This is a genomic window from Neisseria sp. P0001.S007, from assembly GCF_051963655.1.
GTDB lineage: Bacteria > Pseudomonadota > Gammaproteobacteria > Burkholderiales > Neisseriaceae > Neisseria > Neisseria subflava_A.
This window is the reverse complement of record NZ_JBQCUB010000012.1, coordinates 1-56,561: the sequence shown is the minus strand read 5'-3', so window position 1 is coordinate 56,561 and position 56,561 is coordinate 1. Positions and strand designations below refer to the sequence as shown.

The 56,561-nt window shown below is 49.8% G+C and carries 55 protein-coding genes, 3 tRNA genes and 2 pseudogenes (1 of these 60 running past the window's edge); 40 read left to right on the top strand and 20 right to left on the bottom strand.

Going from position 1 to position 56,561, the window contains the following annotated elements; all coding sequences use genetic code 11:
- From acpP to ACTHRE_RS10245, 3 genes are all read left to right on the top strand, one after another.
- Positions 1-97, top strand: the 3' end of a protein-coding gene (gene acpP, locus ACTHRE_RS10255) for an acyl carrier protein (protein WP_003679644.1). It extends 140 nt beyond the left edge of the window; 97 of the gene's 237 nt are visible here — the last part of the coding sequence; its start codon lies off the left edge, out of view; its stop codon occupies positions 95-97.
- A gap of 161 nt (positions 98-258) precedes the next feature.
- Entirely contained in the window at positions 259-1,506 is a 1,248-nt protein-coding gene (gene fabF / locus ACTHRE_RS10250; protein ID WP_039861923.1) for a beta-ketoacyl-ACP synthase II, read from the top strand.
- Positions 1,507-1,687: 181 nt separating this feature from the next.
- Positions 1,688-2,380: a hypothetical protein gene (locus ACTHRE_RS10245; RefSeq protein ID WP_070606224.1), complete on the top strand. Its 693-nt coding sequence runs from the start codon at positions 1,688-1,690 to the stop codon at positions 2,378-2,380.
- A gap of 55 nt (positions 2,381-2,435) precedes the next feature.
- On the opposite strand, the gene ACTHRE_RS10240 is transcribed toward ACTHRE_RS10245, so the two are convergent.
- A complete protein-coding gene (locus tag ACTHRE_RS10240; protein WP_070606223.1) occupies positions 2,436-2,765 on the bottom strand; it encodes a rhodanese-like domain-containing protein in 330 nt (109 codons plus the stop codon).
- 50 nt (positions 2,766-2,815) lie between these two features.
- On the bottom strand, positions 2,816-3,472 hold the full coding sequence (locus ACTHRE_RS10235) for a protein-L-isoaspartate O-methyltransferase family protein (RefSeq protein WP_377073365.1): 657 nt from the start codon (positions 3,470-3,472) through the stop codon (positions 2,816-2,818).
- 183 nt (positions 3,473-3,655) lie between these two features.
- On the opposite strand from ACTHRE_RS10235, the gene tpiA reads away from it, so the two are divergent.
- The 5 genes from tpiA to ACTHRE_RS10210 all read left to right on the top strand — a co-directional run bounded on the left by tpiA (position 3,656) and on the right by ACTHRE_RS10210 (position 6,034).
- Positions 3,656-4,429: a triose-phosphate isomerase gene (gene tpiA / locus ACTHRE_RS10230; protein WP_049331716.1), complete on the top strand. Its 774-nt coding sequence runs from the start codon at positions 3,656-3,658 to the stop codon at positions 4,427-4,429.
- Between the two features lie 7 nt (positions 4,430-4,436).
- The gene (gene secG / locus ACTHRE_RS10225; RefSeq protein ID WP_004519013.1) at positions 4,437-4,796 is read left to right on the top strand and encodes a preprotein translocase subunit SecG; all 360 of its coding nucleotides are present in this window, start codon (positions 4,437-4,439) and stop codon (positions 4,794-4,796) included.
- A 15-nt stretch (positions 4,797-4,811) separates the two neighbouring features.
- Positions 4,812-4,897: transfer RNA gene (locus ACTHRE_RS10220), tRNA-Leu, on the top strand.
- A gap of 90 nt (positions 4,898-4,987) precedes the next feature.
- The gene (locus ACTHRE_RS10215; protein WP_377073362.1) at positions 4,988-5,545 is read left to right on the top strand and encodes a UbiX family flavin prenyltransferase; all 558 of its coding nucleotides are present in this window, start codon (positions 4,988-4,990) and stop codon (positions 5,543-5,545) included.
- A 54-nt stretch (positions 5,546-5,599) separates the two neighbouring features.
- Positions 5,600-6,034, top strand: a complete 435-nt coding sequence (locus ACTHRE_RS10210) for a pyridoxamine 5'-phosphate oxidase family protein (RefSeq protein WP_377073360.1) — start codon at positions 5,600-5,602, stop codon at positions 6,032-6,034.
- A gap of 53 nt (positions 6,035-6,087) precedes the next feature.
- Here ACTHRE_RS10210 and ppk2 read toward each other — a convergent pair whose 3' ends face one another.
- Positions 6,088-7,017: a polyphosphate kinase 2 gene (gene ppk2 / locus ACTHRE_RS10205; protein WP_070583865.1), complete on the bottom strand. Its 930-nt coding sequence runs from the start codon at positions 7,015-7,017 to the stop codon at positions 6,088-6,090.
- Positions 7,018-7,184: 167 nt separating this feature from the next.
- On the opposite strand from ppk2, the gene ACTHRE_RS10200 reads away from it, so the two are divergent.
- The 13 genes from ACTHRE_RS10200 to ACTHRE_RS10140 all read left to right on the top strand — a co-directional run bounded on the left by ACTHRE_RS10200 (position 7,185) and on the right by ACTHRE_RS10140 (position 18,186).
- Positions 7,185-8,969 (top strand): chorismate-binding protein, encoded by a 1,785-nt coding sequence (locus ACTHRE_RS10200; RefSeq protein ID WP_440345271.1) that lies wholly within the window; start codon positions 7,185-7,187, stop codon positions 8,967-8,969.
- Positions 8,970-9,070: 101 nt separating this feature from the next.
- Complete coding sequence (locus ACTHRE_RS10195) at positions 9,071-9,931, top strand: ParB/RepB/Spo0J family partition protein (RefSeq protein ID WP_070459768.1); 861 nt, start codon at positions 9,071-9,073, stop codon at positions 9,929-9,931.
- A gap of 276 nt (positions 9,932-10,207) precedes the next feature.
- A complete protein-coding gene (locus ACTHRE_RS10190; RefSeq protein ID WP_081451150.1) occupies positions 10,208-10,561 on the top strand; it encodes an ATP synthase subunit I in 354 nt (117 codons plus the stop codon).
- Positions 10,551-11,417 carry a F0F1 ATP synthase subunit A gene (atpB, locus tag ACTHRE_RS10185; protein WP_036472483.1) on the top strand — a complete coding sequence of 289 codons (867 nt, stop codon included), beginning with the start codon at positions 10,551-10,553 and terminating at the stop codon, positions 11,415-11,417. The genes ACTHRE_RS10190 and atpB overlap by 11 nt, the downstream gene beginning before the upstream one ends.
- Before the next feature lie 64 nt (positions 11,418-11,481).
- Positions 11,482-11,718 (top strand): F0F1 ATP synthase subunit C, encoded by a 237-nt coding sequence (atpE, locus tag ACTHRE_RS10180; RefSeq protein WP_003676106.1) that lies wholly within the window; start codon positions 11,482-11,484, stop codon positions 11,716-11,718.
- A gap of 73 nt (positions 11,719-11,791) precedes the next feature.
- Positions 11,792-12,262, top strand: coding sequence for a F0F1 ATP synthase subunit B (locus tag ACTHRE_RS10175; protein WP_003708446.1), 471 nt, complete (start codon positions 11,792-11,794; stop codon positions 12,260-12,262).
- A gap of 4 nt (positions 12,263-12,266) precedes the next feature.
- Complete coding sequence (locus ACTHRE_RS10170; RefSeq protein ID WP_070646546.1) at positions 12,267-12,800, top strand: F0F1 ATP synthase subunit delta; 534 nt, start codon at positions 12,267-12,269, stop codon at positions 12,798-12,800.
- Positions 12,801-12,810: 10 nt separating this feature from the next.
- On the top strand, positions 12,811-14,358 hold the full coding sequence (gene atpA / locus ACTHRE_RS10165) for a F0F1 ATP synthase subunit alpha (protein ID WP_070646547.1): 1,548 nt from the start codon (positions 12,811-12,813) through the stop codon (positions 14,356-14,358).
- A gap of 24 nt (positions 14,359-14,382) precedes the next feature.
- On the top strand, positions 14,383-15,258 hold the full coding sequence (gene atpG / locus ACTHRE_RS10160; RefSeq protein WP_070646548.1) for a F0F1 ATP synthase subunit gamma: 876 nt from the start codon (positions 14,383-14,385) through the stop codon (positions 15,256-15,258).
- A 38-nt stretch (positions 15,259-15,296) separates the two neighbouring features.
- On the top strand, positions 15,297-16,694 hold the full coding sequence (gene atpD / locus ACTHRE_RS10155) for a F0F1 ATP synthase subunit beta (RefSeq protein ID WP_003683789.1): 1,398 nt from the start codon (positions 15,297-15,299) through the stop codon (positions 16,692-16,694).
- Between the two features lie 10 nt (positions 16,695-16,704).
- Positions 16,705-17,130 (top strand): F0F1 ATP synthase subunit epsilon, encoded by a 426-nt coding sequence (locus tag ACTHRE_RS10150; protein WP_377073354.1) that lies wholly within the window; start codon positions 16,705-16,707, stop codon positions 17,128-17,130.
- A gap of 236 nt (positions 17,131-17,366) precedes the next feature.
- Complete coding sequence (locus ACTHRE_RS10145; RefSeq protein ID WP_070583869.1) at positions 17,367-17,711, top strand: hypothetical protein; 345 nt, start codon at positions 17,367-17,369, stop codon at positions 17,709-17,711.
- Positions 17,712-17,766: 55 nt separating this feature from the next.
- A complete protein-coding gene (locus ACTHRE_RS10140; RefSeq protein ID WP_377073352.1) occupies positions 17,767-18,186 on the top strand; it encodes a PepSY domain-containing protein in 420 nt (139 codons plus the stop codon).
- Between the two features lie 196 nt (positions 18,187-18,382).
- Here ACTHRE_RS10140 and ACTHRE_RS10135 read toward each other — a convergent pair whose 3' ends face one another.
- Positions 18,383-18,532, bottom strand: coding sequence for a hypothetical protein (locus ACTHRE_RS10135; protein WP_377073377.1), 150 nt, complete (start codon positions 18,530-18,532; stop codon positions 18,383-18,385).
- Between the two features lie 171 nt (positions 18,533-18,703).
- Here ACTHRE_RS10135 and polA point away from each other — a divergent pair, with 171 nt between their 5' ends.
- The 3 genes from polA to ACTHRE_RS10120 all read left to right on the top strand — a co-directional run bounded on the left by polA (position 18,704) and on the right by ACTHRE_RS10120 (position 23,408).
- Complete coding sequence (gene polA, locus ACTHRE_RS10130; RefSeq protein ID WP_377073350.1) at positions 18,704-21,499, top strand: DNA polymerase I; 2,796 nt, start codon at positions 18,704-18,706, stop codon at positions 21,497-21,499.
- 1 nt (position 21,500) lies between these two features.
- Complete coding sequence (locus ACTHRE_RS10125; protein ID WP_377073348.1) at positions 21,501-22,925, top strand: hypothetical protein; 1,425 nt, start codon at positions 21,501-21,503, stop codon at positions 22,923-22,925.
- 102 nt (positions 22,926-23,027) lie between these two features.
- Positions 23,028-23,408 (top strand): putative zinc-binding protein, encoded by a 381-nt coding sequence (locus ACTHRE_RS10120; RefSeq protein ID WP_003748129.1) that lies wholly within the window; start codon positions 23,028-23,030, stop codon positions 23,406-23,408.
- 264 nt (positions 23,409-23,672) lie between these two features.
- Here the strand turns inward: ACTHRE_RS10120 and ACTHRE_RS10115 are convergent, their stop codons facing one another.
- The 3 genes from ACTHRE_RS10115 to gap form a co-directional block, all read right to left on the bottom strand.
- Positions 23,673-24,878, bottom strand: coding sequence for a pentapeptide repeat-containing protein (locus tag ACTHRE_RS10115; RefSeq protein WP_377073346.1), 1,206 nt, complete (start codon positions 24,876-24,878; stop codon positions 23,673-23,675).
- An 85-nt stretch (positions 24,879-24,963) separates the two neighbouring features.
- Positions 24,964-27,171 (bottom strand): DNA helicase II, encoded by a 2,208-nt coding sequence (gene uvrD / locus ACTHRE_RS10110; RefSeq protein WP_377073344.1) that lies wholly within the window; start codon positions 27,169-27,171, stop codon positions 24,964-24,966.
- 100 nt (positions 27,172-27,271) lie between these two features.
- On the bottom strand, positions 27,272-28,300 hold the full coding sequence (gene gap / locus ACTHRE_RS10105) for a type I glyceraldehyde-3-phosphate dehydrogenase (RefSeq protein ID WP_003682614.1): 1,029 nt from the start codon (positions 28,298-28,300) through the stop codon (positions 27,272-27,274).
- 776 nt (positions 28,301-29,076) lie between these two features.
- Here gap and ACTHRE_RS10100 point away from each other — a divergent pair.
- From ACTHRE_RS10100 to ACTHRE_RS10065, 8 genes and pseudogenes are all read left to right on the top strand, one after another.
- Positions 29,077-30,612: a sodium-dependent transporter gene (locus ACTHRE_RS10100; RefSeq protein ID WP_083290018.1), complete on the top strand. Its 1,536-nt coding sequence runs from the start codon at positions 29,077-29,079 to the stop codon at positions 30,610-30,612.
- A complete protein-coding gene (locus tag ACTHRE_RS10095) occupies positions 30,612-30,704 on the top strand; it encodes a methionine/alanine import family NSS transporter small subunit (RefSeq protein ID WP_036472778.1) in 93 nt (30 codons plus the stop codon). The genes ACTHRE_RS10100 and ACTHRE_RS10095 overlap by 1 nt, the downstream gene beginning before the upstream one ends.
- Positions 30,705-30,936: 232 nt before the next feature.
- A complete protein-coding gene (gene mgtE / locus ACTHRE_RS10090) occupies positions 30,937-32,409 on the top strand; it encodes a magnesium transporter (protein WP_377073341.1) in 1,473 nt (490 codons plus the stop codon).
- Positions 32,410-32,509: 100 nt separating this feature from the next.
- Positions 32,510-32,650: pseudogene (locus ACTHRE_RS10085) on the top strand (FAD-dependent oxidoreductase); the annotation flags it as partial.
- Between the two features lie 67 nt (positions 32,651-32,717).
- On the top strand, positions 32,718-33,176 hold the full coding sequence (locus tag ACTHRE_RS10080) for a methyltransferase family protein (protein ID WP_377073339.1): 459 nt from the start codon (positions 32,718-32,720) through the stop codon (positions 33,174-33,176).
- A gap of 114 nt (positions 33,177-33,290) precedes the next feature.
- Entirely contained in the window at positions 33,291-33,908 is a 618-nt protein-coding gene (gene thiE, locus ACTHRE_RS10075; protein ID WP_377073338.1) for a thiamine phosphate synthase, read from the top strand.
- A 42-nt stretch (positions 33,909-33,950) separates the two neighbouring features.
- Complete coding sequence (thiS, locus tag ACTHRE_RS10070) at positions 33,951-34,145, top strand: sulfur carrier protein ThiS (protein WP_315112275.1); 195 nt, start codon at positions 33,951-33,953, stop codon at positions 34,143-34,145.
- Positions 34,146-34,263: 118 nt separating this feature from the next.
- Positions 34,264-35,052, top strand: coding sequence for a thiazole synthase (locus tag ACTHRE_RS10065; RefSeq protein WP_049332237.1), 789 nt, complete (start codon positions 34,264-34,266; stop codon positions 35,050-35,052).
- Between the two features lie 72 nt (positions 35,053-35,124).
- On the opposite strand, the gene ACTHRE_RS10060 is transcribed toward ACTHRE_RS10065, so the two are convergent.
- The 10 genes from ACTHRE_RS10060 to ACTHRE_RS10015 all read right to left on the bottom strand — a co-directional run bounded on the left by ACTHRE_RS10060 (position 35,125) and on the right by ACTHRE_RS10015 (position 41,369).
- On the bottom strand, positions 35,125-35,892 hold the full coding sequence (locus tag ACTHRE_RS10060; RefSeq protein ID WP_296184373.1) for a uracil-DNA glycosylase family protein: 768 nt from the start codon (positions 35,890-35,892) through the stop codon (positions 35,125-35,127).
- Complete coding sequence (gene rimI, locus ACTHRE_RS10055) at positions 35,886-36,329, bottom strand: ribosomal protein S18-alanine N-acetyltransferase (RefSeq protein ID WP_296184371.1); 444 nt, start codon at positions 36,327-36,329, stop codon at positions 35,886-35,888. The genes ACTHRE_RS10060 and rimI overlap by 7 nt, the downstream gene beginning before the upstream one ends.
- Positions 36,326-37,000 carry a tRNA (adenosine(37)-N6)-threonylcarbamoyltransferase complex dimerization subunit type 1 TsaB gene (gene tsaB, locus ACTHRE_RS10050; RefSeq protein WP_377073335.1) on the bottom strand — a complete coding sequence of 225 codons (675 nt, stop codon included), beginning with the start codon at positions 36,998-37,000 and terminating at the stop codon, positions 36,326-36,328. The genes rimI and tsaB overlap by 4 nt, the downstream gene beginning before the upstream one ends.
- Positions 37,001-37,530: 530 nt before the next feature.
- Complete coding sequence (locus ACTHRE_RS10045) at positions 37,531-38,205, bottom strand: glutathione S-transferase family protein (RefSeq protein WP_377073333.1); 675 nt, start codon at positions 38,203-38,205, stop codon at positions 37,531-37,533.
- 8 nt (positions 38,206-38,213) lie between these two features.
- Positions 38,214-38,609: a hypothetical protein gene (locus ACTHRE_RS10040; protein WP_377073330.1), complete on the bottom strand. Its 396-nt coding sequence runs from the start codon at positions 38,607-38,609 to the stop codon at positions 38,214-38,216.
- Entirely contained in the window at positions 38,610-39,776 is a 1,167-nt protein-coding gene (locus tag ACTHRE_RS10035) for a beta-ketoacyl-ACP synthase III (protein ID WP_377073328.1), read from the bottom strand.
- A gap of 19 nt (positions 39,777-39,795) precedes the next feature.
- On the bottom strand, positions 39,796-40,041 hold the full coding sequence (locus tag ACTHRE_RS10030; RefSeq protein WP_377073326.1) for a GNAT family N-acetyltransferase: 246 nt from the start codon (positions 40,039-40,041) through the stop codon (positions 39,796-39,798).
- Positions 40,042-40,075: 34 nt separating this feature from the next.
- Positions 40,076-40,984 (bottom strand): dialkylrecorsinol condensing enzyme, encoded by a 909-nt coding sequence (locus ACTHRE_RS10025; RefSeq protein WP_377073325.1) that lies wholly within the window; start codon positions 40,982-40,984, stop codon positions 40,076-40,078.
- Positions 40,985-41,086: 102 nt separating this feature from the next.
- Complete coding sequence (locus ACTHRE_RS10020; protein ID WP_141756644.1) at positions 41,087-41,284, bottom strand: hypothetical protein; 198 nt, start codon at positions 41,282-41,284, stop codon at positions 41,087-41,089.
- 9 nt (positions 41,285-41,293) lie between these two features.
- Positions 41,294-41,369, bottom strand: a tRNA-Phe gene (locus ACTHRE_RS10015).
- A gap of 204 nt (positions 41,370-41,573) precedes the next feature.
- Here ACTHRE_RS10015 and ACTHRE_RS10010 point away from each other — a divergent pair.
- A complete protein-coding gene (locus ACTHRE_RS10010; protein WP_070459658.1) occupies positions 41,574-42,134 on the top strand; it encodes a hypothetical protein in 561 nt (186 codons plus the stop codon).
- A gap of 47 nt (positions 42,135-42,181) precedes the next feature.
- Here ACTHRE_RS10010 and coaD read toward each other — a convergent pair whose 3' ends face one another.
- The 3 genes from coaD to ACTHRE_RS09995 form a co-directional block, all read right to left on the bottom strand.
- Positions 42,182-42,694: a pantetheine-phosphate adenylyltransferase gene (gene coaD, locus ACTHRE_RS10005; RefSeq protein WP_377073323.1), complete on the bottom strand. Its 513-nt coding sequence runs from the start codon at positions 42,692-42,694 to the stop codon at positions 42,182-42,184.
- A gap of 107 nt (positions 42,695-42,801) precedes the next feature.
- Positions 42,802-43,488, bottom strand: coding sequence for a Bax inhibitor-1 family protein (locus ACTHRE_RS10000; protein WP_315039487.1), 687 nt, complete (start codon positions 43,486-43,488; stop codon positions 42,802-42,804).
- Positions 43,489-43,651: 163 nt separating this feature from the next.
- Complete coding sequence (locus ACTHRE_RS09995) at positions 43,652-43,927, bottom strand: oxidative damage protection protein (RefSeq protein ID WP_039861863.1); 276 nt, start codon at positions 43,925-43,927, stop codon at positions 43,652-43,654.
- A gap of 128 nt (positions 43,928-44,055) precedes the next feature.
- On the opposite strand from ACTHRE_RS09995, the gene glnE reads away from it, so the two are divergent.
- From glnE to ACTHRE_RS09960, 7 genes and pseudogenes are all read left to right on the top strand, one after another.
- Entirely contained in the window at positions 44,056-46,740 is a 2,685-nt protein-coding gene (gene glnE, locus ACTHRE_RS09990; protein WP_440345054.1) for a bifunctional [glutamate--ammonia ligase]-adenylyl-L-tyrosine phosphorylase/[glutamate--ammonia-ligase] adenylyltransferase, read from the top strand.
- A gap of 260 nt (positions 46,741-47,000) precedes the next feature.
- Positions 47,001-48,095, top strand: coding sequence for an FAD-dependent oxidoreductase (locus ACTHRE_RS09985; RefSeq protein ID WP_440345055.1), 1,095 nt, complete (start codon positions 47,001-47,003; stop codon positions 48,093-48,095).
- Positions 48,096-48,263: 168 nt separating this feature from the next.
- Positions 48,264-50,327, top strand: coding sequence for a glycine--tRNA ligase subunit beta (glyS, locus tag ACTHRE_RS09980; protein WP_440345056.1), 2,064 nt, complete (start codon positions 48,264-48,266; stop codon positions 50,325-50,327).
- Between the two features lie 162 nt (positions 50,328-50,489).
- Entirely contained in the window at positions 50,490-51,569 is a 1,080-nt protein-coding gene (apbC, locus tag ACTHRE_RS09975) for an iron-sulfur cluster carrier protein ApbC (RefSeq protein ID WP_296186908.1), read from the top strand.
- Between the two features lie 59 nt (positions 51,570-51,628).
- Positions 51,629-51,704 (top strand) — tRNA-Lys (locus ACTHRE_RS09970).
- Positions 51,705-52,291: 587 nt separating this feature from the next.
- Entirely contained in the window at positions 52,292-52,774 is a 483-nt protein-coding gene (locus tag ACTHRE_RS09965) for a hypothetical protein (protein WP_377073315.1), read from the top strand.
- Positions 52,775-52,796: 22 nt separating this feature from the next.
- Positions 52,797-56,561: pseudogene (locus ACTHRE_RS09960) on the top strand (hypothetical protein); the annotation flags it as partial.

Below are 56,561 nucleotides of genomic sequence, written 5' to 3'. Positions count from 1 at the left end.
GGAAGAAGCTTTCGGCTGCGAAATCCCTGACGAAGACGCTGAAAAAATCACTACCGTACAATTGGCTATCGACTACATCAACGCCCACCAAGGCTAATCGGTCGCACCAAACATCCAGCCTCTGCTGCGCCATCGCAATAGAGGCTTTTACCTTATTATTAAACCCCTGAAATTTCAGACGGCATGAGTTTTGCCCGTTTCACAAAGAAAAAGAGCAAGGCTGCCGCGAAAATCCCGACAACCAACAGCGAGATTATCATGAGTCAGAGAAGAGTAGTCATCACAGGTCTTGGCCAAGTATCACCGGTCGGCAACGACGTCGCCACCGCATGGAGCAATCTGCTCGCAGGCAAAAGCGGCATCGGACGGATTACCCGCTTTGACGCATCCGACATCAACAGCCAAATCGCCGGCGAAGTACGCGATTTCGATATCGGCCAATACATCAGCGCGAAAGAAGCGCGCCGTATGGACGTGTTTATCCACTACGGTATCGCCGCCGCCCTGCAAGCCATCAACGATTCAGGCTTGGACGATTTGGAAACCCTCGACAAAGACCGCGTCGGTGTCAACATCGGCTCCGGTATCGGCGGCCTGCCCAGCATCGAAGCGACCGGCAAAGCCGTTATCGAAGGCGGCGCGCGCAAAATCAATCCTTTCTTTATTCCAGGCTCGCTGATTAACCTGATTTCCGGCCACGTCACCATTCTCAAAGGCTACCGCGGCCCGAGCTACGGTATGGTTTCTGCCTGTACGACCGGCGCGCATTCTATCGGCGACTCTGCACGACTGATTAAATACGGCGACGCAGACGTTATGATTGCCGGTGGCGCAGAAGGTGCGATCAGCACTTTGGGCGTTGGCGGTTTTGCCGCCATGAAGGCACTTTCCACTCGCAACGACGACCCTGCTACCGCTTCCCGTCCGTGGGACAAAGGCCGTGACGGTTTCGTTATCGGCGAAGGCGCTGGAGTGCTGGTGTTGGAAGAATTGGAACACGCGAAAAAACGCGGTGCGAAAATTTACGCCGAAATCGTCGGCTTCGGTATGAGCTCCGATGCTTACCACATTACCGCGCCTAACGAAGAAGGCCCTGCATTGGCGGTTACTCGTGCGCTGAAAGATGCCGGCCTGAATCCTGAAGACGTTGATTACGTCAACGCACACGGTACATCGACTCCTTTAGGCGATGCCAATGAAACCAAAGCCATCAAACGCGCTTTAGGCGATCATGCGCGCAAAGTCATCGTTAACTCTACCAAATCTATGACCGGCCACTTGCTCGGCGCAGCCGGTGGCGTGGAAGCGTTGTATAGTGTGTTGGCAGTACACGAGCAAAAATCTCCACCAACCATCAACATCTTTGAACAAGACGTTGAAGCCGGTTGCGATCTGGACTACTGCGCCAACGAAGCACGCGATGCGAAAATCGACGTTGCCATCTCCAATTCCTTCGGCTTTGGCGGTACCAACGGCACATTGGTATTCAAACGCTTCAAAGACTGATAGAAGGTTTTAAGTAGATTGAAAAGGCCGTCTGAAACTGGATTTCAGACGGCCTTTTTTATTTTAAAATCCAAATATTCTTGATAATCTGTATCATTTGTATAAAAATACCGATTCCTATCAATATCGCCCGGATTTTATCGGGTAATCAACCCAATTACATTTTTATCAGGAGTCTGCAATGAAAACTATCCGTATTCTAGCATTGGCCGCTGCACTGGCCACCGTGCCTGCATTTGCGTCTGATTTCGGCCATGAACAGGCATTGACCATAGACGGCAAGCCTGCCCATTTGGCAGAAACTTCAGCCCGTATTTTGGCAAACGAAACCCTGACTGCGCCGCAACTGGTCGAAGATATCACTGATGGATTCGGTTCGAAAAAAATTCCAGGTTATAAATTGATGATTATGGGCCGCACTTATTCGGTGGCGGCAGAAACCAAACCGCCGAAAGAGGGCCAAACTCAGTGGCGGGACAATACGTTCATTCATCGCGGCGTAAAACTGTTTGTCGGTATTCCGGTCAAAAACGGCAAGATGGATTTGGCGTCTGCCAGATTGATTAATATCGGTGTGGTTGACGATAACGGTGGTGCCGCGCCTCATGATGAGGGTGAAAAAATCCGTCCGGTCGGCAAACAGCTGATGTCTCCCGATACCAAAGTGGGAAATGTGAAACTCAATATTGCCAAACTGACGTTGCCAAATATGAAATTAGGCGAAACCAGTGGCGGTGGCGTGAAATTGGAAGCATCGGCAACATTGGACGGTAAGCCGATACAGACCAAAATCGACAGCACGTTCTCCCGCTTCTATTCCGCCAAACCAGCCGCTACACGGCCGTTTATGGCAGATGCACGGTTTGTGAAATAATTGCAAAGGCCGTCTGAAATCCTGCTTCAGACGGCCTTTTATTGATAAAACCGATTCAATACCGCATCATTTTGCTGTCAACCTGCATTGCCCAAGCATCAATACCGCCCTGCAGGTTGTAGAGGTTTTCAAATCCGGCGTCTTCCAAATATATTGCCGTGTGCAGGCTGCGGATGCCGTGGTGGCAGTAAATGACGATGGGCAAATCGTCGTCGGGCAGCTCGTTTTGGCGCAGGGGGATGAGGTTCATCGGGATATGAATGGCGGCGGGTAGGGTGCAGATGGAGTGTTCTTCATCGGTGCGGACGTCGAGCAGATGAAATGCGCGGCCTTCGTCCTGCCATTGTTTCAATTCGGTGGGCGAGAGTTGGATGATGTCGGTCATAGGGTTGGGTAAAAGCATGAGGCCGTCTGAATTTTCAGACGGCCTGTTGTTTAAAAATCGAAATCGCCAAACGGATTGGCCGATTTGTCTTCCAAGTGTGCTACGACGGTGTCGAACAATACCTTTTCGGAAAACTCATTGCCGTTACGCGTCAGCAAAAGCGCGTGTTGTACCGGTTTGCGGCCGATGATGACCACCATACGGCCGCCGTCTTTCAGTTGCTCTTTCAGAATTTCAGGTACGCTGTCTACTGCGCCGCCCACATAAATCGCATCGAAAGGCGCGCCTTGCGATGCTTCGGTCAGGCCGTTGTTTTGCACATAATTGACGTTGGTAAAGCCCAATTCGTCCAAAACTTTTTTGGCGCGTTGCTGCTGCTCGGCATCGATGTCGTCAGTGACGACTTTGCCGGCCAGTTTGGACAGCAGGGCGGTTGCATAGCCTGAGCCTGTACCGATTTCTAAGACAGTTTCGTCTTTTTTCAGTTTCAAGCCTTGAGCCAGGCGGGCAACGACTTTGGGTTCCAACATCTTATGGCCGTTGGTCAGCGGCAGCTCCATATCCGCATAGGCCAAACCTTGAAAAGCCTCGCCGACAAAATGTTCGCGCTCGATCTCCTCCAAAGCATCCAAAATGTCGAAGTCCAAGACATCCCACGGACGAATCTGCTGTTCAACCATATTGAAACGCGCTTTTTCAAAGTCCATATTTGTGCTCCGTTCAATTCTTAATTTTATCGAAGCATACATTATAAATCCTTGTCGGAGAGTGTGCCATCTTTCAGACGGCCCCGGAGGCCCGTTAATAATTGCCAAGCGCACATATATCCACTAAACTTTCACATTACACGACGCTACAACAAGCAACAACCAACACACGGAGCAATAAAGATGTATCACCAAATCGGAATGTGGGACCAAAAATGGGTTATCGGCAACTGGAAAATGAACGGCCGACTCCAAAACAACAATGCGCTTATGCACCGCTTCCGTGTCATGCCAACCGCAGAACGCGTGTTAATCGGCCTGGCCGCTCCGACCGTTTATCTGTTGCAACTGCACAACGCCATGCAGATTGTTTTGAACAACCGCATCTTGACCTGTGCGCAAGATGTGAGCCGTTTCCCGAATAACGGCGCATACACCGGCGAAGTGTCCGCCGAAATGCTTGCCGACATCGGTACAGACATCGTCCTCATCGGCCACTCCGAGCGCAGCCTTTATTTCGGCGAGAAAAACGAAATCCAACGCCGCAAAATGGAAAACGTCCTCAACGTCGGCCTGATTCCATTGTTGTGCGTCGGCGAAAGCTTGGAAGAACGCGAAGCCGGTAAAGAGCACGAAGTCATTGCCCACCAGCTTTCTATCCTGCAAGGTTTGGACACCAAAAACATCGCCGTTGCCTACGAGCCGGTTTGGGCGATCGGTACAGGCAAAGTTGCTACCGTCGAACAAATCGCCGACATGCACGCATTTATCTACAAAGAAATCTTGTCTTTGTGCGGAAGCGATGTTAAAATCCGCGTTCTTTACGGCGGAAGTGTGAAAGCGGATAACGCAGCCGACATCTTCGCAGTACCTCATGTAGACGGCGCATTGGTTGGTGGCGCGTCATTATCATATGACTCCTTTACCGCCATCATCAACGCAGCACAAGCCTCGTAGAAAACATATGGAAGCCTTTAAAACCCTTATCTGGATTATTAATATTATTTCCGCTCTATTCGTAATCGTGTTAGTATTGCTGCAACACGGTAAAGGTGCGGATGCCGGCGCAACATTCGGTTCCGGCAGCGGTAGCGCGCAAGGCGTATTCGGTTCTGCCGGTAATGCCAACTTCCTCAGCCGCTCGACTGCCGTTGCTGCAACATTTTTCTTTGCGACCTGCATGGCAATGGTGTATATTCACACCCATTCCAGTAAGCACGGTTTAGACTTCAGCGATGTGAAGCAGACCCAGCAAGCTCCTAAGCCTGCAACGCCTGCACAAAACAATACAACTCCTGTTGCTCCGAATCCTCAGCAGCAGTAAGACAATTTAATTTATGCCGACATGGTGGAATTGGTAGACACGCTATCTTGAGGGGGTAGTGGCCGTAGGCTGTGCGAGTTCAAATCTCGCTGTCGGCACCACATTAGAAAATCTAACCGCTTTTTAGCGGTTATTTTTTCGTCTTGAGAATCTGCCTTTCATTTATTTTTAGGCCGAGACAGGGAAATACAATGAAGCGTTTGGTTGTCGGCATCAGCGGTGCCAGCGGTTTTCAGTATGGCGTGAAGGCTTTGCAGCTTTTGCGTGAGCATCAGGTAGAAACACATTTGGTGGTTTCGCAAGGGGCGGAGATGACCCGCGCTTTGGAAACGGATTACACCAAAGAAGACGTTTATGCTTTGGCGGATGTCGTACATTCTGTCCGTAATGTCGGGGCAAGTATTGCCAGCGGATCGTTTTTGACGGATGGAATGTTAATTGCGCCGTGTTCAATGAAAACCTTGGCTTCGGTTGCCCATGGATTTGCCGATAATTTGCTCAGCCGTGCGGCGGATGTAACGTTGAAAGAGCGGCGTAAGCTGGTGTTGATGGTGCGTGAAGCGCCGTTAAACTTGGCGCACATCGACAATATGCGCCGCGTGACAGAGATGGGCGGTATCGTGTTTCCTCCCGTTCCGGCTTTATATCAGAAGCCTGAATCCATCGAAGATATGATTACACACAGCGTCTCTCATGCTTTGGACTTGTTCGGTATTTTTCAAACCGATGCGCCGCGCTGGCAGGGCTGATGTTTCAGACGGCCTGAAAATAAATTGAATACACTGAGAAAGAGGATAAAAATCATGCAAGCGATTCCTACCAATATCGTTAAATTTTTGAGCAATCATCATGTCGTCAGTATTGCCGCTGCGGCAGACGGTGAAGTTTGGGCGGCTTGTTGTTTTTATGTGTTTGATGAAGCCAATGCCCGATTGATTGTGTTGACATCTTTGAAAACGAAGCATGGCGGAATGATGAGTCGGTCAGACAAAGTAGCCGGTACCATTGCCGGACAACCTGACAGCATCGCAAAAATCAGCGGCATTCAGTTTGCGGCGACTGCCGCTTTGATTGAGGATGAAGCGGATTTGAAAGCGGCGCAGTCTTTGTATTACAAAGTGCATCCTGCTGCTCGAGTGATGAAAAGCGATGTTTGGGCATTGAATTTGGACAGTTTGAAATTCACTGACAATAAATTGGTATTCGCACAAAAAACGTACTGGAATCGCGAGGATTAAGAAAAGGCCGTCTGAAAGATGAAATTTCAGACGGCCTTTGGTAATGTTACAAATTAATCGTGTCCGAGATCGACAGTTTTGTCTTTGTAACGTGTATCAGGAACCAAAACGATTTTCTCGTCCACTTTGCCGATGGCTTTCACGTCTTTGCCCGGATAGTCCAGCTGATGCAGGAAGTAGCGGATACAGTTCAAACGTGCGCGTTTTTTGTCATCGGAGCGGATGATGACCCAAGGCGCGTCACCGGTGTGGGTGTGGAAGAACATAGCGTTTTTGGCTTCGGTGTAGTCGTCCCAGCGGTCGAGCGATTGGATATCCACAGGGGACAGTTTCCAGTGTTTCAGCGGGTCGTCACGACGGGAGATGAAGCGACGGAGTTGTTCTTCACGGGATACGGAGAACCAGAATTTGAACAGATGGATGCCGCTGGCAACAAGCATACGTTCCAATTCAGGGGTTTGACGCATGAAGAGCAAGTATTCGTTAGGTTCGCAGAAGCCCATTACGCGTTCTACGCCGGCACGGTTGTACCATGAGCGGTCGAAGAATACCATTTCGCCTGCGGTCGGCAGGTTTTGGATGTAGCGTTGGAAATACCATTGGCCGCGTTCGGTAGTGGTTGGTTTCTCCAAAGCAACCACGCGCGCGCCACGCGGATTCAGGTGTTCCATGAAGCGTTTGATGGTACCGCCTTTACCGGCTGCGTCGCGGCCTTCAAACAGGCTGACGATACGCTGACCGGAATCTTTAACCCAGCTTTGTACTTTCAACAATTCGATTTGCAGCTTCTGTTTTTCTTTTTCGTAAACAGAGCGGCGCATACGTTGTTTGTACGGGTAGTTGGCAGGAAGCGGTGCGCTGCTGGAATCTTCGTCAGTGCCGCGTCCTTCGTGTTCCAAAACAGCCTTTTCGAATACTTGCAGCTGGTCTTGTTTCTCGCCCAGTTCAACATTCTCGAACGGTTCTAATTGGTGGTCTGCCATAAAGTCTCCTTATCGATTAAGTTTTAAATGATATGGTGTGGTATGACTTGATTTTACCTCTTTATGCTGTGTTAGCCTACATAAAATTACACATAAGCGATTTTTTCCGGCTTGTTTGATAATTTTTGTAAAAACAGCGTATAATCAGCCTATTTGTATCATACATCATGCCTTATTTCGCCCTGTTCGACGATGCGGTAAGCGGTCGTGCAAAACTCTATCAAAATCATGTGGAAAGCTGCCTTTTTCATCATAACGAACTGGCGTCGTTGGATGATGTTTTGCAGGCAGGTTGGAAAAAAGGTCTGCATGCAGTGTTGTTTGCAGACTACGAATTCGGATTGCCACTGATGGATATTTCATCCGCGCGCAGTGGCAATTTGTGTTTGCACTGGTTTGCCGATTGTTCCGAAATCGATGCCGAAAGCTGGCTGACCAATCATTCAGACGGCCTTGAGGCAGGCATCTCCACTCCCCGATTCTCTGTATCCGAAGCCGATTATCTCGAGCATATCCGCCAAATCCACGAAGCCATCCGCCGCGGCGATACCTATCAAATCAATTACACCGCGCGTCTACACCTGCAAACTTACGGCAATCCGATCCAGCTTTACCGCCGTTTGCGTCAGCCTGTGCCGTATGCCGTTTTGTCTTGTCTGCCCGACGGGGCAGGGCAGGATGCGTGGACTTTGTGTTTTTCTCCCGAACTTTTCCTCAAAATCGATTCAGACGGCCTGATCAAAACCGAGCCGATGAAAGGCACTGCGCCGATTCTTCATGACGGACAAGATGAACGCCGCGCCGTTGAATTGCAAAACGATCCGAAAAACCGCGCCGAAAATGTGATGATTGTCGATTTGTTGCGCAACGACCTCGGCAAAATCGCGCAAACGGGCAAAGTACGCGTGCCTGAACCGTTTAAAGTTTCCCGTTTCGGCAGCGTTTGGCAGATGACCAGTGCCATCGAGGCGCAGGCGCTGCCTGATGTTTCGGTTTCTGATATTTTCCGTGCAGCCTTCCCGTGCGGCAGTATTACTGGTGCGCCCAAACGCATGAGTATGCAGATTATTGAGTCTCTTGAATCCGAACCGCGTGGTTTATACACAGGCAGCATCGGCTTTTTGCATCCGTGCGATACGGGTTTGGGGTTTGAAGGCGTATTTAATGTTGTGATTCGCACATTATCCCTGAAGCCGGTTTCAGACGGCCTTTATCAAGGTGTTTATGGTGTGGGTTCGGGGATTGTGATTGATAGCGATCCTGAAGCCGAATATCGTGAGTGCGGTTGGAAGGCGCGTTTTCTCAATGACTTGCGGCCTGATTTCAGTATTTTTGAAACCATGCGCGTGCAAGACAAACAATGCCGTTTGCTCGATTTGCATTTAGGCCGTCTGAAAATTTCGGCACAAGCGCTCAACCTGCTTTGGCCTCAAAATGCGGCAGAGCAAATTCAACACTATATAGATGCGTTGCCAAGTGGGTTATTTAGAGTTAAAGCCGCTTTGTTTTCAGACGGCCTTGCATTGAGCCATGCGGCTGTTTCTGAATTGGATGGGCAGCAATACGTCATCTTGAGTGAGCACACATTAAGTCAACGCGATTATCTGCGCCGCTTCAAAACCACGCGCCGTGAAATTTTTGACCAAGCATGGAAAACGGCAGAAGGGCAGGGTGCATTTGACAGCCTGTTTTTCAATTCAGACGGTCTGTTGTTAGAGGGTGGAAGAAGCAATGTGTTTGTCAAATATCAAGGACAATGGCTCACGCCGTCTTTGGATTTGGATATTTTGAACGGAGTAATGCGCCAAGCGGTATTGAAGCAGCCGCAGCTATATTTAGGTGTGGATACAATCAAGGAAACCCACATCACGCGCGCAATGTTGGAAAACGCGGAAGAAATCCGCTTGAGTAATGCTTTAAGGGGCGTGTTTGCGGTTTCGCTCCGTAAATAAATGGCAATAGCCAAATCATAGTGATTCAAATTGTCGTCAAGCGGCAATATCCGATAGAATACGTCATTTCAACAATGAGGCCGTCTGAAAGGGAAAACAATATGGCAAAAGCAAAAGGTGGATTGGGACGCGGTTTGGATTCGCTGATTTCCAATGCAGTGGACAGCAGCAGTAGCGACCGCCTGACAACGGTTGCCATCGCCGATATTCAGCCCGGCCGCTATCAGGCGCGTGTGCAAATGGATGACGAAGCCTTGCAGGAACTGGCCGATTCCATTAAAGCGCAAGGCATTATCCAGCCGGTTATCGTACGCGAACGTGGTCTGTCTCAATATGAATTGATTGCCGGCGAACGCCGTTGGCGCGCTTCTCAGTTGGCCGGTTTGACCGAAATTCCCGTCGTCATCAAAACTATCAGCGACGAAACCGCGTTGGCCATGGGTTTGATTGAAAACCTGCAACGTGAAAACCTCAATCCGATTGAAGAAGCACAAGGTTTAAAACGCCTTGCCGACGAGTTCGGCCTGACTCACGAAACCATCGCAAAAGCCGTCGGTAAAAGCCGTAGCGCCATCTCCAACAGCCTGCGCCTGTTGAGTCTGCCTGAGCCGGTTCAGGAAATGCTTTACCAACGCCGTCTGGAAATGGGTCATGCCCGCGCGTTGCTGACCTTGCATGTGGTTGACCAATTGGAGTTGGCTCAAAAAGCAGTCAAAAACGGTTGGTCGGTGCGTGAGGTAGAGCGCCGCAGCCAGTTGGCACATCAAAAAGCCAAGCCCGAAGCAGCCAAAACCATCAGCCCGGATATCCGCCGTATTAATGATGCCCTGACCGAGAGATTGGGTGTCAATGCCGAAGTCAAAACCAGTAATCAGAAAAAAGGCAAAATCGTACTGCATTTTGATACGCCGGAAACGTTCGAATATCTGCTGAAACAGTTAGGCATTAATCAAGAGTTTTAACGGTTTGATAAACAGGCCGTCTGAAAAAAATTTTCAGACGGCCTGAGTTTTTGATAAAAGGACTGGTCGTACAGATGCTTACAATACAAATCAAAATCTTCTGTAAAATCTGTGTAGCAACATGTAATTTGTGTTAAACTCCGTTCCTGCAAAGATTTGTTTTATATGTGTTAATCATTTATCTGTGAAAGGTTCACAAAGATTAACATATTGCTTGACGTTAACAAACTTCTTGATTATATTAATTTGCCTTGCGTTTTTGGGGTGTGGAGTACAATGAATCGGATAGTCCCATTGCAAGTAATTGTATTGTTAATAATTTCAGTTGTTTGTGCGTTATTTTCCGGATTGCCCGGCCTCCTCTCTGCTTTGGCGGGAGGATTTTCGTACATTTTGCCTACCCTTGTTGCAGTTTTACTTTTAAAGTTTTCCCGACGAAATCCCGATCTGCAAAGTTCAATGTTTGTCGGTGGAGAGGTTTTAAAAGTAGTGCTGTCGCTGGTATCTATGTCGGTCGTTTTTGCGATATGGCATCAATCGCTGGTATTTTTCCCATTCTTATTGGGGTTACTCAGTGTCAGTCATTTGGTTTTTTTAGTATTGTTGAGAGTGAAACACTATGGCAGGTGAAACTATGACCGCTGCCGACTACATCAAGCACCACTTGCAAAGCTTGACCAGTATGTCGGATGTTACTCAGGGTCAAGGACTGAAAAACATTGCTGATTTTTCGTTCATTAACCTTGATGCAATCTTTTTTGCCGTTCTGTTGGGCGTAATCGGCAGCTTCCTTTTGTGGCGCGGTGCCAAAAAAGCGACGGCTGGTGTTCCCGGTCGTTTCCAAGCGGCTGTTGAAATTCTGTTCGAATTCGTGGATAACATGTGTAAGAGCATTATCCATAACGAACAATCGCGTAAAGCTGTTGCGCCTTTGGGTTTGACCCTATTTGTCTGGATTTTCCTGATGAACGCCATGGATATGCTGCCGGTTGATTTGCTGCCAATGGCATGGCAAGGCATTACCGGTAATCATCATGCCCTGTTGCGCGTCGTGCCGACAGCTGACTTGAATACGACTTTGGCTTTGGCAATTGGCGTATTGTTGGTATGTATTTATTACAATATCAAAATCAAAGGCTTTGGCGGTTGGATTCACGAATTGTTCAGCGCGCCTTTCGGTCCGATGCTCGCTCCGGCCAATTTCTTGTTGAACTTGGTAGAGTTTTTGTCCAAAACCGTATCCCACGGTATGCGGTTGTTTGGTAATATGTATGCCGGTGAGCTGGTCTTCCTGCTGATTGCTTTGTTGGGTGGTGCATGGGCATCAACCGGCAGCATCGAAACTTTGGATCCGATTTTATTTGTGTTCCACCTGATTGCCGGTTTGGCTTGGGCGATTTTCCACATTTTGGTTATCACCTTGCAGGCATTTATTTTCATGGCGTTGGCGTTCGTATATATCGGACAAGCGCATGATGCACACTAATCAAGTAGTTTTTTCGTAGTTTGTTTTTTGTAGTTTAACCTTTACTATTTTAAGGAGTTTAAAAATGGGTTTGATTGCTATCGCATGTGGTTTGATCGTTGCCTTGGGCGCATTGGGTGCCTCTATCGGTATCGCAATGGTTGGTTCTAAATACTTGGAATCTTCTGCTCGCCAACCTGAGCTGATCGGTCCTCTGCAAACCAAACTGTTCTTGATCGCTGGTCTGATCGACGCGGCCTTCTTGATCGGTGTGGCTATTGCCCTGTTGTTCGCCTTCGTTAACCCGTTTGGTGCTGCGTAATCAAGACGGAGCGATCCGTTCAGATACAGGCTTATGGTCTGTTTGATTAACCCAGATACGAAGGTTAAGTAACGTGAATATTAATGCAACCTTATTTGCGCAAATCCTAGTTTTCTTTGGCTTGGTTTGGTTTACGATGAAATTCGTATGGCCTCCGATTGCCAAAGCATTGGATGAGCGTGCCGCAAAAATCGCCGAGGGCTTGGCTGCCGCCGAGCGCGGTAAGAGCGATTTTGAGCAGGCAGAGAAAAAAGTTGCAGAACTTATGGCCGAAGGGCGTAATCAGGTAACCGAAATGGTTGCCAACGCCGAAAAACGTGCTGCAAAAATTGTAGAAGAAGCCAAAGAGCAAGCTTCTCATGAAGCAGCACGCATTGCAGCCCAAGCAAAAGCTGATGTAGAGCAAGAAGTTAACCGTGCACGCGAAGTGTTACGCGAACAGGTCGCTTCATTGGCTGTTAAAGGTGCGGAATCTATCCTGCGTAAAGAAGTCGATGCTTCCAAACATGCAGATCTGCTCAGTGCCTTAAAACAGGAGCTGTAATCTTATGGCAGAGTTCGCAACGATTGCCAGACCTTATGCGAAAGCATTGTTTAGTCTGGCTCAGGAAAAAAACCAAATCGAGTCTTGGTTGGGCGAACTGAAAGAACTCGCAGCGGTTGTTCAAGATGAGAAAGTCATTGCTCTCATCGAGCAACCGGAAACGGGAGCTTCCGAAAAGGCAGAAACGCTCAAAGGTCTTGTCGGTATCAAAAATGTCGAATTGGCAAATTTTATTACCGTTTTGGCCGAGCAAAAGCGTTTGCTGGTATTGCCGGAAATTTATGCCCAATATCAAGATTTGACCTTGATACACAACAATACGAAATCGGCAGTAATTTACAGCGCGTATGAGCTCAGTTCTCAGCAGCTGGCCGATGTTACCGATATCCTGACAAAACGCTTCAACAGCAAATTGGATGTGGTAACTAAAGTTGCCCCTGAATTAATCGGTGGCATCAAAGTAGAAGTGGGTGATCAGGTCTTGGATTTGTCCGTACAAGGCAAACTGAATGCTTTGTATGCGACTATGACAAATTAGGAGAGTTTTCATGCAGCTTAATCCTGCTGAAATTAGCGATTTGATTAAAGCCAAAATCGAAAATCTGTCCGTCAATGCAGAAGTGCGTACCCGTGGTACCGTTGTTTCTGTTACAGACGGCATTGTGCGCATTCATGGCTTGTCAGACGCGATGCAAGGTGAGATGCTCGAATTTCCCGGTAACACTTTCGGTCTGGCCATGAACTTGGAGCGTGACTCCGTCGGTGCCGTAGTGTTGGGTGAGTACGAACACATTAAAGAAGGCGATACAGTTACCTGTACCGGCCGTATTTTGGAAGTGCCGATCGGTCGTGAACTGGTTGGCCGCGTGGTTGATGCATTGGGTCGTCCTATCGATGGTAAAGGTCCAATCAACACAACATTGACTGCTCCAATCGAAAAAATTGCACCAGGTGTGATTGCGCGTAAATCGGTTGACCAACCAATGCAAACCGGCCTGAAAGCTATTGACTCTATGGTTCCGGTTGGTCGTGGCCAACGTGAGCTGATTATTGGTGACCGTCAAACCGGTAAAACTGCCGTAGCACTGGATGCCATCGTTAACCAAAAAGGTACAGGCGTAATCTGTATTTATGTGGCTATCGGTCAAAAAGCATCTTCTATTGCCAACGTAGTACGCAAATTGGAAGAGCATGGCGCGATGGAGCATACTATCGTGGTTGCTGCAACTGCTTCTGAAGCCGCTGCACTCCAATATATCGCTCCTTACTCCGGTTGTACCATGGGTGAATTCTTCCGTGACCGTGGTGAAGATGCGTTGATCGTATACGATGACTTGTCTAAACAAGCCGTTGCATACCGTCAAATTTCTCTGCTGTTACGCCGTCCTCCTGGCCGTGAAGCATATCCTGGCGACGTATTCTATCTGCACTCCCGTCTGTTGGAACGTGCAGCCCGCGTCAGCGAAAACGAAGTTGAAAAACTGACCAATGGCGAAGTAAAAGGCAAAACCGGTTCTCTGACTGCGTTGCCAATTATTGAAACCCAAGCCGGTGACGTATCAGCATTCGTACCAACCAACGTAATTTCGATTACAGACGGCCAAATCTTCTTGGAAACCGACTTGTTCAACGCCGGTATCCGTCCTGCAATCAATGCCGGTATTTCCGTATCGCGCGTAGGTGGTGCAGCACAAACCAAAGTCATCAAAAAACTGGGTGGCGGTATCCGTTTGGCGTTGGCACAGTACCGTGAATTGGCGGCATTCTCGCAATTTGCTTCCGATTTGGACGAAGCAACACGCAAACAGCTGCAACACGGTGAAGTGGTTACTGAATTGATGAAACAAAAACAATTCAGCACATTGAACACTGCCGAAATGGCATTGACTTTGTGGGCGATCAACAACGGTTCTTACGCAGATGTTCCGGTATCCAAAGCCTTGGCTTTCGAAGCAGAATTCTTGAGTTTCGTACGTACGCAACATCCTGACGTTCTGGAAGCGATTAATGCATCAGGCGCAATGTCTGACGAAAGCGAAAAAGCATTGACCGAAGCCATGAAATCTTTCAAATCTTCTTACGCTTACCAAGCATAAGTATTGAGATGAAAGGAGTCTGAAATGGCAGTCGGAAAAGAGATTCTCACCAAAATCCGTAGTGTTCAAAATACCCAAAAGATCACTAAAGCGATGCAAATGGTGTCGACCTCTAAAATGCGGAAGACTCAAGACCGGATGCGCTTAGCGCGTCCGTACGCCGAAAAAGTGCGTACAGTGATGAGCCATCTTGCACAGACTAATGCCGATCATGGTATCAAATTGTTGGAGCCGCACCGCGAAGTGCGTCGTGCCGGTTTCATTTTGATTACCTCGGACAAAGGTTTGTGCGGTGGCTTGAACGCAAACGTACTGAAAAAGTTTTTGGCGCAAGTTCAAGAGTATCAGGAACAAGGCATCGAAGTCGAAGTCGTGTGCCTAGGTAGTAAAGGTTTGGCTGCATGCCAAAGCATCGGTTTGAATGTTATTGCCAGTGCAACCAATTTGGGTGATACCCCAAAAATGGAATTGTTGCTCGGCCCTCTGACCGAAATCTTCCAACGTTATGAGAAGCATGAATTAGACCGTATCCATATGGTTTACTCACGTTTCGTCAATACAATGCGCCAAGAGCCGCGTATGGAAGTTTTGCTGCCTATCGGTGAAAACGTCATTGACGACGGAACAGGTCATTCTTCATTTACTTGGGAATACCGCTACGAGCCGAGTCCTATCGCCGTATTGGAATATTTGGTTCGCCGCTATTTAGAGTCTGTGGTTTATCAGGCATTGAGCGACAACATGGCATCTGAACAAGCCGCGCGTATGGTAGCGATGAAAGCCGCAACCGATAACGCAGGCAATGCCATCAAAGAATTGCGCTTGGTGTACAACAAATCGCGTCAAGCCGCGATTACCACAGAATTGTCAGAAATTGTAGCAGGTGCAGCGGCAGTTTAATGCCGTCTGGAGCCTGAACAGGAAATTAGGATACGATAATGAGCCAAGGCAAAATCGTACAAGTTATTGGTGCGGTGGTTGACGTGGAATTTCCACGCGACGCTATCCCGCATGTTTACGATGCCCTGAAATTGGACGAGAACGGTCTGACTCTGGAAGTTCAACAGCTTCTGGGTGACGGCGTTGTCCGTACTATTGCAATGGGTAGTTCAGACGGCCTGAAACGCGGCATGTCTGTAAGTAATACTGGTGCACCAATCACTGTGCCGGTAGGTAAAGGTACATTGGGTCGTATTGTCGACGTATTGGGTACGCCTGTTGATGAAGCGGGTCCGATCGATACCGACAAGAGCCGTGCTATTCACCAAACTGCTCCGAAATTCGACGAGTTGTCTTCAACTACCGAATTGTTGGAAACCGGTATTAAAGTGATCGACTTGCTGTGTCCGTTTGCTAAGGGCGGTAAAGTAGGTCTGTTCGGTGGTGCCGGTGTGGGCAAAACCGTGAATATGATGGAATTGATCAACAACATCGCCAAAGCGCACAGCGGTCTGTCCGTGTTCGCAGGTGTGGGTGAACGTACCCGTGAAGGTAACGACTTCTACCATGAGATGAAAGATTCCAACGTATTGGATAAAGTAGCCATGGTATATGGCCAAATGAACGAACCTCCGGGCAACCGTCTGCGCGTTGCTTTGACCGGTTTGACTATGGCCGAATACTTCCGTGACGAAAAAGACGAAAACGGTAAAGGTCGCGACGTATTGTTCTTCGTTGACAACATCTACCGTTACACTCTGGCCGGTACCGAAGTATCTGCACTGTTGGGCCGTATGCCTTCTGCAGTGGGTTACCAACCGACATTGGCTGAAGAAATGGGTCGTTTGCAAGAGCGTATTACCTCTACCCAAACCGGTTCCATTACTTCCATCCAAGCCGTATATGTACCTGCGGATGACTTGACTGACCCGTCTCCAGCGACAACTTTCGCCCACTTGGACGCCACCGTCGTATTGAGCCGTGATATTGCATCTTTGGGTATTTACCCGGCTGTTGACCCGCTTGATTCTACTTCACGCCAATTGGATCCGATGGTATTGGGTCAAGAGCACTACGACGTAGCGCGCGGTGTACAGTCTACTCTGCAAAAATACAAAGAATTGCGTGACATTATCGCCATTCTGGGTATGGATGAATTGTCTGACGAAGACAAACTGACTGTGATGCGTGCCCGTAAAATCCAACGCTTCCTGTCTCAACCGTTCCACGTTGCCGAAGTATTTACCGGTTCTCCAGGCAAATACGTTTCATTGCGTGACACCATCGCCGGCTTTAAAGCCATCTTGAACGGCGAATACGACCATCTGCCTGAACAAGCGTTCTACATGGTAGGCGGCATCGAAGAAGCGGCTGAGAAAGCGAAAACCTTAAACTAAGGAGGCCGGCATGAGCACCATGCAAGTTGAAGTGGTTAGTAGCGAGCAAAACATCTATTCGGGCGAGGTCAGCTTTGTGGTGGTTCCGACCGTTCAAGGTGAGCTTGGTATTTATCCACGACACGAGCCGATTATGAGTTTGGTACGCCCCGGCGCATTGCGTTTGACTGTTCCGGGTGAAGCTGAAGAAGTGCTGGTTGCCGTTTCCGGTGGCGTTTTAGAAGTACAGCCTGATAAGATTACTGTATTGGCAGACGTTGCCGTCCGCAGTACCGAAATGGATCAGGCGCGTGCTGAAGCAGCTAAAAAAGCAGCCGAGGCAGGTGTTTCTGCAGCCAAAGATGATAAATCTCTGGCCGAAGCGCACAAAGCATTGGCAGCCGCCATTGCCCAGCTGAAAACTTTGGATTACCTTCGTTCGCAAAAAAACAAGTAATGTGGGTTCATCAAGAAAAAGCACAACGAAATGTTGTGCTTTTTTATTTGCCTGAAGATAAGCAGCTTGGCATTGAAATGTCGATAGATGAGTAGATGGCATAAATCATTAAATCCCCCTATTTTCAGATGATATGTGCGTACCGTAAAGAAAGGCCATCTGAAAACGCTCCTAATTTTTCCCTAAGTCCTGCGTGTTTAAATGTCTATACCGACAACAGACACAAAGGGAACAGAATGAAACATTCTGGGTCGCAATATACAAAACCGTCCAAACCGCTTTTGAAGAAATTACTATTTCCGGTCACCGCTGTTTGCGCCATTTTTCTTGCAACAGAAGGTTTTGATTTTTACGAAGACTACGCCCAATACCGTATGGAGACAGATCCGGCGTTCGCGCAATACCACGACCGCGCTTTGTCTATCCTGCATAACAGAGGCTATGAAGTCCACGATTCTGACACGGACCTACATTGGGCAAGACCTGTTTTGGAATTTGAGGCCTACAAAGGCAGCTTGGAATACAAAATCGTGATGTCTTATCCCGATTTGAACATTATCGAAGAACGCGTTGATTTATAATCAGCTTCCGAATATTCTTTATTTGACTTACCCCTACGTCCCGAAAGGATACGATATGAAAAAACTTTTATCAGCATTACTCTTAGGTAGTATCGCACTGACCGCTTGTGCCGCCCCTAATTCTTACAACTATGATGACAACTATCGTACTGATCGTACTGATCGCACTGACCGTTACGAGCAGCGTTATGATCGTCATGATGACCGTTATGACGACTACCGTTACCGCGACGGCAAGTATTACGATGATGATTACATCGAATACAAAATTTACAGCGATCCGTCTTTCGAGCAAAAACGTGCACAAGTAATGCGGATACTCGAACAACGCGGCTATATCGTGCATGAAATTGAAGCCGACGATCATATCGGCCGTCCCGTACTGAAAGCTGAAGGCTTCAAAAACGGACACGAATACGACATCATCTTTTCATGGCCTGACCTGAAGATTATCAGCGAACATATCGACTATTGATTTGTTCCGCCACACGCCGCAAGGATAAGCTCCACGCGGCGTTTTTCTTTTCAGACGACCTTTCCGACAAAGAAGGTCGTCTGAAAACTTGGCTTATTTTATATAACGAAGAAATGCAATCAGATTTTCATAAACATCCAAGCCCAAAAAACATACACAATGAGAAAAGGACGATGTTTGAGGAAATTTTTAAACTTTATCCGGGATGCGCCAAGCACGCCGGCTTGAGCAATTCACAGATTTTTTCAGATGGCGTATTCGCACCTTCCATTTTTAGTTCAGCAATAAAATCAGCATCTTCTTGAGCAATGCGCATACTGATTGAGATACAGTTCGTTGCTTTCATATTCGTTTGTTTTGGTTTGTATTCATTTGGATAAAAATATCCAATATAGGATTCTGGGGCGCAATGCTTAAAACCGTATATTTAAGGCCGTCTGAAACTTGATTTTCGGTTTTCAGACGGCCTTTTCCTTTATAATCCGTACATTATTTTTATACACACAGCAGGTTCTCCATGTCCAATAAACCCACACTCCTTCTCGTTGATGGCTCTTCTTATCTTTACCGCGCCTATCATGCTATGGGGCAGAATTTGTCTGCGCCCGACGGTGCGCCGACGGGGGCGATGTATGGCGTGTTGAACATGCTGCGCCGCCTGCGGGCGGATTATGTGCACGACTATTGCGCGGTGGTGTTTGATGCGAAGGGCAAAAATTTTCGCCACGAGATGTTCCCCAACTATAAGGCGACGCGTCCGCCGATGCCGGACGATTTGCGCCCGCAGGCGGAAGCCTTGCCGGATTTGGTGCGCCTAATGGGCTGGCCGGTATTGGTGATTCCGCAGGTGGAAGCGGATGACGTTATCGGCACTTTGGCTAAGATGGCTAGCGAAGCAGGTTGGAACGTGGTGGTATCTACCGGCGATAAGGACATGGCGCAGTTGGTGAACGAACGCGTGACGCTGGTGAACACGATGAGCGGTGAAACGCTAGACATTGAAGGCGTGAAGGAAAAATTCGGCGTGCGTCCCGACCAAATTCGCGATTATCTCGCGCTGATGGGCGACAAGGTGGACAACGTGCCGGGCGTGGAAAAGTGCGGCCCGAAAACCGCGGTGAAGTGGTTGGAAGCCTATGGCTCGCTGGCAGGCGTGATGGAACACGCTGGCGAAGTCAAAGGCAAGGTGGGCGAAAACCTGCAAGCCGCTTTGGAACAACTGCCGCTGTCGTATGATTTGGTAACGATTAAAACCGAGTTGGATTTGCACACCGAGCTTTCAGACGGCCTCGAAAGCCTGCGCCGCACTACGCCTAAATGGGCGCAGCTGGTTGTCGATTTCAAACGCTGGGGCTTCCGCACTTGGCTGAAAGAGGCGGAAAGCCGTATGCACGAAGCGCAAAACACTGATTTGTTCGGCAGCGAGCATATTGGTGAACAAGCCGCATTGGCGATAGAAACACAGCCTGAAAAACAGCCCGAACTCGCCCCAGCCCCTGAGAAACTGGATTATCAAGCCATTACCACCGAAGCGCAGTTTGCCGCCTTGTTGGAGAAACTGGCTCAGGCGGACAAAATCGGCATCGATACGGAAACCACGTCCCTAGACGCGATGAACGCCTCGCTGGTCGGCATCAGCATTGCGTTTCAAGCAGGGGAGGCGGTTTACATCCCCGTAGGACACAGCCTGACTGCCGCACCCGAACAGCTTGATTTGCAAGACGTATTAGGCCGTCTGAAACTGCATTTGGAAAACCCCGACCTGAAAAAAATCGGGCAAAACCTCAAATACGACCAACACGTTTTTGCCAACTACGACATCGCCCTGAACGGCATTGCCGGCGATTCCATGCTCGCTTCCTACATTATTGAGAGCCATCTCGGACACGGCTTGGACGAATTGTCCGAACGCTGGCTCGGCTTGGAAACCATTACCTACGAATCGCTGTGCGGCAAAGGCGCGAAGCAAATCAGTTTTGCCGACGTCGCCATCGGGCAGGCGACCGAATACGCCGCCCAAGACGCCGATTTCGCCCTGCGCCTCGAAGCGCACTTGCGCGCGCAAATGGACGCCAAACAGCTTGAAATGTATGAAAAAATGGAGCTGCCCGTTGCGCAAGTATTGTTTGAAATGGAACGCAATGGCGTGCAAATCGACCGCGCCGAACTCGCCCGCCAAAGCGCAGAACTCGGCGCCGAACTGATGAAGCTCGAACAAGAAGCCTACGCCGCTGCAGGCCAGCCGTTCAACCTCAACTCGCCCAAACAGCTTCAAGAAATCCTGTTCGACAAAATGGGCATCCCCACCAAAGGACTGAAAAAAACTGCCAAAGGCGGCATTTCCACCAACGAAGCCGTGCTCGAACAGCTCGCGCCCGATTATCCATTGCCCAAAATCATCCTGCAAAACCGCAGCCTGGCAAAACTCAAATCCACTTACACCGACAAACTGCCCGAAATGATTTCGCCCAAAGACGGTCGCGTGCATACCACCTACGCTCAAGCCGTCGCCATTACCGGCCGCCTCGCCAGCAACAACCCCAACCTGCAAAACATCCCCATCCGCACCGCCGAAGGCCGCCGCGTGCGCCGCGCCTTTACCGCACCGCAAGGCAGCGTCATCGTTTCCGCCGACTATTCCCAAATCGAGCTGCGCATCATGGCGCACCTCTCCGGCGACAAAACCCTGATTACAGCGTTCCAAAACGGCGAAGACGTACACCGCCGCACCGCCGCCGAAGTATTTGGCATCGTCCCCGAAAACGTCTCGCCCGAACAACGCCGCTACGCCAAAACCATCAACTTCGGCCTGATCTACGGCATGGGCCAATACGGCCTCGCCAAATCATTGGGCATCGACAATATCTCTGCTAAAAACTTTATCGACCGCTACTTCGCCCGCTATCCCGGCGTCGCCGAATACATGCAGCGCACCAAAGAACAAGCCGCCGCCCAAGGCTACGTCGAAACCCTGTTCGGCCGCCGCCTCTACCTGCCCGACATCCACAACAAAAACGCCAACGCCCGCGCCGGAGCCGAACGCGCCGCCATCAACGCCCCCATGCAGGGCACCGCATCCGACCTCATCAAACGCGCCATGATAGACGTGTCCCGCTGGCTGGTTTCAGACGGCCTGAAGAGCAAACTGATTATGCAGGTGCATGACGAACTGGTGTTGGAAGTACCCGAAGCCGAACTGGATTTAGTCAAAGAAAAACTGCCGCAGATTATGGCGAAAGTGGACGAAGGGATGTTGAACGTGCCGCTGGTGGCTGAAGTGGGCGTGGGGATGAATTGGGAAGAGGCGCATTGAGATGAATGATGCATTGAAAAATATTGATACATACATCAAGGTTTATGAAGCAATCAAATCAATTCAATCTGATATTAAAAAACTTAAAGATGATAGAATTAATCTAGATAGTAGAATTATTGCTATTAAAATAGATAATTTAAAGAAAGGTATCTCGGATATTCAAAGGAGCACCTATAATAAGGGATTAAAATATGAAATTTGTCAATGTAAAAAAAATTTAAATCAAAATTTAAATCAAATTTTGATTATATGCAAGTTAGCTAATAGACTTGGTGAAAAAGAATATTTTTCATATCTAGTTGAAAAAGAAATTTATAGTATTCAACAAAATTTCGTTTTTCTAGATGAAGAATTATTAGAATCCATTGAAATCAGTTCAACCCATAAAGAAATCAAGAAAAAGATATCGGATATTCGAAGTAATGTTAGCTTAAAATTCTTACGGGACAAGCTAGACTGTTTGGTAAGAAATTTAAATGAAATATCTAAATCTGAAGAATTGTTAAATGATAAAACCAATTTGGAGAAGCTTTATTTTTATGCCACAATATTTTTAGCAAGTCTTCCTATACTATCGGTCTTAGTTTTTTTATTCTTGCTTATATATCTTTTCAGAATAAACTCATCCATATTTTTTACAGCTATCTTAGCTGATAGCGGAATTAATGGGATCTTATTTTTTGCTGCAGTCGTTTTCTTCTTTGGGGTAACTCTACTTTTCTTACCTTATACCGTTATTTTCACACAAAATCATAAATCTAATGTATTTGACAAATTTATAACCACAGTATTAATTATAATATCTTTAGTTTTTTCGTGGATAGGATTTTGGAGTATCTCTACTGTTTTGGATGCATTTATTACTGCCATATGTTGGACAGTTGTAGTCTTGTTAGTTAGGTATGGATACAAAAGGAAAGGAATCAGAAGAGGAGACCCCAAAGCTACTGTTGCTACCATATTAATTATGCCGATTTTATTAGTGGGAGTGGCATTGATTTCATCTTCAATACTACAACTTTCCGGTTCATCTGTTGGGTTAAGATTAGAAAATATATTCCGAACAATAGGCTTTGTCCAAAAGGATTATTCATGGTTTAAAGTCAATAAACCTTATTTTGAGCGTACAGGGTTGAAACTTTCTAATTTAAAAATAAAGGAAGAAAAATTTACCAATGATTATTCAAAACTGACTTTGGATCGTAACGAGAATGATGTATTCCTTTATGGAAAATTATGGATAAATGCGAATAATCTGAAAATTTTATGTCCTCCTTCAAAAATAGAACTGCAAGAAAAAGAGGATGGTACAAAAACATATACGCCAATGGATATTAAAGCAGAGGAAGTGGATAAAAAATGTCTTGTCTTTCAATCCGATGATTTACAAAGCATAATGGGGTTTGTTGAACAGTCTAACTAGTAAGCTGTAACCCGAATATCAGCATACCACGTATGATGCGCCCGATAGGCTGACCATGGATGGACACATAAAGATAAAAACCGCTACCGAAGGAAATAGAAAATGCCTAACCGTAATGAGCTTCCCTTGATTTATTCTTGTTCCGGATGTTCCGATGTGGCGCAGCTGGCCAACAACACAGCCGTGGCGCTTGACCATGCAGGAGAGTTTGAAATGTCGTGCATTTCCGGCGTGGGCGGCAAAGTCGCGCCGTTGGTACGCAAAGCGCAGTCCGGACGGCCGATGTTGGTTATTGACGGCTGTCATCTGCATTGCGCCAAATCGTGTTTGGAAAATGTGGGCGTCGAAATCCCGGAAGGGCATCATGTAAAACTATACGAACTGGGCTACAAAAAACGCTTTGGCAAAAGCTATGATGAGGCTACGGTAGAAGAAGTTTATCAATATGTTTTGACGAAGAAGGGCGATGTATTGAGCAGTTAACGACTTTTATTTGCCTGATTGTCCCCAGAATATCGGTTGAGAATCTAATCCATGGGACTGTAAGTTTTACATATACATGATTTGGGACGTGAGAAAATAAAGATTTTAGGCCGTCTGAAAAACCATTTAGTTTTCAGACGGCCTTATATTTGGCAGATAAACGTTCTAGCCTGATTGCCGATAAGTTCAGCGTTTAGATTAACCTGCAAGAATCAGGCTGGTGTACGCAGCCGATTAACGAAGGTATGTGGGCAGCGAGGATTTCTATATAGATTTTTTGCCGGACAAATCAGCAATTTTACTTAGTAAATCAATTACCTTGTCCGATCCGAAATCATTGTTCGACTGATTGTCTGCCGATGAATGATCAGGCAAATATTGGCTATTGAGCAGACGATTGCGGATTTGGGTAAAAGTTTCCTGCACATATTCGTTTGCCTTTTCCGGATTGTTGAAACTGACGGCAGCGTGCTGAGACGCTTCAAGCAAACCGCTATACAGCTCGATTTGGTGTTTCATATTGGAAAAATGGCGGACTTCTGCCAACAGATTTTTCTGATGTCGCAGACAGGTGGTGCCGATTACCATTAGGGTAATAATGGGGAATGTATAAAACAAGATATTCAGATTTTTCTCAATGAAAAATTTTGAATTGCATAAAACGAATCCACTAAAAACCAATAATAAAATTATGGCAAGACCAAACAAAATAATTCCTAGCCATTTAAACCAACGAGCCGTATTTTCATTATTTTGGATCTGGCTGTCAGTGTTTTTCAAAGCTCCTGAAAGAGATTTTTGGGCATCTTTAATTCGATTGCTTAATCCTTTTTGTAATTCTTCAATTTTTGAATTTAATTCCTCCTTTATTTTTTCCTTTTCCAATTTTTCTTGTTCAAGTCTTGCTGATAGTTTTGTAATTTCGTCATTGTTTTTTGTTAGTGTATTATTGGATTGAGCTTGGTTTAATTTTATTTGTAAATCTTGAATAATTTTTTCTGAAGATTGAAGTTTTCTTTGCAAATTATCTGTAGATATAACAGAATTTCCAAGGAGCTGGGTTAAATCTATCCCGTCTAGATGTGCTCCATCAAAAGATGCAGCAGTTAAGTCCGCTCCTCTTAAATTTGTTTTAATTAAATTTGCCTTATCTAATTTTGCGCTTGTTAAATCTGTTCTGCTCAAATTTGCTATAGTTAAATTTGCATGAGTTAAATCAGCTCCAGTTAAATCAGCTCCAGATAAATCAGCTCCAAATAAATCAGATCCTCTTAAATCGGCTCCCCTTAAATTTACTCCTCTTAAATTTGCTCTTCTTAAATCTGCTCTTATTAAATTCATTCCAGTTAAAACTGCTCCAGATAAATCAGCTTGCTCACCGCTTTGACCGTCAGTTTTAATCCATAATTGATGATTGTGCAAGATTGATAAAAGAGCTTCTCTATCTATTTTCATATTATTCTTTTTCATAACTTTCCCTTTCGTTAAACCTTTATTGTTTCTTGTTGAAACTGTATTTTTCAGACGGCCTTTATCATTCCAAGCCTTCTAATTTCTACATCTCTTCCAATTTCGCAAACTTGGTGTCCAACTCTTTCACGCCCTGCTTGCCGAAGTTGATGGTCAGTCGGGCGGATTCGCCTTTGTCCACGGCATCGATGATGACGCCGGTGCCGAATTTGGCGTGGCGGACGTTTTGGCCGATGCGGAAGCCTGCGTAGGTTTGCGGCTGTTTGAAGTCTTCGATGATTTTGTCTTTGAACATGGAGGTTTGGCGCGTGTTGCCGTAGCTGTCGTAGGCGGGTTTTTTGACGGACAGGTAGTGCAATACTTCGGGCGGGATTTCTTCGACAAAGCGGGAGACGATGCCGAATTGGGTTTGTCCGTGCAGCATGCGTTGCTGTGCCATGGTGATGTAGAGGCGTTTGCGGGCGCGGGTGATGGCGACGTACATGAGGCGGCGTTCTTCTTCGAGGCCGCCGCGTTCGGCAAGGCTCATTTCGCTGGGGAAGCGGCCTTCTTCCATGCCGGTGAGGAAGACGGCGTTGAATTCCAAGCCTTTGGAGGCGTGGACGGTCATGAGTTGGACGGCTTTTTCGCCTGCGCCTGCTTGGTTTTCGCCGGATTCGAGGGCGGCGTTGCTCAAGAAAGCGAGGATGGGGAAGGCGGGGTCGTCTGAAATGTTTTCGGGCAGGGTTTCAAAGTTGCTGTCTTCGGGTTTGAACTCGATGGCGGCGTTGACGAGTTCGTCAAGGTTGTCGAGGCGGTCTTGGTTGTCGCCTTTTTGGGTTTGGTAGTGTTCGGTCAGGCCGCTGTCTTTGAGGATGCCGACGATGATTTCGGACAGGGGCATTTGTCCGACTTGGTTGCGCAGGGCTTCAATCAGGCGGACGAAGGCGGCGATTTTGGTGGCTTTTGCGCCGGCGTTGCAGGCTGCCTGCCAGAGGGTGATGCCTTGTTCGTTTGAGGCCGTCTGAAGGTTTTCGATGGTGCGTGCGCCGATGCCGCGCGGTGGGAAATTAATCACGCGCAAGAGGGCGTTGTCGTCGTCGGGATTGACGGCGAGGCGCAGGTAGGCGAGGGCGTGTTTGATTTCTTGGCGTTCGTAAAAGCGCAGGCCGCCGTAGATTTTGTAGGGGATGCCGCTGCGGAACAGGCTTTGTTCGATGACGCGCGATTGGGCGTTGCTGCGGTAGAGGACGGCGATTTCGTCCAAATCCCAGCCTTCGCGTTCGAGGGCTTTGGTTTCGTCCACGATGAATTGGGCTTCTTCGAGGTCGGTAAAGGCGGAGTAGTAGCGGATTTTGTCGCCTGCTTCGGCGTCGGTGCGCAGGTTTTTGCCAAGGCGTTCGTCGTTGTTTTCGATGACGGCGTTGGCGGCGGCGAGGATGTTGCCGACGGAGCGGTAGTTTTGTTCGAGTTTGACGGGCGCATCGATGTGGAACTCGTTCATTAATGCGGTCATGTTGCCGACGTTTGCGCCGCGGAACCGATAGATACTTTGGTCGTCGTCGCCGACGGCAAATACTGCCGCGTTGCCGCCCGCCATGAGTTTGAGCCAGGCGTATTGCAGTTTGTTGGTGTCTTGGAACTCGTCGACTAGAATATGGTTGAAGCGGTTTTGGTAGTGTTGGCGCAGGATTTCGTTGTTTTGCAGCATTTCGTAGCTGCGGAGCATGAGTTCGGCGAAATCGACTACGCCTTCGCGTTGGCAGATTTTGTCGTATTCGGCGTAGCACTCAATCATGCGGCGTGTATGCGGATCGGGCGCGCTCAATACGGAAGCGCGCAAGCCGGATTCTTTTTGCGCGTTGATAAAGCCTTGCAATGAACGCGGTGCGATGATTTCTTCGGCGATGTTGAGGCTTTTGAGCAGGCGTTTGATCAGGGAAAGCTGATCGCCGCTGTCGAGGATTTGAAAGGAAGAGGGCAGACCGGCATCGCGGTGGTGCAGGCGCAAAAAGCGGTGGCAGAGGCCGTGGAACGTGCCGAGCCACATGGCGCGGACGTTGACGGGAATCATTGCGCCCAAACGGGTCTGCATTTCTTTGGCGGCTTTGTTGGTAAACGTTACCGCCATAATGCTGTGCACGCTGGCTTGTCCGCTTTGCAAAAGCCATGCGATACGCGTGGTCAGCACGCGCGTTTTGCCGCTGCCCGCGCCGGCCAAAACGAGGGCGGATTGCGGCGGCCAGGTTACGGCGGAGAGTTGTTCGGGGTTTAAGCCTTGCAGCAGATTGGGGGCGGATTCGTTGGGAAACATGAAGAGGCCGTCTGAAAATAAATGGGAATGCGATATTTTAAAGGAAATACAAAAGGCCGTCTGAAAAGATGTTTCAGACGGCCTTTGTGTTGGAAGCCGATTAGAACGGACGTACTTCCAAACCGAACATACGGCGCGCGGTGTTCAGCATTTGGCAGCTGAAGCCCCACTCGTTGTCGTACCATGCGAACACTTTAACCATTTTGCCTGCGGTAACTTTGGTCAGCGTAGAGTCAAATGTGCTGGCTTGGGTAGTGTGGTTGAAGTCCATGGAAACCAGTGGCAGGGTATTGTAGGCCAATACGCCTTTCAGACGGCCTTCTTCGGAAGCGGCTTTCATCAGCGCGTTGATTTCTTCGGCGGAAGTGTCGCGGCCTGCTTGGAAGCTCAGGTCAACCAGGGAAACGTTGACGGTTGGTACGCGGATGGCGAGGCCGTCGAGTTTGCCTTTCAGGTCTGGCAATACCAAACCAACGGCTTTTGCTGCGCCGGTTTTGGTCGGAATCATGTTTTCCACGCCGCTACGCGCACGGCGCAGGTCTTTGTGGCGTACGTCGGTTACGGTTTGGTCGTTGGTCAGCGCGTGGATGGTGGTCATCACGCCGTTTACGATGCCGATGTTTTCGTTCAACACTTTGGCCACAGGTGCCAGGCAGTTGGTGGTACAAGACGCGTTGGAGATAACGGTCATGTCGTCGGTAATCACGTCGTCGTTTACGCCGTAAACGATGGTTGCGTCAACGTCATCGCCACCGGGAGCGGAAATCAGTACTTTTTTCGCGCCGCTTTCCAAGTGGATTTTGGCTTTCTCTTTGCTGGTGAACGCGCCGGTACATTCCATGACCAGGTCAACGCCCAATTCGCCCCATGGCAATTCGGCTGGGTTGCGGGTAGAGAAGTAAGGGATTTTTTTACCGTCGATGATGAGGTGTTTCTCATCGTGGGAAACTTCAGAGTTGAAGCGGCCGTGAACAGTGTCGAATTTGGTCAGGTGAGCATTGGTCTCGATGCTGCCGCTGGCGTTGATGGCAACGATGTCGAGTTGGTCTTGCAGTTTGTAGTCAAAAATAGCGCGCACTACTTGGCGGCCGATGCGGCCGTAACCGTTGATGGCAACTTTGATACCCATGGCTTTTCCTCTTCTTTTGGGTTTGGGTTGTGGAGTGAATGGTGGCAATTATAGCAAAAATGTAGTGCTGTGTAATTAATGTTTTATTGAAATTTTTAGGTTCGATTATTTTTGATTGTAGATGATTAGAGTAGAAATACAGGTTTAAATTTATTGTTATTTTGTATTTTTTGAAATTTTGTTTTTTATTAATTCTATTTTTGGTGTTTTATGCTCGTTTTAAATCATGGTAATGAAGGAAACGGGAAAAGGCGGATTGTTTTTGTTTATATTAAACAGAATTTGAGTGTGGCTTTTGATTACGACATACAACAGTGGAATTTTCAGACGGCCTAGGTTTAATCGGGCAAAAGTAAAAGGCCGTCTGAACATTTTTGATGACGTGGAATTTAAACGCCTTGGATTCCCGATTTTCCTTGCCGGTTAAGGGGAGGGCGGTTTTTAGCAAAGGGGAAAATTGTCGGAACAAGGGAGGGAAAAACGGTGGATTGAGCTGTGTTTGGGGGTTATATAAATAAGTGTATGAAGGTTTTAGTCGTAGTGTATGAAGATTTTGCTTGTGATTTTAATTTAATTATGACTTGTCAACACTGTTAAATTTTTTTACGATAAGGTCAGATTATGTTTGCATGGCCATAAGCGGTGCATCCTCTATACCGGATATTATCCTTGTCCGAATATCTACTTTAACCGACCGGCTTGCCCGGCCTGATTCCTAAATATATACGCGCAAGGCTGAACGGCCTTGGCGGCACTCGACTTTTAAGAGGTTCATCGTGTCAAATTCTCAATCCAGCGAACGCGCGACGTTTAGCAGTCGCCGCGCCTTTATGTTTGCTGCCATCGGCTCGGCCGTGGGCTTAGGCAACATTTGGCGATTCCCTTACATCGCTTTCGACAATGGCGGCGGTGCTTTCGTCCTCCCTTACTTGGTTGCGCTGTTGACGGCAGGTATTCCGCTGTTGCTGCTCGACTACGCCATCGGCCACCGTTACCGCGGTTCGCCACCTTTGGCTTTCCGCCGCCTCGGCCGTTTGTTTGAGCCGATGGGTTGGTGGAACTTCCTGACCAACGTCATCATCTGTATCTACTACGCCGTGATTGTCGGCTGGGCGGCAAGCTATGCCTATTATTCTTTGACTTCGGCATGGGGTGCGGATCCGCAGGCATTCTTCTTCAAAGACTTCCTGCAAATGGCCGATGCCAAAGACTTGGGCTTGGATTTTGTCGGCAAAGTTGCTGGTCCGCTGATTGCCGTGTGGGTGTTTACGCTGGCGATTATGGCTTTGGGCGTACAAAAAGGCGTGGCCGGTTCATCTACATTCTTCATGCCTTTGTTGGTGGTGATGTTCGTCATCATGGTGGGCATTGCGCTGACTCTGCCGGGTGCGGCAAAAGGTTTGAACGCTTTGTTTACGCCTGACTGGAGCCGTTTGGCGGATCCGAAAGTCTGGGTAGCCGCATATGGCCAGATTTTCTTCTCGCTCTCCATCTGCTTCGGCATCATGATTACTTATTCTTCTTACCTGAAGAAAAAAACCGACTTGGGCGGTACTGGCTTGGTTGTCGGCTTTGCCAACAGCAGCTTTGAGTTGCTCGCCGGTATCGGCGTATTTGCCGCATTGGGCTTTATGGCTCAAGCCGCAGGCAAAGAAGTCAGCGAAGTGGCATCCAACGGTATCGGTTTGGCGTTTATCGCGTTCCCGACCATCATTAACCAAGCCCCTATGGGTGCGTTGATCGGCGTGTTGTTCTTCGGCTCTCTGGTGTTTGCCGGTGTCACTTCGATGATTTCCATCGTTGAAGTGATTGTGGCTGCGATTCAAGACAAAATGAACATTGGCCGTGTCAGCGCAACGCTGATTGCAGGCGTGCCAATGGCAATTATTTCTACCTTGCTGTTCGGTACGACTACCGGCCTGCCTGTGTTGGATGTGTTGGACAAATTCATCAATACCTACGGCATTGTGGCTTCCGGTTTTATTTATGTTTTGGCGATTGTCTTGTTGAACAAGCTGCCGGAACTGCGCAACCACTTGAACGCGCTGTCTTCCATCCGTGTCGGTAAAGTGTGGACTGCCAGCGTGGTGGTTACCGTCGCTATGCTCGGCTATATGCTGTATCAAGATACTGCCAGCCTCTTAAAAGAGAATTACAGCGGCTATCCTGACAGCTTCCTCAATATCTTCGGTTGGGGCATGGTAGGCACTCTCTTGGTATTGTCCGTCCTGCTATCTTTCTTGCCGTGGAAACATGGTCAGAACTTCAACGTCAAAGACGAACATGAACACGAACGTGAAGGAGACGAATAATGAGTACTTCAGCCATTATTATGATGCTTGTCGCATTGATCGTCATTTGGGGCGGATTCATCGTCTCCGTCCTGCGCCTGCCTAAAGAATAAGGTTTGAGCAAATGAAAAGGCCGTCTGAAATTTAAATTTCAGACGGCCTTTCCCGTTAAAAATGGTAAAACGGCCTAAAAAAGAGTAGAATATGGACCGTTTACAACTCTGCGCCTCTCAGCAGGCTTGAATTATGGACCTTCCCAGTTCGTCTTTGAACTTCCCATCTGATACACAACAACAATAATCATCCCGCCGAAATGCCTTCCCGCGTCTGGCGGGCGGAGCATTTATGAGCATCGAACAAACCCCTCCGAATCTCGACAATATCCCCGACAATGATGTGGTAGAAGACCGCATTTCTGACGATCGCATCTCTGACGATATCGACCGCATCCACGCCTTATGCGAAATCCTTGAGCCGTCATTTGAACAAATCGAAGCAGGCATGCCGATTGAAGACGAAAGCCTGTGCGACAAGTTCACCGAGCTGACCGTCCTCTTGGCCGAGTTGCACCCTGCCGACGTGGCCGCCGTCTTGGAATCTCTGCCACCGCGCGAGCGTAACATCGTTTGGCTTTTGGTCGCCCCTGAAGACGACGGCGAAGTGTTGCTGGAAGTATCCGACTCCGTACGCGAAATGCTGATCGAGTCCATGGACAAAGACGAGCTGTTGGCCGCTGTCGATGATTTGGACGCAGACGAATTGGCAGAACTGGCAGACGACCTGCCGCACCAAGTGGTGTACGAAGCGCTGCAAACGCGTGATGAAGAAGAGCGCGAGCAGGTCAAAGCGGCGATGTCTTACGAAGACAACCAAGTCGGCGCGATTATGGACTTTGAATTGGTCAGCATCCGCGCCGATGTGACGTGTGAGGTCGTGTTGCGCTACTTGCGCCGTTTCGACAGTCTGCCCGACCATACCGATAAGATTTTCGTGGTCGATGAAAACGACGTGTTGCAAGGCGTGCTGCCCATCCGCAAACTCTTGGTCGCCGACCCCGAAGACATGGTGGCAGACGTGATGGCCACCGAAGTCGTGCGCTTCCGTCCGGAAGACGACGTGGAAGAAGCGGCGCAGGCATTTGAACGTTATGACTTGGTAACCGCGCCGGTTGTCGATGAAAACAAAAAGCTGATCGGCAGGATCACCATTGACGAAATGGTGGACGTGATCCGTGAAGAATCGGAAGCGGATATGTTGAACATGGCTGGTTTGCAAGAAGAAGAGGACTTGTTCGCCCCGATTTGGGACTCGGTGAAAAACCGTTGGATGTGGCTTGCCATCAACCTGTGTACCGCCTTCATCGCCAGCCGCGTAATTGGCGCATTTGAAGGCAGTATCGAAAAAATCGTCGCACTGGCCGCGCTGATGCCCATCGTCGCCGGTATCGGCGGCAACTCCGGCAACCAAACCATCACCATGATCGTCCGCGCCATGGCAATGGGACAAATGACCAGCACGCAGGCAGGTCGCCTGCTGAAAAAAGAAGTCGGCGTCGCCCTTGTCAACGGCATTATTTGGGGCACGGTAATGGGTGTGATTTCATGGCTGCTCTACGGCAACATCGGCATCGGTTTGGTCATGGTGGCCGCGATGACTTTGAACCTTTTGCTTGCCGCGACCGTCGGCGTCCTCATTCCCGTTATGATGGACAAAGCCGGACGCGACCCGGCATTGGGCAGCTCGGTGCTGATTACCGCGGTAACCGACTCCGGCGGCTTCCTGATTTTCTTGGGATTGGCAACCATATTCCTGTTGTAATAGGAAAAAAGGACGTGTTCGACACGTCCTTTTTCAAACCGTTTAAAAGGCCGAGGCCTTTGCAAAAAAGCTCTTCCCCCCAACAGCCGAAACCTAAACACAGATTTTCGGCCTTTTCCGCCACGGCTTCATGATTTCCCCCGCCGTAACCGCCGCCGTCAGATTGGCAGTGGCACTGTTTGACGGAAAAGACGCGCCCGAACGTGATGAAGAAAGCGGTTTGGCATATATTGGAAAATAAGCTTGAGGTAAAATAAGCTTTAGTTCGTCTGAAAACGTCGCGCCATCAGTTTTATAAAGGTAACAATATGAATTTAGAAACCAAAATTCCGCCGCCGGCGATATGTTTTATTTGTGCGTTGTTGATGTACGTCTCTGCCCAAGTGTCGGCGTTAGCCGACATATTGCCGCGCTTTCCTATATTGCTGTCGGTTGTTTTCATGGTGTTTGGGACTCTGTTGAGCGTATTAGGTGTGTGGGTGTTTCGCCGTGTGCGCACGACCGTCAGCCCGCTAAACCCCGAACAAACCGAACACTTCGTTTCAGACGGCGTGTACCGTTTCAGTCGCAATCCGATGTATGCGGGTCTGGGCTGCTGGCTGGTCGCCTGGGCGGGCTATTTGGCGCACCCGCTGCCGTGGTTGTTTTTGGCTGCATTTGTTGCCTATATGACACGCTTTCAAATCATGCCCGAAGAACGCGTTTTGGAGCAGAAATTCGGTGCAGAGTACGAGTCTTATTGTCGGCGCGTCCGCCGTTGGTTATAAAAGCGAAAGCTTCCCATCAAGTATCGCCCCTCTTCTGCTCTACGGCATGAATGCGAATACTCGATGTTTTTAGACAACCTTTATTGCTCCGTAAGAAATGAAAAAGGACACCCCATGACCTTCCCGCCCCTAAAATCCCCGCTCAAATTCTACGCCGTCGTTCCCACCGCCGATTGGGTGGAGCGCATGGTCAAAGCAGGTGCCGACACGGTGCAACTGCGTTGTAAAACCTTGCATGGCGACGAGTTGAAACGCGAAATCGAACGTTGCGTCGCAGCCTGTCAAAACAGCGCGACCCAGCTTTTCATCAACGACCACTGGCGCGAAGCGATTGCCGCAGGTGCATACGGTGTACATCTCGGGCAGGAAGATATGGACACCGCCGACCTCGCCGCGATTGAAGCTGCCGGTTTGCGCTTGGGTTTGAGTACGCACTCCGTCGCCGAACTCGACCGCGCTTTGTCTGTACACCCCAGCTACGTTGCCAGCGGCGCGATTTTCCCGACCACGACCAAGCAAATGCCCACCGCCCCGCAAGGCTTGGACAAACTGCGTGAATACGTCAGACAGGCACGCGGCACACCCGTCGTTGCCATCGGCGGCATCGATTTGAACAACGCCGAAGCCGTACTCGCCACCGGCGTTTCCTCACTCGCCGTCGTCCGCGCCGTGACCGAAGCGGAAAATCCCGAAGCGGTGGTTAAATCGTTTCAGGCTTTGTGGAATGAATAAGGCCGTCTGAAAATAAGAAGCCCGATAAGAGGAGCAAACATCATGAAGATTATATTAAACAATGAAACCATCACATTAAACGGCACAACCGTTGCCGACCTTATCGCCCAAACCGCGCCGCAAAAGCCTTTTGCCGTTGCCGTCAATACCTATTTTGTCGCCAAAGGCGCGTATGCGGAAACGGTTTTAAACGAAAACGACAAAGTGGACATTGTGCGCCCCGTAGTCGGCGGATAAGCAGTTTGCAATCAATAGGTTGGGTATTTGCGCTCGACTTTTGCCTGTTTGAATATCGGGCAGGGTTGCCCGATTGCCTTATGCTTAAAATCTAAAAAATATTACAAAGGAATCCATCATGTTTACCCTATACGGAGAAACTTTCCCTTCACGGCTGCTGCTCGGTACGGCTGCTTATCCGACGCCGGAAATCCTCAAGCAGTCTGTTCAAATCGCGCAACCGGCGATGATTACCGTTTCGTTACGCCGCGCCGGCAGCGGCGGCGAAGCGCACGGGCAGGGCTTTTGGTCATTGTTGGAAGAAATGGGCGTACCTGTGTTGCCCAATACCGCAGGCTGCCAAAGTGTGCAGGAAGCCGTGACTACTGCACAAATGGCACGCGAAGTGTTTGATACCGATTGGATCAAGCTCGAACTCATCGGCGATGATGACACCTTGCAGCCGGATGTGTTCCAACTGGTTGAAGCGGCGGAAATTCTGATTAAAGACGGCTTTAAAGTGCTGCCTTATTGCACCGAAGACCTGATTGCCTGCCGCCGACTGCTTGACGCAGGCTGTCAGGCGTTGATGCCGTGGGCGGCGCCGATTGGCACGGGTTTGGGCGCGGTTCATGCTTATGCGCTGAAAGTCCTACGTGAACGCCTGCCCGACACGCCGTTGATTATCGACGCGGGCTTGGGTTTGCCTTCGCAGGCGGCGCAAGTGATGGAATGGGGTTTTGACGGCGTGTTGCTGAATACCGCCGTTTCCCGCAGCGGCGATCCGGTCAATATGGCACGCGCTTTTGCGCTTGCGGTCGAGTCGGGCCGTCTGGCTTATGAGGCAGAACCTGTGGAGGCGCGTGAGAAAGCGCGCGCCAGTACGCCGACGGTGGGCCAGCCTTTCTGGCATTCGGCAGAATATTGATAAACATTAGGGCGTGTCGAACACGTCCTTTTTTGTTGGTGAAAAAACCTGATTTCAGGTTGAACAGAATGTTCAGACGGCCTTGGCCAAAAGCTGTTTCAATGGCTTTAAGATTTGCCATGCCTGCGCTTTGAGTTGCGGCTGCATCAGCAGGCGGGCAGGGTGGGGAATGACGAAATGCGGCCGCTCTGCGCACAATTCGTTCATCAGCCCGATCATGTCGGGGCTGTCGAAGATTTTGCCGAGGAACAATACTGCGCGCGCTTGCGAAGCGGTCAGCTCGTTTTGCATTTCGGCAAGCTCGGAGCGGATGTTTTCGGCATCGGGCAGGGCAGTGAATACGGGCGCGGTTTTGACCCATGCGGTTTTGTGCGCCTGCTCGGGCTTGAGGCCGATGGCGGCGAGGATGTTGTCGAGAAGCGTGCCGACGTCGCCGCTAAACAGCGTACCGTGCAGGCTGTCTTCGGTGGACGGACAAATGCTGACTACCATGATTTCAGACGGCCTGATGGTTACGTCAAGACGGGGCAGGTTGTCTGAATGCGTGGCTTTTTCTGTTGTTGCCGGTGTTTCGACAATGGCTTTGGGTGCTGCTTCGGGAACGCGGGCAGCAGGTTTGGCCGTTTGCGCAGTAGCGATGGCGGCAGTGCGTGCCTGATGGGCGCCTGCGGATAAAGTGCGCACAGCTTGCGCGGTATCGGCAGCAATGGTTTTGGGGCGGACGGGCGCGGTTGATGCTGCGGCTTGAGGCGCGGCATGGATGATTTTGGCGTTTTGGTTCAGCCACATGGGGCCCAAGCCCAAGGCTTCGTGCAGGTGCAGGTAACGGCTGCTTAACATGATTTCTCCATCAATACGGCATCTTCGCTGCCACCGTCGGGCAGGGCGTAGTAGTTTTTGCGGCGGCCGCAGGTTTGGAAGCCGTGTTTGCGGTAGAGCTGTTGCGCGGTTTCATTGCTTGCACGGACTTCGAGCAGCAATCGGGTTGCGCCTTGTTGTTGCACTGCGTTTTGCCAGTGTTGCAGTAGGGCGGACGCAATGCCTTGGCGGCGGTATTCGGGTGCGACGGCAATCAGGTGTAGCTCGGATTCGTCAAATACGGTTTGCCACACGATAAAGCCGGTAATTTGGTGGTCTGCTTGACTGAGCCAAACGCTGTCGGGATGGTGTTGAACGGCTGATTCAAACTGCTGCGCCGTCCACGGCGAGGGATTGCCTTGTGCGTCGATGGCGGCAAGGGTGGGACAGTCGGCAAGTACGGCTGGGCGCAGGTTCACGGTTTGGCCTTTTGTTGGGCTTGCTCTTGCGCGGTCAGGGCAATTTTGTTGCGGACGTAGAGCAGCTCGGCGTGCGCCGCGTCAGTAGCAAGATAGCGGCCGCTGCGGGCAAGTTTGAGATAGTCGGCGGCGGTCGGCATATCGGCTTGACCGTCAAAAGACGGTTTGTCGGCGAGGGCAAAGGCATTGCCGATGCCTCCGGTAGGCGTTTTGCCTTCGGGCGCAGTAATGGCGGCGGCTTTGCCAACCGTGTAATCGCTCAAGCGGACGTGGTTTTGCGTATCAAACCATGCGTAGAACACTTCGCCCATACGCGCATCGGTGGCCGCCAGTACGCAGCTTGATGGCGGCAGCAACGAAGCGGCGACATCGAGGCAGGGAATACCGATCATGGGCGTGTCAAACGGCGTGGCCAAACCTTGTGCAACCGCCGCGCCGATACGTAGGCCGGTAAATGCGCCGGGGCCTTGTGCATAAACGATGCAGCCCAAATCGGCGGCCGTGATGCCCACTTCTTTGAAGAGGCGCTCGATTTGCGGCAGGATTTGTTCGGATTGCTTGGTGCCGACGTTTTCGTGAAACAGGCGGACTTCGCCTTGATGTTCCAATGCGATGGACAGAAAGGATGTGCTGGTGTCGATGGCAAGAGTCGGGCGGTTGTCGGTTGGCATGGTGTTTGTCCGTGTTGCGTCGGGCGCTATGGTGGTAGTGGAAAAAAGGTCGTCTGAAATATTATATTTTCAGACGACCTTTTTCTTATTTTAAAGATTTTTTGGTCAGTAGAATACTAAGGTGCATAAATCCGAATGTATGTACGTAGTTAAATATAGCTGCTACAAAGAATTTATCCATATTGTTATCCTCCCTTCTACTCGATATTGGAGTTGCTAATAAGCTATTTTCGATAAATTTTACCATGATGAGATACACAGAAAATAAAGCGAAGCTTAATCCTTCTTTTGTATAAATCAGATTTATTTCACTAACCTCAATGTTGCCTATTGACCAAAAAACCCTTAAAAATTTTTATATTATAGCAGAAATTGTACCATAATACAAATGGTTTTTAAGTTTGAGTGAAGTAGCAAAGGGGAACAAAGCATTCGGGCGGCGCGTTGGTAAAAATGCCGTTTGCCGCAAAGCTATTCGATAAGTGAACCAATGTTTCAGGCCGTCTGAAAATGTTTCAGACGGCCTTGTTTTATTTGTCAAGCTTCAATAAAGGCGAACCTGCTTTTTCAACGGCGCGGCGGTAGGCTTCATGCGCTTCGATGCGCTGCAAATAAGCGCGGATATTGGGGTAGTCGGAAAAATCGAAGCGGTCGGCCGCGGCTTGCAGCGGATAGCTCATCATGATGTCGGCACCGCTGAGGCTGTTGCCGACCAACCATTCGCGGTTTTCCAACTCGTTGTTGATATGGGCAAGATGCAGCGCAGCTTGCGGATGGATAAAGCTGCTTTTGACGCTGCCGCTGATTTTGCGGGCAATCGGTTTGATGAAAAACGGCATGGGCGCGCTTTCAATCCGGCGGAACACCAGTCCGAGCAGCAATAACGGCATCAGCGAACCTTCGGCGTAATGCAGCCAGCGTTGATATTGCCAGTATTCGCGGCTGCTGCGTTCGGGCATCAAACGGCCGTTGCCGTAGGTTTGAATCAGATAGTCTGTAATCGCGCCGCTTTCCGCCAAGATAAAGCCGTTATCATCCAATAAAGGCGATTTGCCCAAGGGATGGATGGCTTTGAGTTCGTCAGGGGCGAGCAAAGTGTGGGGATGACGGCGGTAGGTTTGCAGGCGGTAGGGCGTACCGAGGATTTCAAGCAGCCAAACAATGCGCAGGGCGCGGGATTGGTCGAGCGAATGCAGGGTAATCATGAGGGGCTTTAAATATCGGTTTGTTTGAGGCCGTCTATGCTGATTTGGCAGGCATCGGCGTATTTTTGCAAGGTTTTGGCCGGTAGTTTGGCGAACACTTCGGGGCGGAAATGCCGATGAAGCTGCCATTTCCATACGCCTGTCGCCATGGCCAAGCCGGTTTCATCATAACGACAGCGGAACATATGGTAGTACAGCGGCGAATATTCGCCTTTTTCGACGGCTTCGCGCGCGGCCTGCGTTTGGGCATCGAGTTCGCACACCGCCATTTCGGTGGCGTAGGCTTCGTCCTGCCAACCGTTGCTGGTGGCCGCTTCGTAGTGGCCGTCTCGGGTGCCGTAGATGACTTTGCGGTGGCCGTGGTAGCTGGCACTGTTGTCTTGAGGGATGTCGTCAATCTTCATTCAGACGGCCTTTACTGCTTCCAAAAGCATGAAACATGTTGAAAAACGGCCGCTTTCCGGAACGTAACACAGGATTTTTTGGCCGTGTTCGATAGGAAAGGTGCGCATAAATTCTTCAAGGATGATGTAAATCGAGGCCGAACCCGTATTGCCCTTGCTGTGCAGATTGGTAAACCATTTTTCCTGCGGAATGTCGAAGCCGATGTTTTTCAGGCCGTCTGAAAGGCGGTCGCGGAAAAAGCCGGAAGAGTAGTGGGGCAGGAACCAATCGATTTCTTCGGCACGGATGCCGTGTTTGGCGGCGATTTGGGAGAGGGGTTTTTCCACTGTATAGCGGACGATGTTTTCGTTCAGCAGTTTGACGTCCTGCTTGACCGCCATCAGGCTGTGGCGGCGGCCGTAATCGGCATCGGCGTGTTTCCAACCTTCAAATACGCCGTCGCGGAATTCTGCGCCGGCATACATGCAGGGCGGCATTTCGTTGGCGTAGGAAAGCAGGTCTATCCAATGGATTTTCAGGCTGAGGCCGTCTGAATTGGGGCGGTCGGACAGATACACCGCGCCTGCGCCGTCAGACAGCATCCAGCGCAAAAAGTCTTTTTCAAACCCGATTTCGGGGGATGCGTTTTCCAGTTTTTTATGGTCGGTTTCACTTTGAAATACTTCGCCGCGCATGACCGCCGAGGCGTTTTCGGAAGCAACGGAAAGCGCATGTGCATGTTCGCCGGTACGCACGGCGTTGTAAGCGTGTTTCATTGCCGCCATACCTGCCGCGCATACGCCTGCCATGCTGAACACTTCGCAAGGCGGCATATCCAGCAAACCATGCACCATCACACCGTGTCCGGGCATGGTTTGGTCAGGGTAGGAGGTGGCGCAGGCCAGACTGCCGATTGCTTCTGCAGGAACGCCTTGGGCAAACAGGCCGTTGACCGCTTCGGCAGCCAATTCGGCATTGGTGTGCGTCGTGCGGCGGCTTTCAGGATCGATGGCGTAATGGCGCGACAAAATGCCGTTGGAACGCAAAATCATACGGCGCACGCGTGACGGCACATCGCCTGCCATGCCGAGGACGGCTTCCATTTCGTCATTGCCGACAGGGGCATTGGGCAAGAAGGCAGAAACGCGGTTGAGATAAACGTCTTTGAGTGTGTTATTCGATGTCATGATGTGGTTGTCAAAATAATCAACCGATAAACCGCGCCACGTAGTCGCAGCTTGCAGTCAACGGGATGTGGTGTGTTTCGGCGTATTCCATCAGCGCGCTCACCAGTAGTTTGGCAATGCCGCGATGACGGAAGTTGGGCGAGACCACGGTATGGTTTACGTCCCAGCCGCCGTTATGTTCGGTATAGCTGATATAGCCTGCTTCCAAACCGTCAATGTCGATTTGAAAGCGACGGCGTTCGGGGTAGTGGATAACTTTGGGCATGATGGATTCCTGGTTTGAGGCCGTCTGAAACAGATTATCTGCCTGACGGTTGTTCATAATAATCCGCCAGCTTTTTCAGACGGCCTTTGAGCAGCGGATGCAGCAGTTTTTTCAAAATTACACTGATGGGTAAAACTACCAAAATCATCGCCAATAAAAAGACGATGTAGAAGCACAACAAGGCACGGCGCAAGAGCGGAGAAATACGGCCTGCCGCCATCAAAAGCCTGCCCCAGACGAAGAAGCTGCGGCCGGCGGCGCGTTCGCTGAAAATCAGTTTTTCATTGACTGTCACCGCGCCCATGTTTTGAAACAGGGTTTCGTCCAAAGGCTGTTGGTTCAATAGTGTATCGCACAATTTCGTACCAAACCGCGCCGCATCCGCCAATTCTTCTTCAGCAATGCCGGCAGAGGGCAGGGAGCGGAAATAGCGTTTGTCACCGGTCAGCATCCATGCGGGCGTGGTAATGAAACTTGCCGCGCTGTTGCAGTCATCGATTTTTACGATGTTGCCGATGAGTTTGGCGCCGTTTTGTTTCAGCAAAGATTTCATTTTTTCCTGCGCGCCCAGCCACATATTGCGGCAGCCAATAAGCGTGATGACCGGTTTGCCGTCCAGCAGGCGGCGCGTTTCTTCGCGTTGCAAAAAGGCGGTCATCGGTTGCGAAGGAGAGAGGAACCAAACGGTATAGGCAATGACCACCACATCGTAATCTTCGGATGGAATTTGCGGCGGCAGAATCGGGGCGGGTTTTAAATGGACGGTTTCAGGAAAGGTATCGAAAAAACGCCAAAACGGCCACGGAAACGGAAATGCCTGCTCCGGTACGATATTGATGCAATCGACCTGTATCCCGGCTGTTTGCAACGGTGCGGCAAAATTTCGAGCCAGGCTGGAGAGCTGCCCCGTTTGCGAGTAATGTACAATCAGCACTTTTTTCATTATCTTCCCTGCAATGAGTAAGTTATGGTTGGTTTGGACGGTATTATATAGTAAACCGACCTGCCTTGAACTTTATTCATATTCAGTATGTTCGCGTAGGTTTCAGCCGATTTGGATGGAAGCGCCGTATTCTGTCGGAATGGGGCGGTGAAGCGGATTTTTATGCCATGCCAACATGAACAATGGCCGTCTGAAATTTTTCAGACGGCCTTGTGTGGAAATCGGGACGCATGGTCTGGAACGGGATTTGCGCTTAAAGCATACGTTCAAATCGTATAGATAAAAAAATAACCGCTTCAAGGCGGTTTGTGGTGGCCAGAGGCGGAATCGAACCGCCGACACACGGATTTTCAATCCGTTGCTCTACCAACTGAGCTATCTGGCCTTCGCGTGTTTCGTTGCGAGATGTGAATTAAACCAAATTTCGTTTCCTTGTGCAAGTATTTGTAGGCTTTATTTTTGAGGCGGTAAATTAAGATTTTGTTTTGTATTGAATTATTTTTCGTTTTAATTGGCGGTTTTTAGGTTTGCCGGTTTGATTTTCAGACGGCCTAAGATACAATCGGCTTTTTTGCTTTGGATTTATGCCATGCTGTATGTGTTTGTTCGTGATATGTGGGATGTTTTGCGTTTGCGCTATCGTTCGCCGGAGACGTATTTGTATTCGCCTTTGGTGATGGCGGCGGTGTTGCTGCTGTTGGGTGTCGTGAACGCGGCCAGCATGTCGCCTTTGTTTGGCAGTGGCGCGGCGGCGGTGTGCCTGTCGGTGATTTTGGTGATTGTGAAATGGTTGGTGTTGAGCCGCTCGATGCGTAAGGTGCTGCATTATTACGGTGCGCCCCGGCTGCCTTTGTGGGGCTTTATTTTGGTGTCTGAGGCTTTGCTGCTGCCGCTGTTGCTGGTGTTGTATGTGCCGGCGTTGGCTGCGTTTGCGCTGTTATGGCAGGCTTGGGTTTTTGTGGTGCAGGTACGCGGTTTGATGTGGATGGGAAATGCGACGCTAGGCCGTGTTTTGGTGGGCTATCTGTTGTATGGTATCGGCGTGCTGTGTGTGGGTACGGTGATTTTGATGCTGTTTATTGCCGCCGGTTGGTTGGACATGGAAACGTTGAATCAAAACCTGCAGGCGTTGACGTCTGCCCGTAAATAATCAATGAAAATTGGAAGGCCGTCTGAAATGTTCAGACGGCCTTTGTTTTATGTGTTTGTTTCGTGGTCTTGCAGGATTTTTTGATAGACGGGGTCGGGGAGGTAGCGACCTATCATGTCGCGCCAGCCTTGTGGGCCGACCAAGCCTTTGACCATGGTGGAGGACACTTCGGCTATTTCGCGCGGCGGCATCAGGAAGACGGTGGAGATTTCGGGGGCGATGTCGCTGTTGATGTAGCGCATCGAGCGTTCGTATTCGTAGTCGGCGGCGGAACGGATGCCGCGGACGATGAAATTGGCGTTGGCTTCGCGGGCGTAATCGACCAAAAAGCGGTTTTCAAACACGCTGATGCGGACGTTGGGGAAGGGGTAGGTAATGGCATCGAGCATGGCGCGGCGTTCTTCTATGGTGTAGGTGCTGCGTTTTTCGGGATTGGTGCCGATGGCGACGATGAGTTCGTCAAAGAGGGATTGGGCTTCCTGTATCATCCACAGGTGGCCAAGGGTGGGAGGGTCGAAGCTGCCTGCGTACACGGCACGGCGCGGAGTGGTCGTGGTCATTTTGGATTGGGAATGGGGTTTGTGTGGCGTTCAGGATAGGGGAGTTTGCCGGTGATGTCAAAAATCAAAAAGGCCGTCTGAAATTTCAGACGGCCTTTGCGGTTTTATCAATCGTCACCGCTGAGAGCGATGAGGATTCTTAAGAGTTCGCTGAAAATGTTGTAGATAGAGATGAAGATGGTCAGCGCTGCGCTGATGTGGCTGTCTTCGCCGCCGTCGATAACGGTACGCACCTGCCACATAATCATCAGGGAACTGAAGACAACGAAGCCGGCCGCGATGGTCAGGCTCAGGGCAGGGATGTTGAGGAAGATGTTGGCTACAACGGCAATCATGAGCACGATCGCACCGGTACCGAGGAAGCTGCCGAGTTTGTTCATGTTCATTGTGGTGCGGCGTGCTATGGCGGACATGGTGAAGAATATGCCAGCAGTCATGGCGGCGGCCGTACCGACGATTTGTGCGCCGTTGTTAATCGCCAGGGCGTATTGCAGCATAGGGCTAATGGTAACACCCATGCCGAAAGTGAAGATCATCAACAGTGCTACGCCGACGTTGCTGTAACGGTTTTTTTCAATCAGGAATATCATGCCGTAGAAGAAGCCAAAGAATGCGGCCAGGGCAATCCAATACGAACTAAATATGGAGAAAATGTTAAAGCCTGTTTTGACGGAAAAGAACGCGCCGGCAATGGCAGGAATGAAAGACAGGCCGAGCAGGCGGTAGGTTTTTTGCAGGACGGTATTTTTGGCAACCGAGCCTTGCGAGGTATAGTCGTAAACGTCGTTTTGCATGGCGTTTGCTCCAGTGTGGATTGAAATGAATGAAATTTGGATTTTAACAGAGAATCATGGGTTTGTATGATTTATCTGTTCTATTTGCCTAATATGCGGGGCAATCGGGAATTTTAAAGGCCGTCTGAAAATCGGGTTTCAGACGGCCTTGGCTTTTCAATGCTTATTTAGGCTCTTGCGGAACATAGCCTTGTACGGCATCTGCTCCGTCGCCGAAGAAGTATTGTTCCATCTGCTGGGCGAGGTATTCGCGTGCGCGCGGATCGGCAAGGCTTAAGCGGTTTTCGTTGATCAGCATGGTTTGGTGACGGGTCCAAGCCGTCCATGCTTCTTGGGAAACGTTTTCAAAAATGCGTTTGCCCAATTCGTTGGGCAGCGGCGGAAATTTCATGCCTTCGGCTTCTTTGCCGAGTTTGACGCAGTGAACCATACGGGTCATGGCGGTTTCCTTATGTGGGGTTGCAAAAGTTGGTATTTTAGCCGATTGCACGGATAGGGGAAAGCGTGGGTTTCAGACGGCCTGAAACCTTGCTATGATGGTCTTTTCTGTTTATTCAGGCAAAGATTATGAACCGCCTCGATACTGCCCGCCGTTATTCCCTTTTTCTCGCCCGCAACCTTGATTCCGGCAAACTCAAGCCCGAAATCTTTCTGCCTATGTTGGACAAAGTTTTAACCGAAGCTGATTTCCAAGCCTTTGCCGACTGGGACAAAATCCGCGCGGAAGAAAACGAGGAAGAATTGGCGCGGCAGTTGCGCGAGTTGCGCCGTTATGTCGTGTCGCAGATTATCGTGCGCGATATCAACCGCATCAGCGATTTGAACGAAGTAACCCGCACGATTACGCTGTTTGCCGATTTTGCCGTCAATACCGCGTTGGACTTTTCCTACGCCTATTATCGGGATATGTACGGCACGCCTATAGGGCGTTATACGAAATTGCCGCAGCATTTGAGCGTGGTGGCGATGGGCAAGGCGGGCGGCTATGAGTTGAACGTGTCTTCTGACATCGATTTGATTTTCATCTATCCCGAGTCTGGCGACACCGACGGCAGGCGCGAACGGGGCAATCAGGAGTTTTTCACCAAAGTCGGGCAGAAACTGATTGCATTGTTGAACGACATTACCGCCGACGGGCAGGTGTTCCGCGTCGATATGCGGCTGCGGCCGGACGGCGATTCAGGCGCGCTGGTATTGAGCGAAACCGCGCTGGAGCAATATTTGATTACGCAGGGGCGCGAATGGGAACGCTATGCGTGGTGCAAAGGCCGCGTGGTCACGCCGTATCCGAACGACATCAAAGCGTTGGTGCGCCCCTTTGTGTTCCGCAAATATCTGGATTACAGCGCATATGAAGCAATGCGCAACCTGCACCGCCAAATCCGTAGCGAAGTCAGCAAAAAAGGCATGGCGGACAACATCAAACTCGGCGCGGGCGGCATCCGCGAAGTCGAATTTATCGCCCAAATTTTCCAGATGATACGCGGTGGCCAAATGCGCGCGCTGCAACTGAAAGGCACGCAGGAAACGCTGAAGAAACTTGCCGAGCTGGGCATCATGCCGTCTGAAAACGTCGAAACCCTGCTTGCCGCCTACCGCTTCCTGCGCGACGTCGAACACCGCCTGCAATACTGGGACGACCAGCAAACCCAAACCCTGCCGACCTTGCCCGAACAGCAACAACTGCTCGCCGAAAGCATGGGTTTCGACAGCTATGCCGCCTTTTCAGACGGCCTCAATGTTCATCGGAACAAAGTCAATCAGTTGTTCAACGAAATTTTGAGCGAACCCGAAGAACAAACGCAAGACAACAGCGAATGGCAATGGGCATGGCAGGAAAAACCCGACGAAGAAGAACGGCTAGGCCGTCTGAAAGAATATGGGTTTGATGCCGAAACCATCGCCACACGGCTCGATCAAATCCGCAACGGCCATAAATACCGCCACCTTTCCGCACACGCCCAGCCGCGTTTTGACGCCATTGTGCCGTTGTTGGTACAGGCGGCGGCAGCGCAACCCAACCCGACCGACACATTAATGCGGCTGTTTGACTTCCTCGAAAACATCAGCCGCCGCTCCGCCTATCTCGCCTTCCTCAACGAACATCCGCAAACCTTGGCGCAGCTGGCACAGATTATGAGCCAAAGCTCATGGGTGGCGGCGTATCTGAGCAAATACCCGATTCTGCTGGACGAACTCATCAGCGCCCAGCTTTTGGATACCGCGTTTGACTGGCCGGCACTCGCAACCTCACTTTCAAACGACCTCAAAGCCTGCGGCGGCGACACTGAAGCACAAATGGACACATTGCGCCATTTCCAACACGCCCAAGTCTTCCGCCTCGCCGTTCAAGACCTTGCCGGACTGTGGACGGTAGAATCACTTTCCGACCAGCTCTCCGCCCTTGCCGACACCATCCTCGCCTCCGCCGTGTCATGCGCGTGGGCGGATATGCCCAAAAAACATCGCGACACGCCGCAATTTGCCATCATCGGTTACGGCAAACTGGGCGGCAAAGAGCTCAGCTATTCCTCCGATCTCGACTTGGTCTATCTTTATGACGATCCGCATCCCGATGCAGGCGACGTGTATAGCCGCCTCGCCCGCCGCCTGACCAACTGGCTTTCCGCCGCCACCGGCGCAGGCAGCCTCTACGAAACCGACCTGCGCCTGCGCCCCAATGGCGATGCAGGTTTCCTCGCCCACAGCATTGCCGCCTTCGAAAAATACCAGCGCGAAAACGCCTGGACATGGGAACACCAATCCCTTACCCGCGCCCGTTTTATCTGCGGTACGCCTGATGTTCAGACGGCCTTCGATCGTATCCGTACTGAGATGCTGACTGCCGAACGCGACCAAACCGTTTTAGCAGGCGAAATCATCGAAATGCGCGAAAAAATGTTCCCCACCCACCCGCCTGCCGATAGCAACGTCAAATACGCGCGCGGCGGCGTGGTCGATGTCGAATTTATCGTCCAATATCTGATACTTGCCCATGCCCGAAAATATCCGCAACTTCTCGACAACTACGGCAACATCGCCCTGTTGAACATCGCTGCCGACTGCGGCCTCATCGACAAAACCCTCGCCGAACAAAGCCGCACCGCCTATCGCTTCTACCGCCAGCAGCAACACAACACCAAACTGCGCGATGCCAAAAAAACCGAAGTGACGGACGAATTGCTGACCCATTATGGCAATGTGCGAAAACTGTGGCAGGAAGTATTCGGAGCAGAAGTGAAGTTCGGATAAACAGGCGGGCGTATTTAACGCGTCAATATAATTTGATTTGCCGTCGCAACACACTCACTTCAAATAGTAGGTTTTATGTAAGGAAGATATTTTTATAAAAGCAGATTGGCAGCTTGAGGGAAGATTTTTGTTTATGTATTACTGATTCAGCTTGAGCATAATCTTCAAAAACTGTTCTCATTTTCTGTCGATATTGTGATAAAGCAAAACAAGTTCTAAAATATGCAGTTCATTTTCATATTAAAAACAAGGAGAAACTAATGTCTAAGATTGCTGTACTCGGCGGCGGTCTGTCGGGCCGTCTGATGGCGTTCCAGCTGGCAGAGCAGGGCATTTCGGTCGAGTTGTTTGAGAAAGGTGAACGCAACGGCGAACAAGCCGCTGCTTATGTTGCTGCGGCCATGTTGGCGCCGTCTGCCGAAGCGGTGGAAGCAACGCCCGAAGTCATCCGTTTGGGCAAACAAAGCATTGCGCTTTGGCGCGCGATTGTCGGCCGTCTGAATACGCCGGTGATGATGCAGGAAAACGGCAGCCTGATTGTTTGGCACACGCAGGATAAGCCGCTTTCTGCCGAGTTTGCCCGTCATTTGAAGCGTGGCGGCGTGGCGGAACATGAAACCATACGTTGGAACGCGGATGAAATCGCAGCAAACGAGCCGCAACTGGCAGGACGGTTTTCAGACGGCCTGTATCTGCCGACAGAAGGGCAGTTGGACGGACGGCAGGTATTGAATGCGCTTGCCGATGCTTTGGAATCAATGAATGTAGCGTGTCATTGGTCGTGCGAACGCGAAGTCGAAGATTTGGCGGTGCAATACGATTGGGTCATCGACTGCCGAGGTTATGGCGCAAAAGCAGCGTGGAACAGGCCGTCTGAAAGCGTGTTGCGCGGCGTTCGCGGCGAAGTGGCACGCGTTTACGCCCCTGAAATCGAGCTGTCCCGCCCCGTGCGCCTGCTGCATCCGCGCTATCCTTTGTATATCGCGCCGAAGGAAAACCATATTTTTGTGATTGGTGCGACCCAAATCGAAAGCGAAAGCCAAGCGCCGGCCAGCGTGCGTTCCGGTTTGGAACTTTTGTCTGCGCTGTATGCCGTGCATCCGGCCTTTGGCGAGGCGAATCTTTTGGAACTGGCCACCGGCCTGCGCCCGACTTTAAACCACCACAATCCCGAAATCCGCTTCAACCGCGAACGCCGCCTGATTGAAGTTAACGGCCTGTTCCGCCACGGCTTTATGATCTCCCCGGCCGTGACTGGCGCGGCCGTGCGTTTGGCCGGTGCGCTGTTTGCCGGAAGCGACATTCCCGAATACGACGAAACCAGCGGTTTGCCGTATATCCGCGCTGCGAATTGAAGCCGTTGCGGACGAAGTTGCTTGAAAATCGGGCAAATTGTTTGTGAAAGACAGCCACAGGCCGTCTGAAAATGATAAAATCGCCGTCAATTCAATTAACCTTGCGTCTGAAAACCGCATGATGCCGTTTTCAGACGCCAAACCAATTTCCTATTTAACGATAAGCACATGACAACCCAAACCCTTTTAATCGAACTTCTCACTGAAGAACTCCCGCCAAAAGCCCTCAATAATCTGGGCAACCATTTTGCCGCTTCCGTTGCCGAAGGCTTGGAAAAAGCGCAACTGATTGACGGCGCAGCCGAATATACTGCCTACGCTTCTCCGCGCCGTTTGGCCGTTCAAGTCAAAAACGTGAAAGCCGTTCAAGCCGATCAAAAAATCGTGAAAAAAGGCCCGGCCGTGGCAAATGCCATGAAAGACGGTGCGCCGACTAAGGCTTTGGAAGGTTTTGCGCGTGGTGCGGGTGCGAAAATCGAAGACCTGACCGTCATCAACGACGGCAAGCAAGACGTGTACGCCTACGAATACGTCCAAACCGGCAAACCGCTGAGCGAGCTCTTGGAAGACATCATCAATGCCGCAGTGAAAAAACTGCCGATTCCTAAAGTCATGCGTTGGGGCAGCAGCACATTTACCTTCGTGCGCCCTGTACACAGCCTGATCGTGCTGCACGGCGGCGACATCGTAAACGTCAGCGTTTTGGGCCTGCAAAGCGGCAACAAAACACTGGGTCACCGCTTCCTCTCCAGCGGCGAAATCGCCATCGAAAACGCCGACAGCTACGCCGCACAAATGCGCGAGCAAGGCAAAGTAGAAGCATCGTTTGCCGAACGCAAAGCCGCCATTCAGACGGCCTTGAACGAGCAGGCAGGCCGTCTGAACGCGACCGTTGCCGCCGATGAAGCCTTGTTGGACGAAGTGACCGCATTGGTCGAATGGCCTGTGGTATTGGAAGCCGGTTTTGAAGAACACTTCCTCGCCGTGCCTCAAGAATGCCTGATTCTGACCATGCAGCAAAACCAAAAATATTTCCCGCTGCTCGATCAAAACGGCAAACTGATGAACCGCTTCCTGCTGGTATCCAACCTGCAAACCGAAGATCCATCGCACATCATTCAAGGCAACGAACGCGTTTTGCGCGCGCGCCTGTCTGATGCCGAGTTCTTCTACAAACAAGACCAAAAAGCGACTTTGGAAAGCCGCCTGCCGAAATTGTCCAGCGTGGTTTACCACAACAAAATCGGTTCGCAAGCCGAGCGCATCGAACGTCTGCAAAGCATTGCCGCCCATATCGCCAAAGCATTGGGCGCGGATGCCGCCGCAGCCGAGCGCGCCGCACGTTTGGCCAAAGCCGACTTGGTAACCGAAATGGTCGGCGAGTTCCCCGAACTGCAAGGCACCATGGGCAAATACTATGCCCGCTTGGACGGCGAAACCGAAGAAATCGCCGAAGCCATCGAGCAGCACTACCAACCGCGTTTTGCCGGCGACAACCTGCCGAACGGCAAAGTGGCAACCGCCGTTGCTTTGGCCGACAAACTGGAAACCTTGGTCGGCATTTGGGGTATTGGCCTGATTCCGACTGGCGACAAAGACCCATATGCCCTGCGCCGCTCCGCATTGGGTATTTTGCGTATGCTGATGCAGTACGGTTTGGACGTAAACGAACTGATTCAGACGGCCTTCAACAGCTTCCCGCAAGGTTTGCTCAACGAGAAAACGCCGTCTGAAACCGCCGACTTCATGCAGGCGCGTTTGGCCGTGTTATTGCAAAACGATTATCCGCAAGACATCGTTGCCGCCGTATTGGCGAAACAGCCGCGCCGTTTGGACGACGTAGTGGCCAAACTGCAGGCCGTTGCCGCGTTCAAACAGCTGCCCGAAGCCGCTGCACTGGCCGCAGCCAACAAACGCGTGCAAAACCTGCTGAAAAAAGCCGATGCCGAGTTGGGCGCGGTTAACGAAAGCCTGTTGCAACAAGACGAAGAAAAAGCCCTGTATGCCGCCGCACAAGGTTTGCAGCCGAAAATCTCCGCCGCCGTTGCCGAAGGCAATTTCCAAACTGCTTTGTCCGAGCTGGCTTCCGTCAAACCGCAAGTCGATGCCTTCTTCGACGGCGTGATGGTAATGGCCGAAGATGCCGCCGTGAAACAAAACCGTTTGAACCTGTTGAACCGCTTGGCAGAACAAATGAACGCAGTTGCCGACATTGCGCTCTTGAGCGAATAAGGCCGCGTTTCAGTTGACCCTTTTTTCAGGCTGCCCGATGTTTCAGGCAGCCTGAAGTTTTTCGGGCGTATCCCTTGCATGGCGTTCAAGGGTATAATTCGGCAGATTTGTCGCACGACAAATCGCGCACATAAACAATTTCCCACATTCAAGAGGCAGATTATGAATATCCCAGCCATCCGAACCGCACTCGATGCCGTGTTGATTCCCACCACAATGCGCACTTTGGGCAGCGAAAAAGCCGTTTCGCTTCTGGAAGAGCATTCAGACGGCCTGCATATCGGCCTGAAATTCGCGTTCCCAGTTGCCCATATTGCCGCAGACATTGCCAACGCCGTTCAAGAAGCCGTCATTTCGCATACCGGCGATACTCATATTCACTTGAGTATCAATACCGAAATCGGTACGCATAAAGTTCAACCCGGCGTAGCAACCATCAAAGGCGTGAAAAACATCATCGCCGTTGCATCGGGCAAAGGCGGCGTCGGCAAATCAACGACCACAGCCAACCTTGCCACCGCAATGGCCAGAATGGGCGCGCGCGTCGGCGTACTCGATGCCGACCTGTACGGCCCAAGCCAGCCCACCATGCTCGGCGTACAAGACCGCAAACCCGATCAACAAAACAAAAAACTCATTCCTGTTGAAGCCGAAAGCGGCATTCAAGTGATGTCCATCGGTTTTCTGGTTGATACCGACCAAGCCGTCGTTTGGCGCGGCCCGATGGTCAGCCAAGCCTTGCAACAGCTTATGTTCCAAAGCGAGTGGGACAATGTCGATTATCTTTTCATCGACCTGCCGCCCGGTACCGGCGATATCCAATTGACCCTGTCGCAAAAAATCCCTGTGACCGGCTCCGTTGTCGTCACCACGCCGCAAGACATCGCCCTGATTGATGCACGCAAAGCCGTGGATATGTTCAACAAAGTCAATATCCCGATTTTGGGCGTTTTGGAAAACATGTCTGTCCATATTTGCACCAACTGCGGCCATGCCGAAGCAATCTTTGGCGCAGAAGGCGGTAAAAACTTGGCAGAGCGTTTGAACGTACCGTTGCTCGGCCAGCTCCCGTTGAGCCTGCCTGTACGCGAAGCCATGGACAGCGGCACATCTTCGGCCTTGTTTGAAAACAACCAAACCATCGCCGACATCTACACCGAAGCCGCATTCCAAATCGCGCTGGCCATTGCCGATAAAGGCAAAGACTTCAGCAGCCGCTTCCCGAAAATCGTCGTCGAATAAAAAAGTTTAAAAAAGGTGTTGACAGCTGTGCGACCCATCTCTATAATGCACAGCTTATCGGGTCGTTAGCTCAGTCGGTAGAGCAGCGGACTTTTAATCCGTTGGTCGAGCGTTCGAATCGCTCACGACCCACCAAATATGAAAACCTGCTTTGAAAAAAGCAGGTTTTTTTACGTTTGGAGTTTAAGCAAGGGATGGTTTTAGATGATGTTTCGCCAGTAATGAGGCTATCAGGAAATCATAGTTTATAGTTTTATGCTGTTGTTTTAAGAGAAATATTGGAAAATTGGATATTTAGATTTCAAGTCTATTGTAAAAGTTTCTTTACAATATAATCTTAATTATCTTTATAAATATATTAATAATAAATAAGGTAATTATTTTTCTCAGTTAGTTAGATTTTCTTAAATTACATTAAATTTCAAATAATTATATTTTTTTTAATATATTAGTTAAATGTGTGAAATAAAGTTTGTTTACTAATGAAATTTTTTGTAAATGCTGATTAAATATAAAATCCAAGTTACTATTTATAAAGTTTTTATAAGCATGTTATTTTTATTACAAATGGTAGATATAATAATGGTATATGCGAGTTGCGTGATTGAAGGTTATGGTAAAGTAAAGCTGAAATTTTATGTTAAGTAATTTGCATATGATATCTAAAACAGAGGGTGGATTTATGTCCATTCTATTTAATTGCTTAATTGCGAGGAATGTAAATGATGCAACTTTTAAAACTGACGCTTGCAGCAGCCTTAGCTGTATCCGTACTGTCTGCCTGTACATTAAGTAACAACAGATGGTCAAACTTTGACAACCACTCATCTCAAATTAAACCGCAAGTAAATCAAGCCGGATTGGTTTTCTATCGTGTCGATACGGGCGTAAACCCAACGGCGGTCAATATCAAAGTCAATGGTGAATACCTGTCATCTCTCCAAGTAGGTGGTTTTGCAAAGACAGAAATTTGCGCGAAGCCTGCAACTTTGGAGGCCCAATACGTGGCAGCCAAACCTACAACAAAACTCAACGTAAATCTAACAGAACAATCGGTACATTATTACCAAATTGATGCAACAAACGTTTCAGTGCCTCAAATCAAAGAGGTTGATGCAGCAACAGCACAAGAAGCATTAAAGAAACTCAAGCATCAAGCCCACACAATTTCACGCATTAACGAAACAGCCTGCGCGGCCAACTAAACAAATTTAAAAGGGAAAATCCATGTCAAAGAATATCAGCGTAAAAATCAATAGTGGCAACGAAACTGTTGAAACCGTCAAATTGAATGCAGCAAATAAAAAAGTCATCATCAAAGCTCAACCAAATGTGAACTACGAATTGGTTGATGACAATACCCAGTACGCTCCTGAAACTATCGATACCAAACGCATTGGTAACGACCTTCACATTGCATTTGAAGGCACCGACATTAATCAAGAATCCGATTTGGTACTGGAAGGCTATTACGAGAGCAACAATACCGAATTACTTTTGGGTAAGGCAGAAAACGGACAATACTATGCCTATGTACCGCAAAGCGGTGTTGAAAGTGATGCAGTTACCTTATTGGCAGAAGAAGTATTTGCTCCACAGGCGTTAGGTGGTAATAGCGTAGCTACACCATTTTGGGCATTTAATCCTAATTGGCTGTGGGTTGCAGCTGGAGTGGTAGCAGTAGGCGGCATTATTGCTGCTGCAAATGATAGTGGAAAGGCATCTGGCGGCACAGACACGACCGCACCGGCTAAACCGACTGTTGAAGCGAAAGACAACGGTTCAGTGGAAGTGACACCTCCTGCAGATGCGGATACCAAGTCTGTAGAAGTGAGATACACCGATGAAGCGGATACACCGAAAACTGCTACCTTAACTAAAGGTGAAAATGGCAACTGGACTTCAAACAACCCAGATGTTGCGGTAGACCCAGCGACTGGCAAAGCAACCATCCCGGCAGATAAAGTGAAAGATGGCTCTCCAGTGACTGCGAAAGCAACGGACACTGCGGGTAATGCAGGTGAAGAAGGTACAGCGAATGCAGGTAATAATCCTGACACGACTGCACCAAGCGCACCGGAAGTGACCCCATCTACCACTGATGGCTCAGTGGCTGTGAAAGTGCCAAGTGATGCCCAAGTAGGTGATACTGTAGAAGTGACAGTCACCCCTGAAGGTTCTGACACCCCAGAAAAAGTGACCTTAACTAAACAGCCGGATGGCAGCTGGACTTCAGACAAACCTGAAACAGTACCAAGCGTTGAAGCAGGCAAAGACAGCACCACTATTCCACAAGACAAAGTGAAAGATGGTTCTGAAGTAACTGCACAGGCGAAAGATCCGTCTGGTAACGAAAGCACCCCAGTTAAAGCCAACGCAGGCAATAACGCTGCGGCTCCTGACACGACTGCACCGGCCAAACCGACTGTTGAAGCAAAAGACAACGGCTCAGTAGAAGTGACTCCTCCAGCAGACGCGGATACCAAGTCTGTAGAAGTGGGCTACACAGATGAAGCGGGCACAGCGAAAACAGCAACCTTAACTAAAGGTGAAAATGGCAACTGGACTTCAAACAACCCAGATGTTGCAGTAGACCCAGCGACTGGCAAAGCAACCATCACAGCAGATAAAGTGAAAGATGGTTCTCCAGTGACTGCGAAAGCAACGGACACTGCGGGTAATGCAGGTGAAGAAGGTACAGTGAATGCAGGTAATAATCCTGACACGACTGCACCAAGCGCACCGGAAGTGACCCCATCAACTACCGATGGCTCAGTGGCTGTGAAAGTGCCTGGCGATGCCCAAGTAGGTGATACTGTAGAAGTGACAGTTACCCCTGAAGGTTCTGACACCCCAGAAAAAGTGACCTTGACCAAACAGGCAGACGGCAGCTGGACATCAGACAAACCTGAAACAGTGCCAAGCGTTGAAGCAGGTAAAGACAGCACCACTATTCCACAAGACAAAGTGAAAGATGGTTCTGAAGTAACTGCACAGGCGAAAGATCCGTCTGGTAACGAAAGCACCCCAGTTAAAGCCAACGCAGGCAATAACGCTGCGGCTCCTGACACGACTGCACCAAGCGCACCGGAAGTGACCCCATCAACTACCGATGGCTCAGTGGCTGTGAAAGTGCCTGGCGATGCCCAAGCAGGTGATACTGTAGAAGTGACAGTCACCCCTGAAGGTTCTGACACCCCAGAAAAAGTGACCTTGACCAAACAGGCAGACGGCAGCTGGACATCAGACAAACCTGAAACAGTGCCAAGCGTTGAAGCAGGCAAAGACAGCACCACTATTCCACAAGACAAAGTGAAAGATGGTTCTGAAGTAACTGCACAGGCGAAAGATCCATCTGGTAACGAAAGCACCCCAGTTAAAGCCAACGCAGGCAATAACGCTGCGGCTCCTGATACGACTGCACCGGCTAAACCGACTGTTGAAGCAAAAGACAACGGTTCAGTAGAAGTGACTCCTCCGGCAGATGCGGATACCAAGTCTGTAGAAGTGGGCTACACCGATGAAACAGGCACACCGAAAACTGCTACATTAACCAAAGGTGAAGATGGCAACTGGACTTCAAACAACCCAGATGTTGCGGTAGACCCAGCGACTGGCAAAGCAACCATCCCAGCAGATAAAGTGAAAGATGGCTCTCCAGTGACTGCGAAAGCAACGGACACTGCGGGTAATGCAGGTGAAGAAGGTACAGCGAATGCAGGTAATAATCCTGATACGACTGCACCAAGCGCACCGGAAGTGACCCCATCAACTACCGATGGCTCAGTGGCTGTGAAAGTGCCTGGCGATGCCCAAGCAGGTGATACTGTAGAAGTGACAGTTACCCCTGAAGGTTCTGACACCCCAGAAAAAGTGACCTTGACCAAACAGGCAGACGGCAGTTGGACTTCAGACAAACCTGAAACAGTACCAAGCGTTGAAGCAGGCAAAGACAGCACCACTATTCCACAAGACAAAGTGAAAGATGGTTCTGAAGTAACTGCACAGGCGAAAGATCCGTCTGGTAACGAAAGCACCCCAGTTAAAGCCAACGCAGGCAATAACGCTGCGGCTCCTGACACGACTGCACCGGCTAAACCGACTGTTGAAGCGAAAGACAACGGCTCAGTGGAAGTGACTCCTCCTGCAGATGCGGATACCAAATCTGTAGAAGTGGGCTACACAGATGAAGCGGGCACACCGAAAACAGCAACCTTAACCAAAGGTGAAGATGGCAACTGGACTTCAAATAATCCAGATGTTGCGGTAGACCCAGCGACCGGCAAAGCAACCATCCCAGCAGATAAAGTGAAAGATGGCTCTCCGGTGACTGCGAAAGCGACTGACACCGCAGGTAACACAGGTGAAGAAGGTACAGCGAATGCAGGTAATAATCCTGACACGACTGCACCGGCCAAACCGACTGTTGAAGCAAAAGACAACGGTTCAGTGGAAGTGACTCCTTCGGCAGATGCGGATACCAAGTCTGTAGAAGTGGGCTACACAGATGAAGCGGGCACACCGAAAACAGCAACCTTAACCAAAGGTGAAGACGGCAACTGGACTTCAAACAACCCAGATGTTGCGGTAGACCCAGCGACCGGTAAAGCAACCATCCCAGCAGATAAAGTGAAAGATGGCTCTCCAGTGACTGCGAAAGCAACGGACACTGCGGGTAATGCAGGTGAAGAAGGTACAGCGAATGCAGGTAATAATCCTGATACCACTGCACCGGCCAAACCGACTGTTGAAGCGAAAGACAACGGTTCAGTAGAAGTGACTCCTCCGGCAGATGCGGATACCAAGTCTGTAGAAGTGAGCTACACCGATGAAGCGGGCACACCGAAAACAGCAACCTTGACTAAAGGTGAAGACGGCAACTGGACTTCAAACAACCCGGATGTTGCGGTAGAGTCAGCAACTGGTAAAGCGACGATTCCAGCAGATAAAGTGCAAGATGGTTCGCCAGTAAAAGCGAAAGCAACTGATAAT

What these genes read in the sequence shown, in the direction of transcription:
- atpE (WP_003676106.1), top strand. Translation starts at nt 11,482, where the DNA reads ATGGGTTTGATTGCTATCGCATGTGGTTTGATCGTTGCCTTGGGCGCA.
- ACTHRE_RS10040 (WP_377073330.1), bottom strand. Translation starts at nt 38,609, where the DNA reads ATGAAGATTGACGACATCCCTCAAGACAACAGTGCCAGCTACCACGGC.
- ACTHRE_RS10025 (WP_377073325.1), bottom strand. Translation starts at nt 40,984, where the DNA reads ATGAAAAAAGTGCTGATTGTACATTACTCGCAAACGGGGCAGCTCTCC.
- ACTHRE_RS10170 (WP_070646546.1), top strand. Translation starts at nt 12,267, where the DNA reads ATGGCAGAGTTCGCAACGATTGCCAGACCTTATGCGAAAGCATTGTTT.
- ACTHRE_RS09985 (WP_440345055.1), top strand. Translation starts at nt 47,001, where the DNA reads ATGTCTAAGATTGCTGTACTCGGCGGCGGTCTGTCGGGCCGTCTGATG.
- ACTHRE_RS09995 (WP_039861863.1), bottom strand. Translation starts at nt 43,927, where the DNA reads ATGACCCGTATGGTTCACTGCGTCAAACTCGGCAAAGAAGCCGAAGGC.
- secG (WP_004519013.1), top strand. Translation starts at nt 4,437, where the DNA reads ATGGAAGCCTTTAAAACCCTTATCTGGATTATTAATATTATTTCCGCT.
- ACTHRE_RS10135 (WP_377073377.1), bottom strand. Translation starts at nt 18,532, where the DNA reads ATGAAAGCAACGAACTGTATCTCAATCAGTATGCGCATTGCTCAAGAA.
- uvrD (WP_377073344.1), bottom strand. Translation starts at nt 27,171, where the DNA reads ATGTTTCCCAACGAATCCGCCCCCAATCTGCTGCAAGGCTTAAACCCC.
- ACTHRE_RS10095 (WP_036472778.1), top strand. Translation starts at nt 30,612, where the DNA reads ATGAGTACTTCAGCCATTATTATGATGCTTGTCGCATTGATCGTCATT.
- atpA (WP_070646547.1), top strand. Translation starts at nt 12,811, where the DNA reads ATGCAGCTTAATCCTGCTGAAATTAGCGATTTGATTAAAGCCAAAATC.
- mgtE (WP_377073341.1), top strand. Translation starts at nt 30,937, where the DNA reads ATGAGCATCGAACAAACCCCTCCGAATCTCGACAATATCCCCGACAAT.
- ACTHRE_RS10080 (WP_377073339.1), top strand. Translation starts at nt 32,718, where the DNA reads ATGAATTTAGAAACCAAAATTCCGCCGCCGGCGATATGTTTTATTTGT.
- glyS (WP_440345056.1), top strand. Translation starts at nt 48,264, where the DNA reads ATGACAACCCAAACCCTTTTAATCGAACTTCTCACTGAAGAACTCCCG.
- ACTHRE_RS10035 (WP_377073328.1), bottom strand. Translation starts at nt 39,776, where the DNA reads ATGACATCGAATAACACACTCAAAGACGTTTATCTCAACCGCGTTTCT.
- ACTHRE_RS10045 (WP_377073333.1), bottom strand. Translation starts at nt 38,205, where the DNA reads ATGATTACCCTGCATTCGCTCGACCAATCCCGCGCCCTGCGCATTGTT.
- ACTHRE_RS10060 (WP_296184373.1), bottom strand. Translation starts at nt 35,892, where the DNA reads ATGTTAAGCAGCCGTTACCTGCACCTGCACGAAGCCTTGGGCTTGGGC.
- tpiA (WP_049331716.1), top strand. Translation starts at nt 3,656, where the DNA reads ATGTATCACCAAATCGGAATGTGGGACCAAAAATGGGTTATCGGCAAC.
- ACTHRE_RS10140 (WP_377073352.1), top strand. Translation starts at nt 17,767, where the DNA reads ATGAAAAAACTTTTATCAGCATTACTCTTAGGTAGTATCGCACTGACC.
- ACTHRE_RS10000 (WP_315039487.1), bottom strand. Translation starts at nt 43,488, where the DNA reads ATGCAAAACGACGTTTACGACTATACCTCGCAAGGCTCGGTTGCCAAA.
- ACTHRE_RS10235 (WP_377073365.1), bottom strand. Translation starts at nt 3,472, where the DNA reads ATGGACTTTGAAAAAGCGCGTTTCAATATGGTTGAACAGCAGATTCGT.
- atpD (WP_003683789.1), top strand. Translation starts at nt 15,297, where the DNA reads ATGAGCCAAGGCAAAATCGTACAAGTTATTGGTGCGGTGGTTGACGTG.
- atpB (WP_036472483.1), top strand. Translation starts at nt 10,551, where the DNA reads ATGGCAGGTGAAACTATGACCGCTGCCGACTACATCAAGCACCACTTG.
- ACTHRE_RS10240 (WP_070606223.1), bottom strand. Translation starts at nt 2,765, where the DNA reads ATGACCGACATCATCCAACTCTCGCCCACCGAATTGAAACAATGGCAG.
- apbC (WP_296186908.1), top strand. Translation starts at nt 50,490, where the DNA reads ATGAATATCCCAGCCATCCGAACCGCACTCGATGCCGTGTTGATTCCC.
- atpG (WP_070646548.1), top strand. Translation starts at nt 14,383, where the DNA reads ATGGCAGTCGGAAAAGAGATTCTCACCAAAATCCGTAGTGTTCAAAAT.
- thiE (WP_377073338.1), top strand. Translation starts at nt 33,291, where the DNA reads ATGACCTTCCCGCCCCTAAAATCCCCGCTCAAATTCTACGCCGTCGTT.
- tsaB (WP_377073335.1), bottom strand. Translation starts at nt 37,000, where the DNA reads ATGCCAACCGACAACCGCCCGACTCTTGCCATCGACACCAGCACATCC.
- coaD (WP_377073323.1), bottom strand. Translation starts at nt 42,694, where the DNA reads ATGACCACGACCACTCCGCGCCGTGCCGTGTACGCAGGCAGCTTCGAC.
- ACTHRE_RS10030 (WP_377073326.1), bottom strand. Translation starts at nt 40,041, where the DNA reads ATGCCCAAAGTTATCCACTACCCCGAACGCCGTCGCTTTCAAATCGAC.
- ACTHRE_RS10210 (WP_377073360.1), top strand. Translation starts at nt 5,600, where the DNA reads ATGCAAGCGATTCCTACCAATATCGTTAAATTTTTGAGCAATCATCAT.
- ACTHRE_RS10065 (WP_049332237.1), top strand. Translation starts at nt 34,264, where the DNA reads ATGTTTACCCTATACGGAGAAACTTTCCCTTCACGGCTGCTGCTCGGT.
- thiS (WP_315112275.1), top strand. Translation starts at nt 33,951, where the DNA reads ATGAAGATTATATTAAACAATGAAACCATCACATTAAACGGCACAACC.
- ACTHRE_RS10195 (WP_070459768.1), top strand. Translation starts at nt 9,071, where the DNA reads ATGGCAAAAGCAAAAGGTGGATTGGGACGCGGTTTGGATTCGCTGATT.
- ACTHRE_RS10200 (WP_440345271.1), top strand. Translation starts at nt 7,185, where the DNA reads ATGCCTTATTTCGCCCTGTTCGACGATGCGGTAAGCGGTCGTGCAAAA.
- ACTHRE_RS09965 (WP_377073315.1), top strand. Translation starts at nt 52,292, where the DNA reads ATGATGCAACTTTTAAAACTGACGCTTGCAGCAGCCTTAGCTGTATCC.
- ACTHRE_RS10010 (WP_070459658.1), top strand. Translation starts at nt 41,574, where the DNA reads ATGCTGTATGTGTTTGTTCGTGATATGTGGGATGTTTTGCGTTTGCGC.
- ACTHRE_RS10190 (WP_081451150.1), top strand. Translation starts at nt 10,208, where the DNA reads ATGAATCGGATAGTCCCATTGCAAGTAATTGTATTGTTAATAATTTCA.
- glnE (WP_440345054.1), top strand. Translation starts at nt 44,056, where the DNA reads ATGAACCGCCTCGATACTGCCCGCCGTTATTCCCTTTTTCTCGCCCGC.
- polA (WP_377073350.1), top strand. Translation starts at nt 18,704, where the DNA reads ATGTCCAATAAACCCACACTCCTTCTCGTTGATGGCTCTTCTTATCTT.
- ACTHRE_RS10115 (WP_377073346.1), bottom strand. Translation starts at nt 24,878, where the DNA reads ATGAAAAAGAATAATATGAAAATAGATAGAGAAGCTCTTTTATCAATC.
- gap (WP_003682614.1), bottom strand. Translation starts at nt 28,300, where the DNA reads ATGGGTATCAAAGTTGCCATCAACGGTTACGGCCGCATCGGCCGCCAA.
- ACTHRE_RS10245 (WP_070606224.1), top strand. Translation starts at nt 1,688, where the DNA reads ATGAAAACTATCCGTATTCTAGCATTGGCCGCTGCACTGGCCACCGTG.
- ACTHRE_RS10145 (WP_070583869.1), top strand. Translation starts at nt 17,367, where the DNA reads ATGAAACATTCTGGGTCGCAATATACAAAACCGTCCAAACCGCTTTTG.
- ACTHRE_RS10125 (WP_377073348.1), top strand. Translation starts at nt 21,501, where the DNA reads ATGAATGATGCATTGAAAAATATTGATACATACATCAAGGTTTATGAA.
- ACTHRE_RS10150 (WP_377073354.1), top strand. Translation starts at nt 16,705, where the DNA reads ATGAGCACCATGCAAGTTGAAGTGGTTAGTAGCGAGCAAAACATCTAT.
- ppk2 (WP_070583865.1), bottom strand. Translation starts at nt 7,017, where the DNA reads ATGGCAGACCACCAATTAGAACCGTTCGAGAATGTTGAACTGGGCGAG.
- ACTHRE_RS10215 (WP_377073362.1), top strand. Translation starts at nt 4,988, where the DNA reads ATGAAGCGTTTGGTTGTCGGCATCAGCGGTGCCAGCGGTTTTCAGTAT.
- ACTHRE_RS10120 (WP_003748129.1), top strand. Translation starts at nt 23,028, where the DNA reads ATGCCTAACCGTAATGAGCTTCCCTTGATTTATTCTTGTTCCGGATGT.
- fabF (WP_039861923.1), top strand. Translation starts at nt 259, where the DNA reads ATGAGTCAGAGAAGAGTAGTCATCACAGGTCTTGGCCAAGTATCACCG.